41 protein-coding genes and 1 tRNA gene (2 of these 42 cut by a window edge) are annotated in these 57,671 nt (G+C 61.8%); 25 read left to right on the plus strand and 17 right to left on the minus strand.

The window, feature by feature from the left end:
• Window positions 1-597 carry the 5' portion of a DMT family transporter gene (locus OXI69_00835; protein ID MDE2664675.1) on the minus strand. The gene continues 285 nt to the left of window position 1, outside the view, so only the first 597 of its 882 coding nucleotides appear in the window; its start codon is at window positions 595-597; the stop codon falls past the left edge of the window.
• Window positions 598-786: 189 nt separating this feature from the next.
• Here OXI69_00835 and OXI69_00840 point away from each other — a divergent pair, with 189 nt between their 5' ends.
• Window positions 787-1,908, plus strand: coding sequence for a site-2 protease family protein (locus OXI69_00840; GenBank protein ID MDE2664676.1), 1,122 nt, complete (start codon window positions 787-789; stop codon window positions 1,906-1,908).
• A gap of 1 nt (window position 1,909) precedes the next feature.
• Here OXI69_00840 and OXI69_00845 read toward each other — a convergent pair whose 3' ends face one another.
• The 4 genes from OXI69_00845 to OXI69_00860 form a co-directional block, all read right to left on the minus strand.
• Window positions 1,910-3,280, minus strand: a complete 1,371-nt coding sequence (locus tag OXI69_00845; GenBank protein MDE2664677.1) for a DUF512 domain-containing protein — start codon at window positions 3,278-3,280, stop codon at window positions 1,910-1,912.
• 32 nt (window positions 3,281-3,312) lie between these two features.
• On the minus strand, window positions 3,313-3,885 hold the full coding sequence (locus OXI69_00850; protein ID MDE2664678.1) for a CDP-alcohol phosphatidyltransferase family protein: 573 nt from the start codon (window positions 3,883-3,885) through the stop codon (window positions 3,313-3,315).
• 244 nt (window positions 3,886-4,129) lie between these two features.
• Window positions 4,130-4,204: transfer RNA gene (locus tag OXI69_00855), tRNA-Val, on the minus strand.
• A 91-nt stretch (window positions 4,205-4,295) separates the two neighbouring features.
• Window positions 4,296-4,673, minus strand: a complete 378-nt coding sequence (locus OXI69_00860; GenBank protein ID MDE2664679.1) for a YbaN family protein — start codon at window positions 4,671-4,673, stop codon at window positions 4,296-4,298.
• A 118-nt stretch (window positions 4,674-4,791) separates the two neighbouring features.
• Here OXI69_00860 and OXI69_00865 point away from each other — a divergent pair, with 118 nt between their 5' ends.
• Together OXI69_00865 and OXI69_00870 are read left to right on the plus strand one after the other, a co-directional pair.
• Window positions 4,792-5,034, plus strand: coding sequence for a hypothetical protein (locus OXI69_00865; protein ID MDE2664680.1), 243 nt, complete (start codon window positions 4,792-4,794; stop codon window positions 5,032-5,034).
• Complete coding sequence (locus OXI69_00870) at window positions 5,031-5,462, plus strand: PIN domain-containing protein (GenBank protein MDE2664681.1); 432 nt, start codon at window positions 5,031-5,033, stop codon at window positions 5,460-5,462. Before OXI69_00865 ends, OXI69_00870 begins: the two co-directional genes overlap by 4 nt.
• Before the next feature lie 31 nt (window positions 5,463-5,493).
• Here OXI69_00870 and OXI69_00875 read toward each other — a convergent pair whose 3' ends face one another.
• The 3 genes from OXI69_00875 to hemB form a co-directional block, all read right to left on the minus strand.
• Window positions 5,494-6,954 (minus strand): sodium:solute symporter, encoded by a 1,461-nt coding sequence (locus OXI69_00875; protein ID MDE2664682.1) that lies wholly within the window; start codon window positions 6,952-6,954, stop codon window positions 5,494-5,496.
• 99 nt (window positions 6,955-7,053) lie between these two features.
• A complete protein-coding gene (gene hemL, locus OXI69_00880) occupies window positions 7,054-8,385 on the minus strand; it encodes a glutamate-1-semialdehyde 2,1-aminomutase (GenBank protein ID MDE2664683.1) in 1,332 nt (443 codons plus the stop codon).
• A 64-nt stretch (window positions 8,386-8,449) separates the two neighbouring features.
• Window positions 8,450-9,442, minus strand: a complete 993-nt coding sequence (hemB, locus tag OXI69_00885) for a porphobilinogen synthase (GenBank protein MDE2664684.1) — start codon at window positions 9,440-9,442, stop codon at window positions 8,450-8,452.
• A gap of 638 nt (window positions 9,443-10,080) precedes the next feature.
• On the opposite strand from hemB, the gene OXI69_00890 reads away from it, so the two are divergent.
• The 8 genes from OXI69_00890 to OXI69_00925 all read left to right on the plus strand — a co-directional run bounded on the left by OXI69_00890 (window position 10,081) and on the right by OXI69_00925 (window position 24,925).
• On the plus strand, window positions 10,081-12,210 hold the full coding sequence (locus OXI69_00890) for a DUF5696 domain-containing protein (protein MDE2664685.1): 2,130 nt from the start codon (window positions 10,081-10,083) through the stop codon (window positions 12,208-12,210).
• A gap of 183 nt (window positions 12,211-12,393) precedes the next feature.
• On the plus strand, window positions 12,394-14,100 hold the full coding sequence (locus OXI69_00895) for a CRTAC1 family protein (GenBank protein MDE2664686.1): 1,707 nt from the start codon (window positions 12,394-12,396) through the stop codon (window positions 14,098-14,100).
• A 418-nt stretch (window positions 14,101-14,518) separates the two neighbouring features.
• Complete coding sequence (locus OXI69_00900; protein MDE2664687.1) at window positions 14,519-15,508, plus strand: tetratricopeptide repeat protein; 990 nt, start codon at window positions 14,519-14,521, stop codon at window positions 15,506-15,508.
• Between the two features lie 120 nt (window positions 15,509-15,628).
• Complete coding sequence (locus tag OXI69_00905; protein MDE2664688.1) at window positions 15,629-17,233, plus strand: GWxTD domain-containing protein; 1,605 nt, start codon at window positions 15,629-15,631, stop codon at window positions 17,231-17,233.
• 435 nt (window positions 17,234-17,668) lie between these two features.
• Window positions 17,669-21,010: a TonB-dependent receptor gene (locus tag OXI69_00910; GenBank protein MDE2664689.1), complete on the plus strand. Its 3,342-nt coding sequence runs from the start codon at window positions 17,669-17,671 to the stop codon at window positions 21,008-21,010.
• Window positions 21,011-21,277: 267 nt separating this feature from the next.
• Window positions 21,278-21,550, plus strand: a complete 273-nt coding sequence (locus OXI69_00915) for a type II toxin-antitoxin system ParD family antitoxin (GenBank protein MDE2664690.1) — start codon at window positions 21,278-21,280, stop codon at window positions 21,548-21,550.
• Window positions 21,551-21,943: 393 nt separating this feature from the next.
• Window positions 21,944-23,035, plus strand: a complete 1,092-nt coding sequence (locus OXI69_00920) for a tetratricopeptide repeat protein (protein MDE2664691.1) — start codon at window positions 21,944-21,946, stop codon at window positions 23,033-23,035.
• A gap of 219 nt (window positions 23,036-23,254) precedes the next feature.
• Window positions 23,255-24,925, plus strand: coding sequence for a CRTAC1 family protein (locus tag OXI69_00925; protein ID MDE2664692.1), 1,671 nt, complete (start codon window positions 23,255-23,257; stop codon window positions 24,923-24,925).
• Between the two features lie 302 nt (window positions 24,926-25,227).
• Here OXI69_00925 and OXI69_00930 read toward each other — a convergent pair whose 3' ends face one another.
• Window positions 25,228-26,727, minus strand: a complete 1,500-nt coding sequence (locus OXI69_00930; protein ID MDE2664693.1) for a FecR family protein — start codon at window positions 26,725-26,727, stop codon at window positions 25,228-25,230.
• Between the two features lie 134 nt (window positions 26,728-26,861).
• Between OXI69_00930 and OXI69_00935 the strand changes: the two genes are divergently transcribed.
• The 9 genes from OXI69_00935 to OXI69_00975 all read left to right on the plus strand — a co-directional run bounded on the left by OXI69_00935 (window position 26,862) and on the right by OXI69_00975 (window position 41,710).
• A complete protein-coding gene (locus OXI69_00935; GenBank protein MDE2664694.1) occupies window positions 26,862-28,745 on the plus strand; it encodes an IPT/TIG domain-containing protein in 1,884 nt (627 codons plus the stop codon).
• A gap of 149 nt (window positions 28,746-28,894) precedes the next feature.
• Entirely contained in the window at window positions 28,895-31,075 is a 2,181-nt protein-coding gene (locus tag OXI69_00940; GenBank protein ID MDE2664695.1) for a hypothetical protein, read from the plus strand.
• On the plus strand, window positions 31,072-31,920 hold the full coding sequence (locus OXI69_00945) for a hypothetical protein (GenBank protein MDE2664696.1): 849 nt from the start codon (window positions 31,072-31,074) through the stop codon (window positions 31,918-31,920). Before OXI69_00940 ends, OXI69_00945 begins: the two co-directional genes overlap by 4 nt.
• Before the next feature lie 206 nt (window positions 31,921-32,126).
• A complete protein-coding gene (locus OXI69_00950; GenBank protein ID MDE2664697.1) occupies window positions 32,127-33,707 on the plus strand; it encodes a hypothetical protein in 1,581 nt (526 codons plus the stop codon).
• Between the two features lie 51 nt (window positions 33,708-33,758).
• The gene (locus OXI69_00955) at window positions 33,759-35,087 is read left to right on the plus strand and encodes a hypothetical protein (protein MDE2664698.1); all 1,329 of its coding nucleotides are present in this window, start codon (window positions 33,759-33,761) and stop codon (window positions 35,085-35,087) included.
• A 133-nt stretch (window positions 35,088-35,220) separates the two neighbouring features.
• The gene (locus OXI69_00960) at window positions 35,221-36,444 is read left to right on the plus strand and encodes a hypothetical protein (GenBank protein ID MDE2664699.1); all 1,224 of its coding nucleotides are present in this window, start codon (window positions 35,221-35,223) and stop codon (window positions 36,442-36,444) included.
• Between the two features lie 553 nt (window positions 36,445-36,997).
• Complete coding sequence (locus tag OXI69_00965; protein MDE2664700.1) at window positions 36,998-38,836, plus strand: ammonia-forming cytochrome c nitrite reductase subunit c552; 1,839 nt, start codon at window positions 36,998-37,000, stop codon at window positions 38,834-38,836.
• A 62-nt stretch (window positions 38,837-38,898) separates the two neighbouring features.
• Window positions 38,899-39,816, plus strand: a complete 918-nt coding sequence (locus OXI69_00970; protein MDE2664701.1) for a tetratricopeptide repeat protein — start codon at window positions 38,899-38,901, stop codon at window positions 39,814-39,816.
• 214 nt (window positions 39,817-40,030) lie between these two features.
• Complete coding sequence (locus OXI69_00975; GenBank protein MDE2664702.1) at window positions 40,031-41,710, plus strand: CRTAC1 family protein; 1,680 nt, start codon at window positions 40,031-40,033, stop codon at window positions 41,708-41,710.
• A gap of 573 nt (window positions 41,711-42,283) precedes the next feature.
• Here OXI69_00975 and OXI69_00980 read toward each other — a convergent pair.
• From OXI69_00980 to OXI69_01000, 5 genes are all read right to left on the minus strand, one after another.
• On the minus strand, window positions 42,284-43,042 hold the full coding sequence (locus OXI69_00980; protein ID MDE2664703.1) for a phytanoyl-CoA dioxygenase family protein: 759 nt from the start codon (window positions 43,040-43,042) through the stop codon (window positions 42,284-42,286).
• 17 nt (window positions 43,043-43,059) lie between these two features.
• On the minus strand, window positions 43,060-44,757 hold the full coding sequence (locus OXI69_00985; GenBank protein ID MDE2664704.1) for a family 10 glycosylhydrolase: 1,698 nt from the start codon (window positions 44,755-44,757) through the stop codon (window positions 43,060-43,062).
• Between the two features lie 261 nt (window positions 44,758-45,018).
• Window positions 45,019-45,972: a tetratricopeptide repeat protein gene (locus tag OXI69_00990; GenBank protein MDE2664705.1), complete on the minus strand. Its 954-nt coding sequence runs from the start codon at window positions 45,970-45,972 to the stop codon at window positions 45,019-45,021.
• A 129-nt stretch (window positions 45,973-46,101) separates the two neighbouring features.
• The gene (locus OXI69_00995; protein ID MDE2664706.1) at window positions 46,102-47,262 is read right to left on the minus strand and encodes a multiheme c-type cytochrome; all 1,161 of its coding nucleotides are present in this window, start codon (window positions 47,260-47,262) and stop codon (window positions 46,102-46,104) included.
• The gene (locus OXI69_01000) at window positions 47,250-48,734 is read right to left on the minus strand and encodes a FecR family protein (GenBank protein MDE2664707.1); all 1,485 of its coding nucleotides are present in this window, start codon (window positions 48,732-48,734) and stop codon (window positions 47,250-47,252) included. Before OXI69_01000 ends, OXI69_00995 begins: the two co-directional genes overlap by 13 nt.
• Window positions 48,735-48,993: 259 nt before the next feature.
• On the opposite strand from OXI69_01000, the gene OXI69_01005 reads away from it, so the two are divergent.
• Together OXI69_01005 and OXI69_01010 are read left to right on the plus strand one after the other, a co-directional pair.
• Complete coding sequence (locus OXI69_01005; protein ID MDE2664708.1) at window positions 48,994-50,691, plus strand: CRTAC1 family protein; 1,698 nt, start codon at window positions 48,994-48,996, stop codon at window positions 50,689-50,691.
• Between the two features lie 220 nt (window positions 50,692-50,911).
• Entirely contained in the window at window positions 50,912-51,883 is a 972-nt protein-coding gene (locus OXI69_01010; GenBank protein MDE2664709.1) for a tetratricopeptide repeat protein, read from the plus strand.
• Window positions 51,884-51,920: 37 nt separating this feature from the next.
• On the opposite strand, the gene OXI69_01015 is transcribed toward OXI69_01010, so the two are convergent.
• From OXI69_01015 to OXI69_01025, 3 genes are all read right to left on the minus strand, one after another.
• The gene (locus tag OXI69_01015; GenBank protein MDE2664710.1) at window positions 51,921-52,196 is read right to left on the minus strand and encodes a putative addiction module antidote protein; all 276 of its coding nucleotides are present in this window, start codon (window positions 52,194-52,196) and stop codon (window positions 51,921-51,923) included.
• A 9-nt stretch (window positions 52,197-52,205) separates the two neighbouring features.
• Entirely contained in the window at window positions 52,206-52,493 is a 288-nt protein-coding gene (locus tag OXI69_01020; GenBank protein ID MDE2664711.1) for a type II toxin-antitoxin system RelE/ParE family toxin, read from the minus strand.
• A 147-nt stretch (window positions 52,494-52,640) separates the two neighbouring features.
• A complete protein-coding gene (locus OXI69_01025; protein ID MDE2664712.1) occupies window positions 52,641-53,795 on the minus strand; it encodes a multiheme c-type cytochrome in 1,155 nt (384 codons plus the stop codon).
• A gap of 135 nt (window positions 53,796-53,930) precedes the next feature.
• Between OXI69_01025 and OXI69_01030 the strand changes: the two genes are divergently transcribed.
• The 3 genes from OXI69_01030 to OXI69_01040 all read left to right on the plus strand — a co-directional run.
• Entirely contained in the window at window positions 53,931-55,034 is a 1,104-nt protein-coding gene (locus tag OXI69_01030; GenBank protein ID MDE2664713.1) for a tetratricopeptide repeat protein, read from the plus strand.
• A 99-nt stretch (window positions 55,035-55,133) separates the two neighbouring features.
• Window positions 55,134-56,747 (plus strand): GWxTD domain-containing protein, encoded by a 1,614-nt coding sequence (locus OXI69_01035; protein MDE2664714.1) that lies wholly within the window; start codon window positions 55,134-55,136, stop codon window positions 56,745-56,747.
• A 159-nt stretch (window positions 56,748-56,906) separates the two neighbouring features.
• Window positions 56,907-57,671, plus strand: partial view of a VWA domain-containing protein gene (locus OXI69_01040; protein MDE2664715.1) — the 5' portion only. It continues 2,781 nt past the right edge of the window; only the first 765 of its 3,546 coding nucleotides appear in the window; its start codon is at window positions 56,907-56,909; the stop codon falls past the right edge of the window.

Below are 57,671 nucleotides of genomic sequence, written 5' to 3' on the forward strand. Positions count from 1 at the left end.
GACGGCCGCCAGCAGAGAAAAAGGAGTGGTGACAATCACCATGTAGGTGGCGATGGTCAGGCTGGAATCGGTGCGGGACAGCGCCTTGATGAAAATCAGCGAGACCGCCCACATCATGGCTGAAAACAGGATGAGCGGCGGTCCCCAACCGATGGCCTGAATCCCGGGTCGCAGAATGATGGCGGCGCCCGCCATTCCGATGGCGATCACCACCAGCCGGCGCAGCCGGAAGGGCTCCTTCAGCACTAGGATGGCCAGCAGGGAGGCGAAAAGGGGCGAAGTGAAGTTGAGGGCCGCGATGGAGGCCATCGGGGTGATGAATACGGCCGAGTAGAAGGCCAGCATGGCCAGCAGATTGAAGAGTCCTCGGCCGAGGTGAAGCCGGAGCCGGCGGGTCTTCAGGATCGCTGGGCCGCTGCCGGCCTGCCAGGCGACCAGCGCCGCCAGTCCGAAAAAGTTGCGGAAGAAAGCCAGTTGAAAGGGGTGCAGCCGGCCGGGGACCATTCGAACACAGATCACCATGCCGGTCACCAGCAGGGTGGCCAGTGCCATCAGCAAGGCTCCTGAAATCCTGTGAGTGGAAGGGGCTTCCCGCATTTCGTGCCGCTTGGTTGAATCCATCATCCGAAAAATGCCAATACAGGGCTGTCCCACGCTGCAGCCGCAGGCCGAGTGGCGAACCGGCCCCGACACGTCTAAAATGGTTTTCGCCGGAACGGGTCAGGATCGCCGGGCGGTTTGGCCTGGAATCGCCGGCGATGGTCTTTACCGGGGAACGGGATTCCCATGAAGTGGTCCTGGAAAATCGGAGAATACGCGGGCATCGGGGTCTACATCCATGCGACCTTCCTGCTGATCATCGGCTATTTCGCCATTGTCCACTGGAAGGCGGGAGGGCCCGGAGCGGCCCTGTCGGGAGTCCTCTTCATTCTTGCCCTGTTCGTCTGCATCGTGCTTCACGAGTTCGGTCACGCCCTGACCGCCCGCAGGTACGGGATCGCCACCCGGGATATCACGCTCCTGCCCATCGGGGGAGTGGCCCGCCTGGAGCGGATGCCGGAGGACCCCTGGCAGGAACTTTGGGTGGCGTTGGCCGGCCCGGCCGTCAACATCGTCATTTCGTTGGCGCTGGCCGCGGTGCTGACGGTAACCGATCAGTGGGGGGCTCTGGATCGTATCGCCTTCGATCAACTCACTTTCGGTTCGTTTCTGCCGATTCTGATGGCGGTCAACCTCATTCTGGCCGGTTTCAACATGCTGCCGGCCTTCCCTATGGACGGCGGCAGGGTGTTGCGGGCCCTGCTGGCCATGAGGATGGACTACCTGCGGGCCACCCAGATCGCCTCCGGCCTCGGTCAGGGCATGGCCTTTCTGTTTGGATTCATCGGACTCTATTCCTGGAATCCTTTCCTGTTGTTCGTGGCCCTGTTCGTCTGGATGGGAGCCCAGCAGGAAGCATCCCTGGTGGGGATGAGGTCGGCCATGGGCGGGATTCCGGTAAGCCATTCCATGGTCACCAAGTTTCGCACGCTTTCTCCCTACGACTCCCTGGGCCAGGCAGTGGACGAGATTCTGGCCGGCTCTCAGCAGGACTTTCCGGTGGTTGAGAGCGACCGGGTGGTAGGAGTCCTGACACGATCCGACCTGCTGGTCGCCTTGGCCAAGCAGGGCTTGAGCACCCCGGTGTCCTCGGTAATGCGGCGGGATTTTCAAATGGTGGAGGCCACCGAAATGCTGGAGCTGGCTTTTGCCCGTCTGCAAAAGTGCAAGTGCCGCACCATGCCCGTGATCCGAAACGGTCGCCTGTCGGGTCTGTTGACCATGGAGAACGTGGGTGAGTTTCTCAGCATTCATTCCGCCCTGAACCAGGCCAAGCGAGGACTCAAGCACAGCGTCTTCGAATCCTGATTCAACGGCCTGCCCTGACCGGATTTGCTTCCATTCCTGTTTCCGCTCCCTGCAGGATAGCCTCGAAGAATTCGTTCAGGTGGAAGCCGCCGCCCCGCACGGGCACGCCCAGTCGTTCTTCCAGGTCCGCCCGCACCCAGTCGTCCAGAAACAGGCCGTCTTCCCCCGTCATGGATTCGGAGGGAATGACGACGAAGTCTCCGTGAACCCGGCCGTTCAGGCAGGCGAAAATGTCCGACCCCGTCAGCAACCCCGCCACGGTGATCCCGCCGCCGAAGTAGCGGTTTTCCACCAGCTCGCACCGCAGGTCGGTTCCCAGAGCGGCGTTCATTCTTTCAATACAGTTCTTCAGGATCGGATGAAAGATCCTGCCGGTCGCAACCGTCCCGCGAATCGAGGCCGTGGGCGGCTCCCACCGGTTTTCCATCTCCCGGTGGAACTCGTCCAGAAAGGTCCGCACCATGCCCACCCCGTTCTCGACCAGGGGGAAATCGCCGTAGTGGGAACGGGGCGGAATGGCCTGCGAGGCCATGATGAAGAACTCGTCTCCCAGAAAGCAGAACGGGGTGCCGTGGGACTCCCGAATGCGCTCCTGGATGGCGGAGACATGGGCAATGGTCTTGCGGGCATAGTCGGCGTCGACCGGCGTCAATCGGGGCAACCCCTGGCGGTGGTCCGTCAGTCCGACCGGGACGATCGACAGGGTCATCACCTGGGGATAAAACTCCAGCAGATCGGCGATGCTTCTTTCCAGGTGGGCTCCGTCGTTGATCCCCGGCATCAACACGATCTGGGTGTGCAGCCGGATGCCGCCCTGAATGAGGCGTCGCATGTTTCCCAAAAGGTCGTCGGGCTTGCGGTTCTGCAGCAGATATTGGCGCAGCCCGGGTTCGGTGGCGTGGACGGAAACATAGAGGGGTGAGAGCCGCTGCTCGAATATCCGCTGAAAGTCCTTTTCGGAGAGGTTGGTGAGGGTCAGGTAGTGGCCGAACAGGAATGAGAGCCGGAAGTCCTCGTCCTTGACCCTCAAGGTGCGGCGAACCTGCTTGCCGCGCGGCAGTTGGTGCACGAAGCAGAAGATGCAGTTGTTCTTGCAGATCCGGGTCTGGATGGGCTCGAGCTCGAGACCCAGGTCTTCGTCCTCTTCCTTTTCAATCTCGATATCCCAAAGCTCTCCGGATTTCTTGGCCACCGAGAGAGTCAGTTCCCGATCGACCAATGAGCTCAAGTAGCGGAAGTCCAGGGCATCTTTCACTTCACGGCGGTCGATGGACAGCAGGCGGTCGCCCGGTTCGATGCCCACTTCCTGAGCGATGGAGCCTTCTTCCACCCTATCGACGGCGACTCCCGTAGTGGACCGGTTTTCGGGCATGGCGGATGGGCGGAGCGGATCCCGCGCGGGGCTCAGGCCGGAGCCGGCCCCTCGGAGACCATTCTCTTCCCCCTGTAGATATAGTGCAGTCCGGAGAAGACCGTAATGGCTCCCGTGACCGGGTAAAGCACCCAAAGCCACTGGGGAACGGTCTCCAGGTAGTTGAAAAGCAGCACCAGGGTCAGGGTTACGATCTGAATGAGCGTGGCGGCCTTTCCGTAAATGGAGGGAGGAAAGTTTCGATGACCGGTCATCAACAGAATGATGAGTGTGCTCACGATCAGAAAAACATCCCGGCTGAGGACCAGGATGGTAAGCCAGAGCGGTATCAGGTTGGGCAACTCCAGGTCCTTGATGGACAGGACGACGAAAGCGGTGGTCAGCAGCAGCTTGTCGGCGATGGGATCCAGCAGGGCTCCCAGGGAAGTCTTCTGCTGCAGCCACCGGGCCATCAGGCCGTCCAGGCCATCCGTAACCCCCGCCAGCAGGAAGACGAAGAAGGCCCAGCCGAGCTGGTTGTAGAGCAGAAGGTTGACGAACACCGGTATGAAGGCCATTCTCAGAATGGTGATCTGATTGGCGGGCGTGAGCAGTTGGGAGGTCATTGCCAGTGGACTGTCGAAAACCGGTTCTGCGGGCGAAAACAAGAAATGTTATCGGGCCGTGCGAAGGGCTGTCAACGCAATTCCCGGACCTCGAGCGGGTACCTCCGAATGAGGACTGTGCGCCGCCGGAAGCAACCGGCGGAACGCACTCCATTCGCCCATGGCCGCCAACGGCAAGGAAGCTTGCCGTGTGGACGCCTGAAGGCGGGAGGGCTTTAGAATGAGGTGTTTCGGGAGAAAGGGATGGTGGGCGCTACAGGATTTGAACCTGTGACTTCCACCGTGTGAAGATGGCACTCTACCGCTGAGTTAAGCGCCCCGATCCGGGTTGAAATCCTCGCCGGGGATTGTGGCACGCCTCCTTCAACCTTGACAAGCTCAATTTCCGAGGCTGTGGCGCACCCTGGCTACTAAGAGCCTCGAGCCGGCGGTGTCGAGGGACGGCTGAGAACGAACAGGGACACGCTGAGGGTGATCAGGATGAGCAGCGCCTGAAGGTAGGGCGAGCGGACCACGAACCACACGCTGTAACCGACCAGTCCGGACATCAGCACCACCGAGGCGGCCTTGGCCCCCGGGCGGATCACCTGTCCGTTTTCCCAGTCGCGCAGAATGGGTCCGAAACGTCGGTGGGCTCGCAGCCAACCGTGAATCCGAGGCGAGCTCCTGGAGAAAAAGAAGGCCGCCAGCAACACCAGCGGGGTGGTGGGAACCAGGGGCAGGAATATCCCTGCGAATCCAATCGAAAGAGACACAAGTCCCAGTACCAGGTAGAGTTTTCTGATCATGGATCCGAATACAAGAGCACGTCGTCAATGGGGAGTTGAACCGGGGGAGCCTTTGTCTGGGCCTCTTTCATTGGAAAGACGTTGACAGAAATCTGGCTATGGTGATACAGATATCTGTATGAAAACGACTCTCAACTTTGACGACCACCTGATCCGCACCGCCAAGATCCGTGCCGCTCAGCAAGGGGAGACCCTGACGCGACTGATCGAACGCGCCCTGCGAGACTACCTTGAAGCCGGCCCCCGCGACGCGGCGCGTCGTTTTCGGGCGAAGTTGCTAACCAAGCGCGGCCGTGCGGTTGCCGGGGTCAATCTGGACGACCGGGACGCCCTCTACGAGCGGATGGAGGGGGTCGATTGATTGCGGTCGACACCAACATTCTTATTCATGCACATCGCGCGGAGTCGCCCAAGCATCTCGTCGCTCACGCCCGTGTCGTCGCCCTCGCCGAGTCCCCCGCCCGCTGGGGTATCCCGGTGTTTTGCATCGGCGAATTCATTCGCGTCATCACCCACCCCAGGCTGTTCAATCCTCCCTACTCCGCCAACGAAGCCTGCGAGGCGCTGACCAGGCTGCTTGCCTCGCCGAGTCTGACCGTGCTTTGTCCCGGTTCCGCGTATCCGGAGCTCCTGATGGAAGCAGTCCGCGAGGCAAACGCGATTGGCAACGTCGCGTTCGATGCTCAGATCGTGGCGCTTTGCCGAGAGAATGGCATTTCCCGGCTTCTGACGGAAGATCGCGACTTCGACCGCTTTCGGGGCCTCGTCATCGAACACCTCGAGGTGTAAACAGGGCTCAAAGCCGATTCCCGGGATCCGGTCACCTTCCCAGCCTGGCCCGGGCGTGGCCCACCCCGACCGTGACCAGGCAGCCTATCAAGGTGTGCCAGGTGTAGTCGACCTGTGTCAGGGTCAGGACCAGGGCCATGGCCATAATGCCGGCCAGGAAACCGGCAAGGGCGTCGCCGGGCTTGGGCCGCCTGGACAGAAGCCCCAAAAAGAAAATTCCCAGCAGGCTGCCGTAAGTCACCGAGGCGATGCGCAGCCCCAGCTCCACCACCGGGTTGCGGGTGTCGGTGAAGAGCATGGCTCCCCCGATGAGGGCCAGCCCCCAGAACAGGGTGAAGGTCCTGGACCAGAACATCTCCTGCCGGGGGCTGAAGCCGCGGGCTCGTTTGGAATGACGAAACAGGTCCAGGTAGGTGGAGGAGGCCAGGGAGCTGATGGCCGACGAGAGGGTCCCCATGGCGGACGCCAGCACGCCGGCGATGACCAGGCCGGCCAGCCCGCTGGGGAGCTGCTCGACGATGAACTTTGGGAATACCTGGTCGGAACTCTTCAATCCAAGTTGGGTGACCTCGGCGCCGCCGTAAAAGGCGAACAGGCACAGCCCCAGCACCAGGAAGAAGGCGAACTGGAGCACGATGACGGCAGCGTCCAGAAGCAGGGCCCTTTGGCTCTCCCGGGCCGTTCGGCAGGCCAGCAGGCGTTGGACCAGGAGTTGGTCGGTGCCGTGGGAAGCCATGGTCAGAAAGATCCCCCCCAACAGGCTTCCGGCCAGGGTGTAGGGAGAGGTCAGCCACTCCATCAGACCCGATCCCCCGTAGGGGTTCAGCAGAGAGAGCTTGTCCGCGCCGGAGGCGGTGCTGAAGCGGACCACGTCCTGCCACCCATGGGGCAGGTGGTTCAGGATGAGGACCATGGCCACGCCGGCCCCGGCCAGGTAAATGAATGTCTGCACCACATCCATGGCCACCACCGCTTTGAGCCCTCCCATATAGGTGTAAATGAGGGTGAAGACTCCAATCAGGAGGATGCTTGCCGGGTAGCTCAGGCCGGTGATGAGATGGAGGGGAATAGCGGAAGCGAACAGGCGGACCCCCGACGCCAGCACGCGGGTGACGATGAAGACGAAGGAGGTCAGCCGGCGCAGGGGCAGGCCGAACCGCTTGCCGATGAAGTCGTAGGCGGTTTCCAGTTCTCCACGATAGTAGGCCGGGATGAAGAAGAGGGCGACCAGGCAGCGTCCGGCAAAGTAACCGAAGGCCAGTTGCAGGAAGTGCAGGTTCCCCTGGTAAGCCAGTCCGGGAACGCTGATGAAGGTCAGGGTGCTGGTCTCGCTGGCCACCACCGAGAGCCCCACCGCCCACCAGGGGAGGGCCCGGCCGCCCAGGAAATAGTCTCGGGAAGACTGCTGGCGGCCGCCGATTCGGGTGCCGACCCAGGCCACGCCCACCAGGTAGACGGCGATGATGGCGTAGTCGACAGGGTCGAGGCCCATGGTCGGAGGAATCTCTGTAGGTGCCCGGTCGAAAGGGACGGGGCGCCTCCGGACGCCCAACCTCTCCGGCACCTTCAAATAAAATCGGGAGCGGCCTCTTCAGCGAGACCAGTCGGCAAAGACCTCGGCCGCGGCAGTTACCGTCTCGTCGATATCGGCAGGGGTGTGTGCCGTGGAGAGGAAAGCCGCTTCGAACTGGCTGGGGGGCAGATAGATTCCCCGCTGCAGCATGTCCCAGAAGAACCGCGAGAAGCGGTCCGGGTCGGACCGCTTGGCGGAAGGGAAGTCGGTGACCGGGGCGCCGGCGCCCTCACCGGGCTGAACCGGTTCGGTGCCGGGATCCTCCGGCGTAAAGAACACCGTAAACATGCTGCCGACGTGGTTGACACGGACGGAGACACCGGCCTGGTTGGCTGCCCGGGTCAGTCCGACCCAAAGTTGGTTGGCCAGTCGATCCAACCCTTCGTAGGTTCCGGGCCGTTTGAGAATCTTCAGGGTGGTCAATCCCGCGGTCACCGCCAGGGGGTTCCCCGAGAGGGTGCCGGCCTGATAGACGGGCCCGGTCGGCGCCAGGCGGCCCATGATCTCGTCTCGCCCCCCGTAGGCTCCGACCGGTAGGCCTCCCCCGATGACCTTGCCCAGGATGGTCAGATCCGGCTGGACTCCGAAGCGTTCCTGGGCGCCGCCGTAGGCGATGCGGAAGCCGGTCATCACCTCGTCGAAGATCAGCAGGGCGCCGTGCTTCCGGGTGATGGCCCGCAGACCTTCCAGGAAGCCGGGCTGCGGGGGGACGCAACCCATATTCCCGACCACCGGCTCCAGGATCACGGCCCCGATTTTGTCCTTGTGCCGGGAGAAGGCTTCCTCGACCGCGGGTAGATGGTTGAAGGGGCAGGTCAGGGTCAGCCGAGCCAGCTCCGCAGGAACGCCGGGGCTGTCGGGCAGACCCAGGGTGGCTACCCCGGACCCCGCCTTCACCAGCAGGCTGTCGCCGTGGCCGTGGTAGCACCCCTCGAACTTCAGGATCATGGGACGGCCGGTAAAAGCGCGGGCCAACCGCAGGGCAGCCATGCTGGCTTCCGTGCCGGAACTGGTCAGCCGCACCTTCTCCACCGACGGAAAGGCCTGGTGAATCAGCTCGGCCAGTTCCACTTCCCGTTCGGTGGAGGCGCCAAAGCTGGTGCCGGTCTCTAGGACGCTTCCCAGGGCCGCCGTCACCTCCGGGTGGCAGTGGCCCAGAATGAGCGGTCCCCAGGAGCCCACGTAGTCCAGGTAGCCGTTGCCGTCCACGTCGTAGATGCGGGCTCCCTTGCCGCGATCGATGAACAGGGGGTTGCCTCCCACGGCGCGGAAGGCTCTGGCCGGCGAGTTGACTCCTCCCGGAATGAACTTACGGGCTCTCTCATAGAGTTGCTGGGATTTCCGATACAAGTTTCCTCCCTGGAATGGTCGGAGCAGGCCTGGCAGGTGAAAGCGACTGGACCGGGTCTCCCGCCTAGGATCCGGAGGCGGCCTCCCTCTCAAGGAGCTTCACGGCCGACTTGGCGAAGTAGGTAATGATCCAGTCGGCTCCGGCCCGCCGGATGCAGGTGAGCGACTCCAGTATGGTCTGTGCCTCGTCCAGCCAGCCGTTTCTGTGGGCGGCCACCAGGGCGGAATACTCGCCGCTGACCTGGTAGGCCGCCACCGGCAGATCGAACTCCGTCCTGACCCGATAGATCACGTCCAGGTAAGGCATGGCCGGTTTGACCATCACGATGTCGGCCCCCTCCTCGATGTCCAGCGCCACCTCGCGCAGGGCCTCCCGCTGATTGGCGGGGTCCATCTGGTAGGAACGCCGGTCGCCGAACTGAGGGGCCGAGCCGGCCGCCTCCCGGAAGGGCCCGTAGAACGCGGAGGCATACTTGGCGGCGTAGGACAGGATCGGGATCTTTTCGAATCCGTGGTCGTCCAACCTCTCCCGAATGGCCTCAACGCGGCCGTCCATCATGTCCGAAGGGGCGATCAGGTCGGCGCCGGCCTGAGCGTAAACCAGAGCGGTTCGGGCTAGAAGTTCCAAAGTGGCGTCGTTGTCGACGTCTCCGTCGCGCAGGCTGCCGCAGTGGCCGTGGGAGGTGTATTCGCAGAGACAGACGTCGGTGATGACCAACAGGTCGGGCTCGGCCGTCTTGACGGCGCGCACCGCCGAGGCGATGATCCCCTCCTCGTCGTAGGCCCCCCTGCCCTCCTCGTCCTTTGACGGCGGAATCCCGAAAAGCAGAATGGCCGGGATTCCCAGAGAACGCACCCCGTGGCACTCCTCCACCAGTCGATCGACGGAATAGTGGTAGTTCCCGGGCATGGAGGGGATCTCCCGCTTAACACCCTCGCCCGGACAGACGAAGAGGGGATAGATGAAGTTGAGCGGGGAGAGCCGGGTCTCGCGCACCATGGCGCGCAGCCGCCGGCTGCTCCGCAGGCGGCGCGGTCGGTAGAACGGCTTGGACACGAATCCTCCCCGGGACCCAGGACGGGCCGATTGTAGCACAGGCAGGCAGAGGTCGATGGTGGGTCGCAGGCGCTGCTCCCGCGCTCCTGCGCCAGGCCGCTGCCGCCGCCTCGCGGCTTACGGGAACTCCCGGGCCGCAGCCCGGGAGTAATCTATTTGAAAAGACCCGTCCCCCCACAGTGTTGTGGGTTAGGTGAGAGCTGCGAAGCTGCGGTTGGAGTCGGAATTCCGGCTGGATGTCCCCTACAGGCCATCCTTATAGAGCAGCGTAGCTGCGGCTTAGGGTAGCCCCGGGTGTCAACCCGGGGTCGTCTGATCCCGCGCCAACCTAGCCGCGTATGCGGCGAAATAAAAGCCGCCTCCCCGGCCGCACACCCCCTCCAGAGCGGCACCGCCCCACGCCACGATCACCCACCGCCCCCCTATGCGGCTCGACACTGGCGCCAGAGCCGTTTGCAAAGTTCGCCAGGGGGATCGTTGCCGGGAATGGCCACAAGAGGCACAAAAACACAACTTGTGACTTTATGTGCTTATTGTGGTTAGACAGCTTAGGTAGGCACCCGGTGCGGCGGATTCATTGCCTTACGCTCTATAATTGCCTGAGCACAAAAGCAGCGGCGCTATGCGGAATCAAGCGAATGCGGCCGCAGCAGGAGGACAATCTCATGACCGGCGGTCAACAGGGGGACGGGAATCGTTTGGCGGGGGCATCCCGCCTTGTCGGGATCAGCCGCAGGGGCTTCCTGCAGGCCGGCGCCCTGGCGGGTTTGGGGAGGATCGGTCGACTGCAGGCCAAGCCTCGGGTCGATCCCGGGTTGGAGTTGGTGGGGCGCCAGGTATCGGTCAGGCTCCGGCCCGACCTGGGCTTGACGATCGCGGACGGCGACGGGCAGCCCGTCTGGACGACCTCCACCCGGAAAAAACCGGAAGCGGTATGGGTTTCTTCCGGTTCCGGCCAAGAGAGGCGGGCCACTTTCGAAACAGCCGGCCGCCGGCAGGAGGAAGCCTTCAGCGACGGCGCCCACCGAGGCTATCTGATTCGGCTGAGCCGGTTCCCCCGGTCGGACCTGGTGCTGGCACTGGTGCTGGCGCTCGATCCCGACAGCGACGAACTGCTTATCGAGGTCCGCCAGGAGGGTGGCGCGGACCGCCTGAAGCAGGTTGACCACCTCTATTGCCTGGAGAAGCCCACGGCGGCCGGGGGGTACCTGGTGGTCCCTCACGGATCGGGCTATCTCATTCCCGCCGACACCGACAGGAAGCTGGGGTCCCTGGACGACTACTTCGCCCGGCCGGGAGCAGTGGGTGGAAACACGCGAAGGAGCCAGAACATTATCGGGTACCGCTACACGCTGCCGGTCTTCGGCATGGTCAACCGGAAACGGGATTGCCTCTACCAGATCGTGGAGACCTGGTGGGATTGCAGCGTTGCAGTGGAGCATCTGCCGGGAGAACGGTCCACTCTGGATTTCAACTGGCTGCCCTCTCTGGGGCGGCTCTCCTACCCGCGCAGGTCACTGATGCGGTTCGCCCGGGGAATGGACCACGTCGGCATCGCCAAGGGCTACCGCGCTTACGCCAAGGCCCGGGGACTGCTGCGCACGCTGGAAGAAAAGGCGGAGGAGGTCCCGGCGCTGCGCCGGTATATCGACGGGATCGAATATCGGATCCTTTGGCAGGCCGACGCCGACCGGAAATCCCTGCGCGACCTGCGGGAATTCCGGTCCCGGGACCTGCCGGTGAACTTCTTCTTTCCCAAGTGGGGCACGGGGGGATACGACGCCAGCCGGGGAGAGATCTGGAACGCCACCGCTTCCTGGCAGGCCTTCATGCTGGAAGAGAATCCGATCCCGGGTGGATGGGAGCGCCTGGTACGTCTCTCCAGGGCCGCCGGTGTCGAGGGCGCCCTGGTGAAGGTGATGATCAATCCGACCCAGTACGCTCCCGGGGCCCCTTCCTACGATCCCGCCAAGCGTGCGCTGGACGAGGCGGGGCAGCCGCGCCGCTGGCCTCAGATCAGTCCCTACTTCGCGCCGGAGCTGACCCGGCAGGCATTGGACAGCCTCCTGGCCAGGGGCTTTCAACTGGATGCCCTCTATTTCGACGGCTATGCGGCCCATGCCGGCGTGCCCGAGGACCACTCCAGCAGCCATCCGCTGCCGAGGCGGATGGCCATCCAAAGAATGCTGGAGAGTTTTCGGGAGGCGCGCCGCCGCGGAATCATCGCGGGAGCGGAACTGCCCAGGTTCTGGGCCATGGCTGAGTGCGACTTCTTCTTTTTCCGGTTCGGCTGGTCCTCGGAGATCCTGGGGGTGGGAGAGCCCATTCCGTTGTTTCAACTGGTCTTCCACGAATGTTTTGCCGGCTGTTTTTCGGGCGGCGGCTACGGTCGCTACGACTGGCCCCAAGACCGGCAGCCGCGGCTGTACGAACTGTTGTTCGGGGCGGCTCCGGCCTACAACTGGATGTTGCCCTATAGCGACGCCCATCCGGGCACTGCCTTCACCCAGGTGCCGATTGTCGACTGGGACGACCCCAGGATGGAAGCCCGGCTGGAGTGGCTGAAGCGTTGGCGCGCCTTCTATCGGGCCATCGCCTGGTCGGAGATGGTTTCCCACCGGTTCCTCAATGCCGAGAGGACGCTGCAGCAGGTCGCCTACGCCAACGGGGTCAAGGCGGACTTCGACTTGGCGAAGGGGCTGTGCCGGGTTCAGGGGGTGTCCGGGTTCAGCGGCGAATGGGAGAAGCCCCACCAGGGTGAGCTGTGAGTGGGCGACCTACGGTCGCTTCGAACTGAGGGTCAGCGGCGGCCAATATCCTCCGGGCGGCGGCGATTCAGTGTAAGATAGCCGGGAACCGGAAGGGGCCGGCGAGAGGCCTCCTTGCGGGGTGGACAGGTCCGGCGGGGTGGCCGGCCGGTTCCGCCTTCTGCGGCCTGCCATGGGAGCATAATGAATCAGCACCTGAATTTCGCCATCCTGATCCCTTTGCTCTTGCTTCTGTCGGCAACCGTTCCCCGCCACGGAGCCGGCGATTCTCCAGCCAACGGGAAGCCGATCGCCATGACCTTCGTCGATGTGGCCAAGCAGGCCGGCGTCGACTTTCAGCACTTCAGCGGTAGCGCCGAGAAGACCTACATTCTGGAAGGAATGAGCGGGGGTGTCGCCTGGATCGACTACGACAACGACGGCTGGCAGGACCTCTACCTGGTGAACGGCGGCCACTGGGAGGAACTGCTGCAGGGCAAGCGGAGCGTCTCCAACGCTCTCTACCGCAACAACGGTGACGGCACCTTTACCGACGTCACCGGGAAGGCCGGCGTCGGCGGCGACCGGTGGGGCATGGGCGTGGCCGCGTCGGACTACGACAACGACGGCTGGCCGGACCTCTTCGTGTGCAATTACGGACCCAACACCCTCTACCGCAACAACGGCGACGGAACCTTCACCGACGTCACCGATCGAGCCGGAGTCGGAGACGGGCGCTGGGCGGTCAGCGCCGCCTTCGGAGACTATGACGGCGATGGCCACCTGGACCTCTACGTGGCCAACACCGTCACCTTCGACCACAAGAATCCGCCCGCCATGAACTGCCACTATCGTGGCATGACCGTGCAATGCGGTCCCCTGGGTCTGCCCTGCGACGGTGACATCCTCTACCGCAACAATGGTCAGGGAGTCTTCGAGAATGTGACCGAAAAAGCCGGAGTGGGAGGGGTGACGCCCTCCTACGGACTCGGGGTGGTGTGGACCGACTACGATAACGACAAGGATCTGGACCTCTATGTGGCCAACGATCAGATGGCCAACTTCATGTTTCAGAACCAGGGAGACGGGACCTTTGACGAGGTCGCACTGCTTTCCGGATCCGGTTATTCCGACGACGGCGTTGCCCAGGGCAGCATGGGCGTCGATTTCGGCGACTACGACCACGACGGGTTGCTGGACATCTTCATCACCCACTTTGTCGACGACTACAACACCCTCTATCGCAATCTGGGCGACGGAAATTTTCGCGATGTCAGCCACCTGGCTGAATTGGCCTTCCCCAGTTGGTCCTACCTGGCCTGGGGGACCGGCTTCGTGGATTTCGACAACGACGGCTGGGAGGATCTGTTCATTGCCAACGGGCACCTGTTTCCGCAGGTGGACCGCTACGAGATGGGTCATCGCTACTACCAGCGCAGCCAGCTCTTCCGGAACCTGGGCAACGGGAGATTCCGCGAGGTCATGGCCGGGCTCGACCGGGTCAAGCTCTGGTCCAGTCGGGGAGCCGCCTTTGCCGACTATGACAACGATGGGGATGTCGACGTGGCCGTCAGCAATCTGGATGGGAATCCCTGGCTGCTGCGGAACGACGGGGGCAGCAGACGACGCTGGCTGAGCCTGCGCCTGGAGGGCGTCCAAAGCAATCGCAGCGCCGTGGGGGCGCGAGTGACTGCCCTGACCGAGACGGGGGTCCAGATCCGGGAGGTCCGGGGAGGGTCCAGCTATCAATCGACTCATGACCTGAGAGCGCACTTCGGCCTGGGCAAAGCCAAAAAGGTCAAGTCATTGGAGGTGCGCTGGCCGAGCGGCAGCGCGCAAAGATTTACAGACGTCTCCGCCAACCGGAGATATCGGCTCAAGGAAGGAGGCCGTCTTGAGCGGGACAAGTAGTGAGGCCGTGCCTCGGACCGCAAGGCTGATGGAGCTTATTGCAAAATTCGCAGCGGGGCGGGTCATTTTGCCCGCAAACGTGATGTTCTGCCTTTCTCAATATCGGTGCGACCTGGTGAAAAATGCTGTCTGACCACAAAAAGCACAATAGTCACAAATTGGGTTTTGTGCCTTTTGTGGCCATTCCCGGCAAAGGTCGCCCGGCCGTATTTTGCAAAAGGCTCAATGAATTGTCGGTTGCTGATTGCTGCTCGTTGATTGGGAAGTTATGACGACTGCATTTGCCTCAAATCCACAATCCAAGTGGGTGCCTCTCGAGAATGGTGGTCCAACCCGAGCGGCTGCCCGCCAGGACTCACAGAGTCTCGAGCGGACTCCATCCGCGGGCTGCCGTCCGGGAAAGCGGGGAGTCGGGGAATTGCCCCGGAATCCGGGTGGCGTGCGCCCCAAGCCGCTGGACCGTTGGCTGCCGGTGTTCCTGATTCTCTGGGTCTGGTTTTTCAGTCCCCGGCTGGGGGCGGAGTCCCCCCATTACCGGGAGGCCAAGGAGTGGCATGACAAGCAGCAGAATCTGATGGCCATGCTCTCGGCCCAGAAGGCCGTGGAGGAAGATCCGGAGAATGCCGACCATCTTTTGCTCTATGGTGTGATCCTCACAGACCTGCAACAGTTCAGCGAAGCCGGGGTTCAGCTTCGCAAGGCCCTGAGCCTCCGGCCGGACGATGCTGAATTCCATTACCGCCTGGCCGCCCTGCTGCTGCAGGAGAAAATGGCATGGAAGTCCACGCTGGGACTGGACAGACGCGACGTCACCACCAATGTGGTGCTGGGAACCGAGCAGGAAGCCCTGGAATCCCTGGAGAGGGCCGTCAAGCTCGCCCCCGACCACTTCAAGGCCCGCCTCCATCTGGGCCGCACCTACTACGAGCATAACCGGCACCTGAAAGCCAAGCGGCAGTTCGAGGCGGTGCTGGAAAGGGATCCCGAGTACCCCTGGCTCCACTACCATCTGTCCATGCTTCATTCCAACCTGGGTGACGTGCAGGGGGCCATTCGGGGGCTGGAGAAGGAACTCGAGCTCCACCCCGCCCACGCCCAGGCCCGGCTGGAGCTGGGGGAGTGGCTGGTCAAGATCAGCCGGTACGAAAGCGCGTTGACCCATCTCTCCCGGTTGAAGCAGGATGAGGTCAATCCGGTCGACCTGAGCTACGCCATCGCCAAGGCCCATCGGGGCCTGGGCAATCCCGACCTGGCCCTGGAGGCTGCCCGGAAATGCGTGGAGATGGACCCCGAGTTCACCGACGGCCACTACCTGCTGGGCCAGCTCTACCGCGAAACCGGGAAACCGGAGCTGGCCCGTCAGGCCATGGAGACCTTCCAGAGGGTCAAGAAGAGCCCCAGCCGCTGAGCGTCTTGGCCAACGTCGTACCTCCCGCCGTACCTCCCTATTGACTTTCCGGCGTTCCTTGGCCAACATGGATCGACTATCTGAATTCGACCCTTTGAATCGGAAGCGTGCGGGTGTGTCATGAAACTGGCGAAATGGACTTGCTGGCTTGTTTGTGGAGTGCTGCTGTCACCGCTGGCGGTGATGGAGGCTCAGAAGAAGAAGGACAGGCAGCGGGAGCGGTCGCTGCGCCGTGAAACTCAGGACAAGTTCCTCAAGAAATGGCTCAAGCAGGATGTCTCCTTCATCATCACGCCGGAAGAGAGAGATGCGTTCGACAATTTGAGCAACGACGATGAGCGCTACCAGTTCATCGAGCAGTTCTGGCTGAGACGGGATCCCAATCCGGACACCATTGTCAACGAGTTCCGGGACGAGCACTACCGGCGCATCGCCTACGCCAATGAGCGTTTCACTTCAGGCAAGATGGGCTGGAAGACCGATCGCGGGCGCATTTACATCATGTACGGTCCCCCGGATCAGATCGAGACCCACCACGGGGGAGGCACTTACTACCGCCCCCACTGGGAAGGGGGAGGGAAGACCAGCACCCATCCCTTCATCACCTGGCGATACCGCTACCTGGACGGGATGGATCTGGGACAGGAAGTCATTATCGAGTTCGTGGATCGCACCTTTACCGGTGAGTACCGCATGGCGATCGATCCCTTCGAGAAGGATGCCCTCAAGAATACTCCGGTGGCCGATCTGACCGAGGACCAGAGAATGGGGCGGGGCGACGACATCAGCCGCCATACCCGTTTTCCGTCGGGGCTGTTCTATTCGGACTTCCGAATGAGCCAGATGCTCCAGCTGAGACAGGCGGCGGCTCTCTACCGGGCTCCCAAAATCCGATTCAAGGACCTGGAAACGGTGGTGGACACCAAGCTCACCTACAACACCTTTCCCTTCGATTACCGGACCGACTTCATCAAGATCACGGAGGACACCATCCTGACGCCCATCACGGTGGTCATGAAGAACAGCGACATGACCTTCAAGGATGTGGAGGGCGTCAAGAAGGCCGAGGTGAACGTCTTCGGCAGGATCACCACCATCACCGGCCGGTCGGTTCAGGTCTTCGAGGAGGTTGTCCGGCAGATCGCGCCCGACGCCCTGTTCAAGAGCACCCTGGAGAAGCGTTCCCTCTACCAGACCCGCATCCCCCTGCGTTCGGGCCTCTACAAGCTGGAACTGGTGCTCAAGGACCTCAACAGCGGCAACCTGGGGACCGTCTATCACAGCATCCGGGTGCCGAAGTTTCCCCAGGACGAGCTGGCCACCAGCAGCATCATCCTGGCCGACCAACTGGAGCGTCTGCCCAGAAAGCAGGTGGGTTCCGGCCAGTTCGTGATCGGAAGCTCCAAGGTGCTGCCCAGCGTCGAGGAGTCTTTCGGCAGGGACCGGCCCATGGGAGTCTATTTTCAGGTGTACAACCTGGCCAGGGACGAGCAGACCCAAAAGCCCTCGGCCACCATCGAATACGTGCTCAAGAAGAGCGGAAGGGAAATCGGCAGAGCCCTCGAGTCCAACGACAAGCTGGCCGGAGCGGCCCAGCAGATGACCCTGCAGAAGCTGGTGGCCCTGGACGAACTGGAACCCGGTCAATACAGCCTGGTGGTCCAGGTCACCGACAACGTCGCCAACCGGTCCGTCTCCCCGGAGGCCAAATTCGTGGTGCGGTAGCCGGCCCGGGGGAATCAGCCAGACTCCTCCCGTTCGGCCGACCCGACGTTTTTCCGGATTCCCCCATTGCCCTACGAGATACCGTAACTCGGTATCTGACCCGCCGACGTGGGGGCCAAGGGCTGAACAATCTCCATAATCTATTCATTCCATTGCACTTAATAAAGAAGAGCTCCATTGCTGCGGCGGATTGACAGCCGGATCGGGAGCCCCTGACTTCAATATTTCGTAGAATGGCGGCAGCAAGCTTGGATGAGCGCGAGCGGAGTTGGCTTCTAAAGCACTGAATAATAGAGGGTTAAGTTTATTTTTCTCATCTTCCGGATTTTGGCAATCTGATTGCAGGTATAAAGCCGGTTAGACAGGATTTCTCGAAGTCGCTTCTCAGAATCGACTTCACTGGTGGCAAACGTTAAATTGAGGAGGTAACCACTGATGCAACGCTTTCTAACAGTGGCTGGATTGGCCTTCGTTCTGGCCCTTACACTGTCCTGGACGCCCATGCTGGCTCAGGAGTACACCGGCGTCCACGGGAACGTCGAGGACGAGACCGGCGCCAGGGTGACCCAGGTCGAGATCACGGCGACCGAAGAATCCACGGGGATCACCCGCTCGACCGTGAGCAACGAGGTTGGCATCTACGAGCTGCGCGGCCTGCCGCCCGGGACCTACACGCTCGGGGCCGAGCTGGCCGGCTTCAAGGCCTATACCAACAGCGGCGTGATCATCTACGCCGGACGTCCCCGGCGCGTCAACATCGTGCTGCAGGTGGGCGATATCCAGGACACCATCACGGTTTCCGAGGAAGGCGCCGTCATCGAGACGGACAAGTCCAGCATTACCTACACCTTGCCCTACAAGGAGGTGGAGGCCTTCAGGATTGCCGCCAGCCTGATTTACAAGGTGGGCGATAATCCCGGGGCCGAGTCCCGCAGCCAGGTGCACGGAGCCTTCGCCAACAACACCACGGCGCTGCAGGACGGGGTTGCCACCAATGCCTACGGCACCTTCCGGGCGCCTCAGGAACTGGTCCAGGAGATCAACCAGGTCTCGCTGAACGCCCCGGCCGAATACAAGACCGCCACCACCATCAACGGGGTGGGCCGAGGCGGCACCAACCAGTTTCATGGCGAGATCTGGATGCAGTTGGACCACCCGCGGCTTCGAGCCTTGACCGTGGGCCAGACCAGGCATCCTCCCGCCAAGCCGGGCGTCCGCTGGAACTACATGGCCTCCGGACCCATCTACATCCCCAAGGTCTACGACGGCCGGGACAGGACCTTCTTCCATTTCTACGTTCAACCCAACAGGAGCGACCAGAAAGCTCCCATCCGGAACTACGTTTACCCCACGGCGGCCATTCGCCGCGGGGACCTGACCGAGGTGGTGCAGCAGCATTTGAAGGGCGAGCCCGTCATCAATCCCTTTACGGGCGAGCCTTTCGCCAACAACATCATTCCTCAGGAGCTGCTCAGCCCGGTAGCGCAGGCGGCCTTGCGATACGCTCCCATGCCCAATGCTGTAAGCCCCTTGGGCACATTGGTCGACAACACCCATGGGTTCCAGTTCGGGAGCAACGTGGAGAAGGACTGGCACGTGCGGTTCGACCACGCCATCACCGACTCCAACACCATCTCCTTCAACCACTACGGCTACAACCGGGTTCTGGACGAAGGCACCACCGTTTCGCTTTCGACCTGGTTCGGCGACAACGCCACCCGCATGTGGAGCATCCAGGATTCGCACATGTTCTCCCCCACGGTGATCAACGAGTTCACCTTCGGGACCAACGATCAGGGATACGACCAGAAGGGCGCCACCACCGTGGGCAACACCCTGATCAGGGAGTTCGGCATCGACCTGGGCGGTCGCACCTCGCCCGAGGGACCCGGATGCCCCCAGATCTACACGGGCCTGTGGGGATTCCAGCCGGGCGCCCTCTCGGGTTCCTTCTCGGCGACCGAGCTCACCTTCCCCTTCCTGGGACGCTGCGGCGCCGGCGGTAACAGCAGCAATCCCAAGGTCTGGGTGATGAAGGACAACGTCTCCGTCAACAAGGGCACCCATCTCATCAAGTTCGGGGTGGAGGCCAACTGGGAGCGGCCCTTCGGGTCGGCAAACAGTGCAGACGCCTGGGGTATATATCGCTTCACCGGCCATTACAGCGGAAGCGACATTGCCGACTTCCTGCTGGGAATCCCCCGCGAGACGGGAATCGCCACCTCGCGCGCCCCCGTTCACGCCCGCGGCTTCGACTTCGGGGTCTTCGCCCAGGACGACTGGAAGGTGACCCCGCGGCTGACCATGACCTACGGCGCCCGCATCCAGCACTACGGCGCGCCCACGGACGCCAATGGTCTGTTCTATAACTTCGACTTCGACAACCTGCGGGTGGTGGTTCCCGACCGGTCCTTCCACCACGTGGTGCCGGTGTGGCCGCAAGGCGCGATTCCGGTGGTGAGAGCCAGCGAGGCCGGCTATCCCCAGAGCCTGGTCAACTTCACCGCGGCGCACATTTCTCCGCGCTTCGGTCTGGCCTATCGCATCAACGACTGGACCGTGATCCGGGCCGGCTACGGCATCTACCACGTGCCCTTCGCCATCGCCGGAGCAGGCACGAGTGGCCTCGGGCGGGCCGGCTGGCTGGGAGGCCGCGAGGGCGGCCCCTTCGCCGGATCGGAGACGTTCGGGCCCAACGTGATCACAGACGGCGTGCCGCAATTGACGTTCAAGGACCCCTTCCTGCCCGCGGGCACCGGCGCCGTCTCCAAGCAGGGCGTGCGGGGGATTCCTCTCAACAGCCGCAAGGATGCCTGGGCTTACGACCAGCAGTGGAACCTGACCCTGGAGAACGACCTGGGCGACGGTTGGGCCACCCGGATTTCCTACGTGGCCTCCAAGGGCACCAGTTGGCCCTATCGGAGCAACCTGCAGACCCCCACCCCCAGCACCATTCCCTTCGACGAGCGGACCGACAAGTTCCCCTGGGGCCCGAACTTCTCCTTCGTCGACCGGCATGACCTGGGAGGGACCGGAAGCTTCCACAGCCTGGAAGTGGAAGCCACCCGACAGTTCAGCCGGGGCATCTATCTGCGAAGCTGGTTCGAGTGGAAGAAGAACCTGGCCGACGTCATTCCGGGGCTGTTTTCCTCCACCATCGGCTTCGAGGCCGAAGATCCGCTGGACCGCAAGCGCGACAAGGGGATCCAGAACGGTATCCGCCGGCAGCGCTGGCACCTGGCCATGGTCTGGGATCTCCCGGTGGGCCAGGGGAGGCAATTCGCGACCGACGCCGGTGGTGCCCTCAATAGCCTTATTGGCGACTGGACGGCCGCCTTCAAGTTTACGGGCGGCCAGGGAACGGCCTTCACTCCCAGCTACTCCGGGTCGGATCCCTCCAACACCGGTCGCTCCAGCGGCCGGCCGGACCAGTTGTGCAATCCCAACGGCTTCGGCGAAACGCCGGGCATCGGGTGGAACAAGTCCTGTTTCGCCATTCCGCCCGCGGGGATTGGCCGCTACGGCAACGCCAGCCGCGGGATGCTGATTGCGCCGCGTGACTGGGGCACCGAGCTCAACGTGTTCAAGCGGTTCAACCTGACCCAGTACGAGAACGGACCCTACTTCAAGTTCGAGACCTACATCTCCAACCTCCTGAACCACCGCAACGCCTCGGGTCCCTCCTCGACCAACATTTCGGCTGCCAACTTCGGACTCTTCCAACCCAGCGGGTGGGAAGCGCGCCGCATCGTGTTCCGCTTGCGTCTCGGCTTCTAGCAGGACCGAGCGCCGGATCCTTTACAAAAGCCCCGTGCAATCCGCACGGGGCTTTTTTTTGCCATCACTCGCCCTTTATGGAATGACGCCCCCCGGGAGCGCGGGCGTCCCGCCCGCATAAGACCAGACACAGCTTTGGCCCTTTCTTCCAGGTCTATCGACAGGGAACGCACCCTTGCTCCCTCTCCACTACAGTAACCAATTTTGACCATTTTTGTTATTCCTGCTAGGATGGATGTCTGTACCATCCGGTGGAGGTCTTGGTCAATGAATGTGTCTCTTACGTCGGAACTTGAAGCGTTTGTGGCATCCAAGGTGCGGAGTGGGCGCTACCATTCGGCCAGTGAGGTGATTCGCGAGGCATTGCGGCTGCTGGAGGAGCGGGAACAGTTGAAAGCCCTCCGAATTCGTGCGCTACGCGAGAAAATTGGCGAAGGATTGGAGCAACTGGATCACGGGGAGGGAATTGCCGGGGAGTTGATATTCTCCGAGCTCGAGGCTGAGTTGGGTATCCTGGAACAAACCCGGCACGAAGATTGAGTCAATACCTTCTTTCCCCGGCGGCGGTGAAAGACCTCAGAGAAATTCAAGCCTACATTGCACGGGACAGCATTGATGCATCCCGGCGGGTGGTCACTCAACTTCGCACGGCTTGCGAGCGACTCGCATGGAATCCGTTTATGGGACATAGTCGCGAGGATTTGACACATCAACCGGTATTATTCTGGCCCGTAGGAGCGTACTCAGTCATCTATCGCCCAGAGACCACGCCTTTGGAAATCGTTCGGGTCTTGCACGGATCTCGGGACATTCCAAATCTGGTGTAACGCAAGCACCGTCCCTGCCAGCTTTTCCAATAACACTTTCGGATTGACGCCGCTGAAAGCTTTGAAACCCCCGTTCAACACGACCCGCCTCCTTCCAGTCTTTCTAATGCTGACGATTGGTCTCCCGCTGTTCTCGCGGGCGGATTCCTATCAGGATGCGTTGGCAAGCTACCGTTCCGGGCGTAACCTGGAGGCGCTGGTGTCCGTGCAGAGAGCCGTGAGCCAGGATGAAGGTAATGCCGACTACCACCTGCTTCAGGCCAAGGTTCTAGCCGAGCTGCGCCAGCACGGCGATGCTGAAAAGAGCCTGAGGCGGGCCAGCGAACTGCGTCCCCAATGGGTGGAGCCTTTCTACCAGTGGGGAGTGCTCCTGTTCAGGCGCGGGAATTTCGAGGAGGCGGTTACGAGGCTGGCCAAGGGAGTCGAGCTCGCACCCGATTCCGTCAAGACTCGCTTTCTTTTGGGCGTCAGCCATATGCAGATAAACCAGGACCATGCGGCCATGGAGCAGTTCAGGGCCGTGGAAGCGGCGGATCCACGCTACCCGGCGGTTCACCACAGCATCGGACGGGTCTATTTTCGGCAGGGCAGGGACGCCGAGGCCATTGAGCACTTCAGAACCGAGTTGGCGCACAATTCCGATCATCACGCAGCCAGATTTCTCCTGGGCAAGGCGCTGGTAAGGACGGGCCGGGACGACGAGGCGGTGGTGCAACTGCTAAGGCTTCAGGGAAAAGACGTGGGTCAGGGGCAACTGCACTACTATCTGGGTGCGGCCTACCGCCGCCAGGGCAAACCTGCGGAGGCCCTGGAAGCGCTTCAGAGGAGTATCGCGCTCAATCCCAGCTCCTATGAATCGCACTACCTGCTGGCTCGGCTCTACCTGGAAACCGGTCAGCTCGGCCTGGCCCGGAAGCAAATGGCCATGTTCGAGCAATTGCGACAGCGAGAAAAGCGGGGAAGGGCGGTCGACCCCAGGAAGTTCGACAGGGAAGATCAGGAATTCGTGGAAGCCGACAGGGATTCCGATGGCCGGTTGACGCCAGCCGAATTCGAGGACTTCGTCAATACGCGAGTGAAGGGATTTGCAAGGCATGGCGAGTTCTTTCAGGGGCTGGATGGCAACGGCGACGGCCGGCTGGATCGCCGGGAGTTCTCCCGGCGCTTCGAGCTATTGCGACAGCTTCAGAGCCCATAGGGAACCTGTTGGTGTAGGTCTGATGGGGGTGGAGATACGACTATGACGGTCCGAAGAGGGGGATTTCGGTTGAAGCCTGGTCGAGGGTCCGTTCAGCCGCCGCCGGCTGAGGGCCCGAAGCCTGGACTGTCGGTGCGGTTGTCCTGTCGGTCCGGTTCCCGCGGAACCCATGACCGATCGGCCGGTGGCTCGATCGGGTTCGGGGTGGGGATTCTGCTTGTGGCGCACCTGATCCGGGTTACGGCCCTCCCGGAGGCGATTCCCCAATTCGTCGACATTACCCGCTCCAGCAACATCACCTTCCGGCACCTGAACGGTCCGGAGCGGAACAAGCGCTATCTGTTCGAGCTCAAGGGAGGTGGCGCTGGTTTCTTTGATTACGACAAGGATGGATGGCTGGACCTTTTCATGGTTCAGGGATCCACCCTGAAGAGGTTCCGCAAGGGAGACAACCCCCACGGTACCCTCTATCGAAACCAGGGAGACGGCACCTTCAGGGATGTGACCCGGAAGTCGGGACTGACGCGCACGGCATGGGGGATGGGAGTCAGCATCGGAGACTACGACAACGACGGCTTCGCCGATATCTACCTCAACAACCTGGGCTCCAACATCCTTTACAAGAACTTGGGTAACGGGACCTTCGAGGATGTCACGGAACGGGCCGGCGTTGCAGGCTCCGGGTGGACCTCCTCCTCGGCCTTCGGCGACTACGACGCGGACGGGGACCTGGATCTGTTTGTCTGCAACTACATCCACTTCGATTTCGACAACCTGCGGCCACCCGATCCCAAGCTGGTCTGTCACTATCGCGGCACCACCATCCCCTGCGGTCCCCTGGGTCTCCAGGCCGGGTCCAACCGACTCTACCGCAACAACGGCAACGGCACCTTTGCCGACGTCACCGCGGAATCCGGATTGGACGAGAACAACCACTTCTATTCTTTGGGCGTGGTGTGGGCCGATCTGGACGACGATGGGGACCAGGACCTCTACCTGGCCAACGACAGCACTCCCAACCAGTTATACGTTAACCAGGGGAACGGCACATTCAAGGAAATGGGACTGCTGAGCGGTCTGGCAACCAGTGCGGCCGGAGACTTCCAGGGCGGCATGGGAGTGGATGCGGCCGACTATGACAACGACGGACGGCTGGACGTCTTCGTAACCAACTTCGCCCACGACTACAGCACGCTCTACCGCAACCGGGGCGGCCTCATGTTCGAAGACCTGACCCAGCAAGCCGGGTTGATTCAGCCGGAGTGGCTGCTGGTCGGTTGGGGCACCGGGTTTTACGACCTCGACCACGACGGCTGGAAGGACATCTTCCATTCCAACGGGCACGTTTATCCCTTTATCCTGGACGCTGAATGGTCGGAGACCTATTTCCAGCCCTCCTCCATCTATATCAACCAGCGGGACGGGACCTTCAGGGACGTGAGAGAGATGGCCGGAGGCGATCTCCAGAAGGAACTCTTGGGACGGGGGATGGCTTTCGCCGACTTCGACAATGACGGCGACATGGACTTCCTCATCGGCAACCTCAACGGGGTCCCCCGGCTCTACAGGCACCAGGGGGCAGGCCCCAACCATTGGGTGATGTTCCGCGCCAGAGGTGTGCGGAGCAACCGGGACGGTATCGGGACCCGCATCACCGTAGTCACCGGCCGGCTCCGGCAGGTCTGGGAGGTTAAACGAACTGTTGGTATCTACTCTGCCAGCGATCCCAGAGCCCATTTTGGGTTGGGGAACGCCGGCCGCATCGATCGGGTGGAGGTCAAATGGCCCAGCGGGGTGGTGCAGGAATTCAAGGACGTGGCCGCTGACCGGCACTACCTGATCGACGAAGCCAAGGGCCTGAAGAGGGAGTTCTTGGCTGAAACCCATTGAGGGGTTGTCCGGGTGGGCTGGGGCCCGGCAAGCCGGCGTTCGCCCTCGAGGAGCAAGAGTGAAGGGAGGTGTCGCCCACCCGGGAGCGCGGGCGTCCCGCCCGCATGCTATTCCGTTGCGTGCCGCTCAATTTCCCTGCGATGGGGCAGCCGGCCACCCTGTCGGCGGCAACGGCATGGACTCGGCCGAAGCAAAGTCCTGGCGCCGTTGCCGGTCGACCTGGGTGGAGGAGATGGTTCAGGCTTTGCCAGAGTTGTGAGGGCGTCCCGCCCGCGCTCCGGGGTGGGCTTCATTCCGTGAGGTCACCGTACCGAATTGGTTATTTTCATGGGCGGCTTGGACTGGGCGTTATCGGAGCCGTGCAGGTATGCGTTTCTGCGTCTTCCGGCTATCGTTATCCGGTCCCGCAGGTCGCGTCCTCGAATCCAACGGATGTTGGTGTAGTGGAATCCATAGGGCGAGCGAGGGGAGGAGTCGAAGGGAACATAGGTGAACCATTGTGACTTGGAACTGAGAACCCAACCCCCTCGGTTCTGATAGCCGAAGCCGGGGTAGGCGGAATCCCGACTCGCCAGGGAGAGACCGGCGTTCACCTGAACAAGTTCCCGTGCCCGCAGCTGGCTCCAGCGGTTGATAGGGTCCTTTCGGTGGTCCTTGTCGAGGCCCGACGACCTCGGCTTGAACGAAGAAGAAGATGAATCCCCGAGGAGCCAGCGCCTGCCGGATTTAAGTTGGGTCTTCCTCCCCTGCGCTCCTGTCCACAGCACTCTTCCCTTGTAAACGGAAACAGCCGACTCCTCACCCGGAAGGACGTCGAGCCGGTACAAGCCGCTGGTCCCAATTTGAAGCTCGGCCGATGGAGTGGACATGGTCAGCGAGTGAATCCTGGGGTTCAAGCTTGCCGATTCGATGATGACTGTGCCGTGGACAACCCGGAAGCGCATGCCCCTGTAGGTTGTGCCTATTACCTCGATCTCGGTGTTTTCGGCGAGTCTCAAGTAGGTTCCCGGACTCAACAGCAACTCCGCCCGGCTGTTGCCGGTGGTCCGCAAACCGACTCCGGACTTGATCTGATAGCCGGCATTGGCACGTACCGGCCGGGTCAACTCTGGAACGGAGACCAGCGGACGCCGTCCCCAGTAGCAGTTCAGCAGAAAGGCAGAGCGCTCCATTCCCCAGGAATCCAGGGTTGCCCACTCATATTTGTCCATGCGGCTGAAGGAGGGAGTCTCCGACAAGGGATCCAGTGAATAGTGCCTGCGCTGGCTCAACTCGGATTGCCGGCCCCTGGGCCCCAGCCAGGTCAAGCGCCCTGAGAATACCGTGACGCCGACCGGCCGTTTTCGGTGGACCCGGATCCGGTAGAAGCCGGGACGAACCACCTGCAGGTTTCCCACTGATGTGGAAACAGAAAAGACATGGTGTTTCCCACCGGATCCCTCGGAATCGACCACTGCCTCTCCCTGCATCAACCGGACATCCATGGCGGGGTAGTCGTCGCTCAGGACTTCCACTTGCGCCTTCCCGCCGAGGCGCAGATAACTGTTGGCGGACAGGACGATTTCTATGCGGTCGCCCGTCCGTGTGCGCACCCGCTCTCCCGACTTGAGCCAGCCTCCCGCCTGCAAGGGCTCGGATTGCGGACGCCCGGCGCCCAGGACAACAGGATTTCCACTGATGTGTCTGACATGACCCGGCCGGGCATTGGTCACCGCGGACGAAGGATCGGGAGACCGCGGATATGCCGGGAGGGCGCCGTGAAACAGCAGTCCAAGGACAAAAATTGCGATGATGACTCTCACGGAATGATCCGCCGTTGACAGGGGGTTTTCATGACGCAAGCAAGCTCCACAAAGCATATATTTTTCGCCTGGAGGTTGCGCTTAAAAAATGCTAGCATGCGGCTAATAACTACGCTTTTTCGGCGAGTCTATTCATGAAGGTCATCCGTTCAAATTGGCTGTATTTTCTGGTCGTTCCCCTGACGGCCCTGGTCGTAGCCGGCGCGCTTTGGGCGGAATTAAAGCAACCGGGCCGGACTGTGCACTGGGTCATCAAGCCGGTACCCGCTCTCTCCAACATCTCCCCCAATTCCTCCCCGTCACGCGACTCCACCCTCACCATAACCGTAAGCGGCGACGGGTTCGTGGACGGTGCCTCGCTGGTGCAGTGGGACGGGGAAGATCTGCCCACCACCTTTGAGAGCACCAGCGAACTCACGGCTCGCATCTCCCCACAACGGCTATCCACCCCGGGGGACGTCGCCATTACCGTTTTCAATCCGGAGCCCGGCGGCGGGAACTCCACCTCGATGACCTTCACCGTCATGGAATCGGAACCTTCTCTGGATCTGTTCGTTCCGGTGGTGGTGTCCTGGTCGGGAGCCAACGGCTCAACCTATACCTCGGAGATGACCCTGACCAACAAGACGGACGCCGCGGTCACCCTGAGTTTCCGATATACCGCTACGCCCAGCAATGTAACCGGGTTGGTCTCCGATGTTCAATTGCCACCGGGCCAGCAAATTGAATCCGATGCCATCGACTATTTGAAAGGCCTGGGGCTGCCGATTGCATCCTCGGGCAATCGAGTGGGAACGGTGATGGTGCGCGCCCTGGGAACTTCGTCGCCCGCGGATGTGGCCGTGACGGTCAGAATCAGCTCGCCGGTGCCCGAGGGACGAGTCGGGCTTTCCTATATGGCCGTGCCGGTGGCCACCGATGCTCTCACCGGGCCGTCCTATCTCTGCGGCCTGCGGCAGAATGAGACCGACCGCACCAACGTGGCCGTCCAGCACGCGGGAGCTTCCGGAAACATCACGCTGCGTGTGAGTGTCTTTTCGGGGGATGCCAACCTTTCCGATCCGCAACTGGTCTCGGAGGTGGCGCTGCCGCCGGGCGGGTTCAAGCAGTTCAACAGTATTTTGCATTCGGAAGGTCTGACGCTGGACCAGGGCTATGTGAAAATCGAAAGAATCTCCGGGGAAGCGCCTTACTACGCCTATGCGGTGATCAACGATCAGGTAAATTCCGATAGTTCCTTTGTGTCTCCCGTTCGGGAAGACTGGATGACCGGGCGTTCCGGATTGACTCTTCCGGTTGTCGTCGAGACCGCGGAGTTCCACAGCGAGGTGATCGTCTCCAATTGGTCCACAGAGGACAAGACGCTGACTCTTGATTTCGTCGACAGTGACATCGACGGGGGGAAACTCTCTTTTTCGATGGACATCGAGGCGGGCTCGCAGCAGATCCTGGGAGACTTCATCGATCAGATCAGGCAATCCGGATTTGAAGCTCAATTGCCGAGTGATGGTTCCTACGCCGGCCCCTTGATGCTCACGGTCGACGGAGACGGGGACACGGAGGGTGACGGAGACGGACTGTTTCTGGGAGCCCGAACCATGACGCCAGGAGGAGGCGGACAGTACGGTTTTTTCTACCTGGCGGTGCCTGCCGGGACCGAGTTCAGCACCGGGGCCTGGTTGTATGGGTTGCAGCAGGATAGCGAGGACCGCACCAATTTGGGCCTGCTGACGACTTCGAGCGTGGACAGCGATGCCAATACCTATGAAATCGGTCTCTATGATGGAGCCACCGGGCTCATGGTGCAAACACTCACCCAGGAAGTTTCCGCCAATCAATGGGCCCAGATCGAAATGATCTTGGAGAAGGCCGGAATATCCCAGGGTTACGCCCACGTCAAGCGAACGGCTGGAGCCAACGACTTTATTACCTACGCGGTGATCAACGACGGTGGACAGCCGAATGAACGCAGTGACGATGGGGCTTTTGTTCTAGGAGTTGCGGACATTGCCCAGTAGAACCGTTGCTCATTCATCCCTTGGATTCCCCCCACTTCCCCACCACGCCAATCCCCTTCTCAAGCGCTCCGGTTGCGGAGCATCGAGACGAGCTTGATGGGAGCAGGCCGAAAAGCCTCCCCTGTCTCTTCTTGTCCCGAAACCACCCGGTGAATATCGGCCGTATCGTCCATCGAACCCGGCGCCTACTGCTTCTCTGGTTGCTCTGCGGTCTGCCCATGCAGGCGCAGAGTCCGGTCGGCAACCCTCACCAGCCCTCGCTACGGCCTCAACCCTACCAGCGCGCCGAAGCCTGTCTCCCCTGTCACCGGCGCCAGTACGACGAGTTGCGCAGCTCGGTCAAGTCCGGCTACCGAAGCGTCAGCTCGGTGTTCAACGCCTTGGAGTTGTCCGGAAACTTCCTGAGCGGAGGCCGACTGAGGCCGGTCTACGGAGACAGCAACAAGATCACCGCCATCGACGTCACCGGAGTGGCCGGTCAGGGAAAGCCGCTGAACACCAACATGAACAGCGCCGACACCTTTACTCACATCAACCAGGTTCAGGCCGCCTTCTGCATCGGATGCCATGCCCCTCATATCGTATTGATGGGGGAGGATCCGGAGCAAAGGGAAATACCCGAGCTGGAAGGAGTGGGCGGAAAATTTCGTCCCGATCTGATTCGTCCCTTGCGGGATTTCCATTTCGTGGACAGCTCCAATCGACAGATCCTGCCGGAGGAAATCGGTGGACCGGCGCCCCCCGGGGCCAAGCCTTCCCTGGGCGCCCAGGGAATCAACTGCGACGTCTGTCATGACATCACCGCCCCGGACCTGGACCGCAGCCCCAACCGCGACGGTCTTGCCAATTCCAGCTTCGAATTGCTCCCAACCATCAGCAAGATCGGTCCCTTTCTCTTTCCGGCGCCGGTCAAGGACAACTTTCACGTTGCCAGCCGAGACCCCGATCAAATCGGCTATCTGCGCAGCAGCGACTTCTGCGGCAGTTGTCATGATGTTCGAGTTCCCGGCGACGGATCGGGATCCTTGACCCACCGCGAAATCAGCCTGAACCCCGAGAGTCGGAGTGTCAGTCTTTTCCGCCTCGAAAACCTGAACACCGAGTGGATGACGGGCCCTTACAACAGTACCCAAAACCCGTTCGGCAGGGTCATTCGTTGTCAGGACTGCCACATGTCCCTGTTCCCCTATGGCCAGGAAAGCACCTACCAGGTGGGAGAGCTGGAAGTCACCAGTCCCACTCCGGGGCAATTCCCCTTGAACTTCGCGGCCGTGCCGGGCGTTTCGACGGACCTGAACTATCCCCTGCAGCAGCGGCCGGTGGTGACCCACTACATGACCGGAGTGGATGTGCCCATTCTGAGGACGGATGAGTTGCGGGCGCGTCTGGGACAGGACTATCCGGATGTCAACGAGCCGGGAACGGATGAGTACGGGATTCCGCTGTCGCTGGCGCAGCGGCGCGAGGATCTCTTGAAGGCTTCGGTTCGAATCGATCTGGACAAGTCGGACCGCACCGCGCACCTCGGGCGTCCCCTAATGGTCAGGGTGACTGCCGTCGCCCTGACCGGCCACCGATTTCCGGCCGGTTTCTCCCAGGAACGAACCGCCTACATCCAGCTCTCCATCCGGGACAACAGAGGTTTCCTCCTCTACCAGTCCGGGTATGTGGTAGACAAGCCCCACCCGGAGGTGGGCGAGATGGCTCCCGATGGGAACCTGGACGATGAAGATCCCGAGCACCTTCATGCCGTGGTCGACCCCGGGCATCCAGCGGCCGTCTACCGTGTGGGGCAATTCACCAACGGACATCGAAATCAGGTGTTTCAGTCGGGTCCGGACAACGGGCCCGACGCCCGAATCTTTTTCGGCAGACCCAGCGGCCTGGTGCTGTGGCGCAACGAGTTGACCCGGGTTTTCCTGCCCGGGGAGAGCCTGGGGCGTTTCAACGAGCAGGGCGATCCTATTCGTTTGACCCGGCCTCACATGGAGGAGACCTTCAGCGCGGTCCTGGCGAACTCGGTCGACAACTATCGCTCGCTGCCCCCGTTGCAGCCCAGAACCTACGCCTATGAGGTGGTGCTCCCGACCCGGGAGGAACTGCAACTGCTGGGGGTTGGAGAACTGGAGTCGCCCTTGCATGTCCACGCCCAGGTCAACTTCCTTCACTTTCCGCCCCTGTTTCTGCGCTTCATGGCCAGAACCACCAGCGCGGAGGGTCCGGGGGGACGGGACTACCACCTGATCGACGAGAAGCTCATCGACGATCTCCTGGTGAACGTGCGCGGCATTGCTTCGGCGGGCCTCACCATCGACCTGGAGGCACCATGATCAGAAGGGAAATACAGCTACTGGCCATCCTGGGATTGCTGATCGCGGCCCTCTCCCTTTGGATCGGCTACGGAGAAGCCTGGTCGCAAAACGGTCAACCCGGCGGACCGAAGCGCAACCCCAACTACCTGGACCGGAATCCCTTTTACTTCGAGGGGAAGGTCGACTACGAGCTGTTGGGCATCGATCAGCCGGTGGATGCCTGGGAGTTCATGCAACGAGGGATCCACCGCCAGGACGATCTGGGAGATCGAGAAGGAGCCATTCAGGACTACCGCGCCGCCATTGAGCGCAACAACCCGGAAAACGGCACCTGTCAGATTGTGAAGACTTTGCCGTCAACCACCCTTGAGTTCCAGCAGCTCACTCCGGCCCCCTGCCTCTTCACCCCACGTCTCAGGCTGGGATATCTTCTGCTCCATGAGGACACCAGGCAGGCCATCGAGCTCTTCCGCCAGGTGACCGACATCGACCCGCAGCGGCTGGAAGTAAACGCGCTCATAGGCGAAGCCTACGAAATACTGGGGGACGAGGCCTCCGATCCCCAGGCCAGGCAAGCCCTTTACCAGGAAGCGGTCGGTGCGCTGAAGGCCGAGCTGGCCCTTTCACCCGTCACCGAACTGACCCGCCGCCTGACAGGTGACGAGGCCAACAATGCCCATGCCCATTGGAATTTGGCAAGGATTCAGGGGAAGTTGAACAACCATCCGGAGGCGCTGTTTGCGCTCGATCAGTATCTCAAGGCCACCCGTTGGCATAGCGATGTCTACCCCTGGAGGATTCCCCTGGCCCAACGACGCATGGAGCAATTGAGAGCACGCCTGGGCACATCGGCCGGCGAGTGAAGGAGAGTTCATGGTGGACGAGGACGCCTCCAGCGGAAGGAGAGGATAGCCCTTTGCACGGGTTCGGCCGGCGCCAGAAACTGCCCTCCAAATACCGTCCTGGACGAGTCGTCCGGACAACCATCGAGTCATCGGCCAGCTTGTGGCCGCGGATTAAGGATTTGCCGCCAAGCAGGGTTTGGTCCGTAAGGGTCTGGCGAGCCGGCATGGCGCTGCGCTACCTCACATTACCTGCAGCAGTGGTCGGCATGGGCCTGCTTGCCTACTCCCAGTCCTCCCGGCTCACCATCGAAGATGCCTGGAATGACTTGCTGGGCAGTCCTGCCCGTGAGGGCACCCGCAGCCTCCTGGTCTCCCCGGAAGCTCCGGCTCCCAAGAGCGCCGCTCGAGATTTTGCCGATCATTTCTTCTATAACACCCGTTCCGAATATGTTCACCAGCAGGCCACCTTCAGCGGCAGGCCCACCCTGACCGGCGTCGTCGACCGTGAACCGGGACCGGTGGCCGATCCCGCGGCCATTCCCTTTCCCGGAGCCTTTCAGCCTCACTCCGGCCATTTTTACTCGTCAATGAACTGGGGAACCCGTGGTTGGCTCTCACCGCGAATCAACACCAACTTTTCCCTCCGCTATCGCCAGGACCTTTCGGCCCTGGACATCGGTTCTCCCGCCCGGTCGGTGCTGAATACCTTTTCCCGAAATCGGCTGTTTGAGCTGACCAGCGGTGTCGTCGAGTTGAACGGATTGACCAGGCAGGGGACTCTTTCCGATTCGACGCTGCGTTTGGGTCGGCAGAACATCTACGGGGCCGAGATGGCGACGGTGGACGGATTCTCGTTTGCCCTGGATCGGCCGAAGTACCGGGTAAGCCTTTTCGGAGGACGGCGCTTTACTTACTTCTCCAACCCACTGCAACGGGCCATCGGCGGCGGAAGCCTCGGTTTTCGGCTTCCGGGAGGCGGCAGCTTTGAGTACCAGGGCCTGTTCCATGTGAAAGGGATCCACCGATTGGTTTTTAGCAAGCCATTGGAGCCCTCCTGGTTGGCGGGAACTCACTATAAAGCGGTAGGTTCCAGGCCGGTCGACTTTGGCGCTCATCTCAGCTACCTGCCTGCCGACGGGCGTACGGGAGCAAGGTTCACCTTTGCCCAGAAGCTGTCCGAACATGACTTCATCTATGATTACACCTATTGGGTCAGAGACCGGGATTCATTCAATCGCCTGAGACGAATGAACTTCGGCGTCATTTCGCCCCACCGCCAGTTTTCGGTCGAGGCCCACCGGCAAATTTTAGAGGCGGCCACAGTGGGGGGAGCCGTCTGGGTGCGTCGCTTGAATCGGGAAAGCGATGCCGGTCCCTTCGACACCTCGTTCGAGGACTATCGAGCCCATCTCAAGCTGTTCCCTCTGCGACGGACAGCCGTGCTGCTGGAGCTTCACCGCCGCCGCAGCGATCGCCCCAGCCCGCTTGGAGCCCAGGGCTTCGACGAAGTGCGCAACGCCGGTGAGACTCGCATTCGGGACATCAGCCTTGAAGTCAACCGCTCTTTCGGCGAGGATCGACTGGGACTCAGCCTCGGGGGTTACCATCGAGAGATCGACTTGCAGAATCGGTTCTTTTTCATAGACAAAGCCCAGGTTCTGGGCGCCATCGGCGGGGCCTGGTTTCGGCTGGACCGCCGCACCCGACTATACTTTCGTTACGGGCTGGATGAGGACTTCACCATCTTCAGGCCAAGCCTGCAACGATTTCAAACCTATCGCATGGGATTGGACTGGAGGCTCTGACTGTCCGGAGAAGATGGCGCGGCCAGAGTCTCGTCGAGCAAAGTGAGCCGGATGCACTTGGAAACGCTTGCATTCATCGCCAGCAGAAAGCGCCGGGCCCAACTCATCGGTGGAGTGCTGCTGACTGCTGTTGCAGTGGCCTTGGCGGCCGAACAGATTGGCGGCAAAGAGGCCGGAGCCCCTCCGGCCGACTACCGCATGCATGATCACCACGTGGGTCAACTGGGCCTGGAATGCAGTGACTGCCATGTGCCGAAGCAACCGGAATCGGTGGTCCTGGCCCGTCCAGGTCACGCACAATGCGTCACCTGCCATCAGGAGGACTTTCAGGGCCAACCCGGTGTCGGCCTGTGCCAGGCGTGCCATGCCTCCTTGCAGCCCAGGGGCTCGGACGACCTGCGTCCCTATCCCGAGTTCAGCAAGCCGCAGGCGCTCCTGTTCCGGTTCTCGCATGCGCAGCACTTGGACAAAAAGGAGCGCCTGGACCCGGCTACGGGGTTTCGCGCCGACTGCACCTTCTGTCACAAGTTTGAGGGTGAGGGGGTGTTCGCCGGGTTTCCCGGTCACACTGAATGCGCCGCATGCCATTCCAAGCCCAACATCCTGCCTAACCTCACAGCCCGGTCCACCAGCGCCGATTGCAGGCAGTGCCACGGCGCGGCCGAGCGGGACAACCCGGGTTTCAGCAAGGAGCGGTGGCTGGCGGGATCTCACCAACCCTCGGGGGTGGCAGTGAACCTGAAATTCGCCCATTTGCCCCATCTGCGACCCAATGGGGCCGAGCGTATCTCATGTGTCACCTGCCACTTCGAAATCCCCCAGAGTCAACACCTGGCCGATCTCAGCCATCCTGACATCCTGGACTGTGTGGCCTGCCACGACGGGCAACAGGAGTTGGTGTCCCATTTCAGGATGGAGGACTGCCAGGCCTGCCATCTCGAGCCTCGGGAGGGGGTCCTGCCTCCCAGCCACAGCCGCAGTGCCAAGCCCATGTCTCACAGCGCCGGTTTCCGCAGACAACACCAGGAGGAAGCCTCGGCTGGGAATGCCAAGTGCTTCGTTTGCCACACCCATGTTTCCCCTGCCGTTCGCAGGGGAGGGGATTGCGCGGCTTGCCACCAGGTGATGCGGCCCCTTTCCCACACGCCGCGCTGGCGCGATGCCATCCACGGAAAGCAGGCGGCCCTGGATCGCCAGGCGTGTGCTGTCTGCCACACGGCCGACACCTGTTCGCGATGCCACAACCAGGTTCCCAGAAGCCACCTTCCGCTTGGACTCTTCAAGGCCGGAGCCCACGCCGACCTGGCCACCCTGCAGTTGCGCTCCTGCTTTACCTGCCACACCTTCGAGGAAAGCTGCGCGGCCTGCCACCTGCCGTAGGGACAACAAGGATATCCACGAAGGGGATCCACCAAGAGCACCAAGGAATTTAAAAGAGCCTTCCACCAAGGGGCACGAAGAACCACGATGGGCCACGAAGAAACACTGCCAGAGAGTTGACCGGAGGGTTCCCATGAAACGGAGAGAGTTCCTGGCTGCTTCCACCACCGCCCCGGCATGGCTGTTTGCCCGGAAAGGGGAGGGCCGGGAGGCCACCGGGAATCAGGATGGTTTCTTGAAGGAGCACGGCTTTTGGGACTATACGACCCCGGGTGCCGGAGGGATGGAGTCTTTCCGGCTGGAAGACTACCTTTCGCTGCTCGACGACATGGCCGCGGCGGACATGAACTCGCTGATGATCTATGTGAAGTGGCTGACCACGGGTTACCGGTCCCGCCTCCCGTTTCAGGATCAGGCTCCCGACAACCCCGTCATCGCCTCCGACAACTCCCTGCTGCAGCGGACCATTGAGGAGGCGGGCAAGCGGGGGATCAAGGTCTGGCTGGGAGGCGCGGTGACCTATTTCGACACCTCCAGGTTTCGGGCCGATCCCTACCGCACTTACACCCGATTGAACGGGTTCGATCTGCCTGTCGAGGTGGGGTTGTTCGACACGGACACTCCTGGCATCACCGAGCGCATCGTGCAGATCTACGAGGAGTTGGTGGAACTGTTCCCGGGCGCCGGTGGCCTGCAGGTGGAGCTTGAAGGAGCCGGAGTCGAGAATCCCCGCCGAATTTCGCTTTATGATCGATGGGCCAAGGGAAACGGGCGACCGCCATTTGCGGAACTGGGCCACCCTTTCAATCCCCGGTCTTTCGATGTGCCGGACTGGCGGGACTACACCACCGATTCACGCCTGAAGGTGCTCGGGGCCGTCGAGGATGCCGTGCGGGCCAGGGGTTTTCGGGGGGACCTGGCCATGATCTGCGAAACGGGCTCGTCATCCTACACCCTGGGTCAGGCCGTCAATCTGAAGGAGTTCCAACGGCGCTTTCCCCACTGGGTCGCCACCACCTACGAGTACGACAAGTGGAACCACCGCTACGGCATGATGGACCTCTGCATCGACCATCCCAAGCGGGAAGGGCTCCAGGTGTTCTATCTGCCCCGAGGCGTCATGACCTGGGGAAGCCGGTGGCCATTGCCGATTGCCCTGGAACAAAGTTGGCGGATGGACCTGGAGGACATTCGAAGATTCAAGCCCCTGGGCGTGTGGTGGTTCGGAAGCGGTGGGCGCAACGAAGGCGCCCACGTAAGCCTCGCCCGACTGAAGAAATCCGGATACGCAAGCGGAGCGGAAGCCCGGCAGGCTTTGTTGCGGGTGGCTTCGGAACTGCGAGTCCTGCAGCCCTGAGGACGGCGCTAGCCCGGCTCCCTGGTATAGTCAATTAGAAAATCCTATCCCTTGGCAGTGTCGTGGGTTAGGGGAGAGCTGCGTAGCTGCGGTTGACGTGAGTTTTCAACGAGCCGCTCCCTACAGGCCATCCTTTTAGAGCAGCGTAGCTGCGGCTCAGGGTAGCCGCGGGTGTCAACCCGGGGTCGTTTGGGTTCCGCTCCAACCCAGCCGCGAATGCGGCGAATAGAAAGCACCCGTCCGGGAGCGCATTGCTTCTCCAAAGAAACGCCGCCCCACGCCACGGTCATCCGCTGACGCCGCGAAGGCGGCAAATTATAAGATCTGTGCCGTTACGCATTCCCTTTTCTTGAAACCGCCAAACCCACACCCTCTACTCAAGACCACGGTCTCCCGTTGGGGAGCCGCTCCGCGCCCCACCGCTTGTCTTGGGCCCGGCCGGGACAGTGTGCCATAATCGCCATAGTGGAAGTTCAGCAAGCGCCTGCCGCAATTCGCCTCGGCAGAATATGGAAACGCCCGGTGCGGGAACGTCCCGCAGCCTGATGGACCCATGGGAACGATTCGCATAACGCTGGCGCTGGTGTCCCTGCTGTGGTCGGGCACGGCCCTGGGCCGGGAGGCCCCGGTTCAGGAGCAGGGTCGGCCGGTACAGGTCCTGGATTACGGATACGTCTCATCCGGGGAGTGCCAAAGGTGCCACCCGCAGAACCACGCCAGTTGGCACGCCTCCTACCACCGGACCATGACCCAGGTCGCGACCCCGGAAGCTCTGGCGATACCCATCGAGCAGGTGGAGTTGAAGCTGGAGGGCCAGACCTACCATTTGAAGCGAGAAGGGGATCGGATATGGGCGGAGATGCCCCACCCGTCCATGGGGCGCATCAAGAGGCGCATCGTCCTGACCACGGGGTCGCACCATTTCCAGATGTACTGGTTTTCCAGCGGCGCCACGCGCAAGCTGGAGCTGTTTCCCTTTGTCTACGCCATCCAGGAAGGCCGCTGGATCCCCGAGAAGTCAACCTTTCTCATGCCGCCTTCACACCGGATTTCCACTCAGCCGGGGCGCTGGAACCAGGCTTGCCTGCAGTGCCACACCACTCTGGGCCGACCCCGGGTAGCGACTCAGGACCACATGGACACCCAGGTGGCGGAGTTTGGCATCGCCTGCGAAGCCTGCCACGGTCCGGGGGCGCGGCACGTCCAGGTCATGAGCCGGCCGGGGAGCCTGGAAGCCTACCGTAGCGGCAAACTCGAGCTGAATATCGTCAATCCCGGCAAGCTGTCCCACGACCGCTCCTCCCAGGTCTGCGGACAGTGCCACAGCGTCTTTACCTTTGGTGACCGTCAGGAACTGGTCCAGTGGTTGAACCACGGCTTTTCCTACAGGCCGGGACAGGATCTGAACGACAGCCGCTTCCTGATCCGGTACCAGCAAAGTCGGGGCGCTCCCCAGATGGAAGACTTTCTGAAGGCTCAGCCACGGTTTCTGGAGTCGGTCTTCTGGTCGGATGGAATGGTTCGGACGGCCGGGAGGGAGTACAGCGGACTTCTGGAATCGGGGTGTTACCAGATGGGTCAGATGTCCTGCCTGTCCTGCCACCGCCTCCACAAGACAGCCGACGATCCCCGGTCTCTGAAGTCATGGGCCAACGACCAGTTGCAACCGCGGATGGACACCAATCAGGCCTGTCTGCAGTGCCACCCAGCCTTAGAGTCCAGGCTGGAGGAGCACACCCATCACAAGCCGGGGTCCCCCGGCAGTGAATGTTACAACTGCCACATGCCTCATACCTCCTACGCCCTGCTGAAGGCTATTCGCAGCCATCAGATCAGCAGCCCCACGGTGGCTGCCAGCCTGGAAACGGGCCGGCCCAACGCCTGCAACCAGTGCCACCTGGACAAGACCCTGGGCTGGGCGGCCCGGAACCTTCAGAAGTGGTACGGGGTACCCAAGCCCAAACTGTCCAAGGAACAGGAGACTGTCGCGGCCTCGGTGCTCTGGACCCTGAAGGGCGATGCCGGCCAGCGGGCCCTCATGGCCTGGAGTCTGGGGTGGGAACCGGCCAGGGCCGCCTCCGGTTCGGGCTGGATGGCCCCCTATCTGGCCCAGTTGCTGGAGGATCCCTACGATGCCGTGAGGTTCATCGCCTATCGTTCGCTCCGGCGACTGCCCGGTTTCAGCGACTTCCGGTACGACTACGTGGACTCTCCTCAGCGGCGGGCTCAGGCCCGTCTCAAAGCCCTGGAGATCTGGCGCCGAGACGGGCGGCAACACCGGCCCTCAAACGGATCTGCCGTCCTGTTCGATGGCCGCGGCAACCTTCGGCAACAGGCCTTCGATCGCCTGCTGAGCCAGCGGAACGACTATCCCCTGGGCCTGGCCGAGTAAACGGGTCCTGCTTGCCTCCCTGTGTTTTGTCTCAGAACCAAGATTCGGAATTGCGAGGCTGCATGATCAGGCGGGTCCCGGCTCTGTTGCATGTCCTGGCCATGGTTGTTCTGTGGGTTGGCCCCCAGCTTCTTGCCCAGTCGGAGGGCTATCGCAAGGCGCTGGCGAGCTATCGGGACAAGCGTTACCTGGAGGCCCTGGTCTGGATACAGCAAGCCGTAGCTGCGGAAGACGACAAGGCGAGCTACCATCTCCTTCAAGGCGATATCTACAGCGCCCTGCATCAGTTCAGCGATGCCGTGGCTTCGTTGCGCCGAGCCGTTGAATTGGAGCCCGATCTGGCCAGGGCCCACTTCCAACTGGCCGTTCTTTTCCTGCGGGACAACAAGTATCGTCCGGCAGCCGACGCTCTGGAGCGGGTTGCGGTCGTCGAGCCCGGCAATTTACGGGCCCGTCTCCTGCTGGGCAATGTCTACTGCCTTCAACTCAATCTCGACAGTCTGGCCTTACAGCAGTTTACGGCGGTAGCAGAGGCCGATCCCCGATATCCCGCGGTTCAATTCGGGCTGGGGAGACTCCTTTTCAGGCGGGGCAAGGACCGTGAGGCCGTGGAGCATTTCAGATCGGAGTTGGGGTCTCATCCGGAACATGCGGAGGCTCGTTTTCACCTGGCCAAGGCCCTGCTGAGAATGGGCCGCACCGATGAGGTTGCCGGCCATTTGCAGGCGCTCCGGGGCAAAAAGGTGGACCAGGCGGAACTCCACTTCTTCCTGGCCAAGACCTACCGGAGGCTGCAGCAACCGGCCAAGGCCATCGAAGCGCTGCTGCAAGGGATCGACCTCAACCCCAAGTTCCCGGACGCCTACTATCTGCTGGCCCGACTCTATCTGGAGACGGGGCGCCCCCGGGATGCTCGGGAGCAGATGGATCGGTTCGAAAAGATACGCGACCGGGAGGGAAGGGGCCGGCTGAGGCCATGAGGGTGCGGAAAGAGTTTTCCATGGCGGACCGAAAAGAGTTGTCCACGAAGGGACACGAAGGACCACCAAGACACACGAAGAAAAGCAAAACGGCTTTAAGACCTTGAAGACAAGATGGTTCCCATCCTGTACCTGGCGGTCCGGTGAAACAGGCGGGCTGCGATCGGCTGCTTCCACCGCCTCGGGGCCGATTGCTGTCCTCTGTTGCAAAGCCATGTGGGTCTGGCTTGGGTTGTCTGTGGTGCTCTCGGCCGGGGGGCTCCTTTGGGCGGACCCGGTTCCCCGGTTCACCAACGTCACCGGTTCCAGCGGCATCGATTTTCTCCATATCAACGGTCCCGAGAAGACCAAGCCCTACTTGTTCGAGGCCAAGGGGGGCGGGGCCGGCTTCTTCGATTACGACAACGATGGCCGGCTGGATCTGATCATGGTTCAGGGGTCCACCCTGGAACGATTCCGCAAGGGAGACAATCCGCACGGCTCGCTCTATCGCAACCAGGGAGACGGAACCTTCAAGGAGGTGACCCGTGAGGCGGGTCTGACCCGACCGGCCTGGGGGATGGGAGTTACACTGGGGGACTACGACAACGACGGCTATGTGGACATCTACTTGAACAACTTGCAGGCCAACATTCTGTACAGGAACCGGGGAGACGGCACCTTCGAGGACGTCACCGCCCAGGCCGGTGTGGGAGACACCGGGTTGAGCTCCTCTTCCGCCTTTGGCGACTACGATCTGGACGGGGATCTGGATCTCTTTGTCTGCAACTATGTTCGCTACAACTTCGATAGTCTGCCGCCGCCGGGATCGAAGCCCATCTGCAACTATCGGGGAGTTCCGGCCTTTTGCGGTCCAATCGGTCTGGACGGGGCGGCCAATCGGTTCTACCGCAACAACGGAGACGGAACCTTCTCGGACGTCACCGAGGCGGCGGGGTTGAACGTAAAAAACCGCTATTACTCACTTGGGGTGGTGTGGGCCGATCTGGACAGCGACGGGGACCCGGATCTCTACGTGGCCAACGACAGCACGCCCAATCAGCTCTTTGTCAACCAGGGAGACGGAACCTTCAGCGAAATGGGTTTTCTGAGCGGCCTGGCGACCGACGCCGACGGGCGTTTCCAGGCTGGAATGGGGGTGGACGCGGCCGATTATGACAACGACGGGCGTATGGATCTGTTTGTGACCAACTTCGCTGACGATTACAGCACGCTCTACCACAATCGAGGGCAACTCCTGTTCGAGGACGTAAGCCAACAGGCCCGGTTGAGCCAGCCGGAATGGATGCTGGTCGGCTGGGGGGCCGGATTTTTTGACCTGAACCATGATGGCTGGAAAGACATCTTTCACTCCAACGGCCACGTGTATGCGCTGGTGCTGACGGCCGGCTGGGCCGACCGCTACTATCAGCCTTCTTCCTTTTACCTGAACCGAAAAGACGGAACCTTCAGGGATGTGAGGAAGTTGGCCGGACCGGATCTGCAGAAAGAGCTGCTAGGCCGGGGAATGGCCTTCGGAGATCTGGACAATGACGGAGACATCGACTTCATCATCGGCAACCTCAACGGGACTCCCCAACTCTTCAGGCATGAAGGCGCCGGCCCCAACCATTGGGTCATGTTTCGCGCCAGGGGGAGCCGAAGTAACCGTGACGGCATCGGCGCCCGCATCACGGTGGTCTCCGGCGAGCTCCGCCAGGTTCGGGAGATCAAGCGAACAGTGGGCATCTTCTCGGCCAGCGACCCCAGGGCTCACTTCGGCCTGGGGGGCGCCGAGCGAATCGACAGGGTGCAGGTGAAATGGCCCAGCGGGGTCGTGCAGGAATTTCGCGACCTGCCTGCCGACCGGCACTATCTGATTGATGAAGAGAACGGCCTCTCGGACGAGTTCTGAGGGTTGGTGACTTGTGGCGGGTCGCTTCCCCGGGAGCTGTAAGCCCATTGGATATTTGGGTGCTGGTGTCGAGCTGCGCAGGCGTCAGCAGCGGGTGATCGTGGCGTGGGGCGGTGTTTGTTTGGGGAGGATATGCGTTTCCGAACGGGTGCTTCCTATTCGCCGCATACGCGGCTGGGTTGGCGCAGAATCGATACGACCCCGGGCTACCGCCCGGGGCTACCCTGAGCCGCAGCTTCGCAGCTCTATAAGGATGGCCTGTAGCCAGCGTTTGCGTGGCCTACCCACGTCAACCGCAGCTTCGCAGCTCTCCCTTAACCCACAACACTGCAAAGGGGAACGTGCTTTTTTTGTTGAAATAGTACGCTGGGCGACAGGCCGGAGGTTCGAGCCGAGCGTCGTCGTCGGGATTGTTGTTTCGTACCCGAGAAAACGCCAATCAAGCTGGCTTCCTTTTCGAGCGGCGAAGCCGCGGCAGCAGGTGGCCGTTGGGCGTAAGCCCATTGGAAAGCGTATTGTAAAAGCCCGAGTCGCGTAGGCGGGGGCAGCAATTTTCCCAATTGGAAACGCGGGCTACAGGGCTCCCGCTTTGCGGTAGATGCGCTTCCGGTAGGCTTCGTGGCTCCGCGACGCTTCCTGGTTGACTTCGGTGCTGCGCCCGCGGTAGTCGAGCACGAATCCCCGGCGATGGGAATCGGTGTTGTTGGGGCCGCTGCGATGGATGGTGAGGAAGTGGTGGATGGAGGCATCTCCCGGTTGGAGCAGCGCCGGGACTTCCGGATAGAGTTCGGGGTCGGGAGGTTCGGAGAGGGCCTTGGTGAACAGGGGCAGTCCCGTCTGGACATGGGGGATTTCCCCCAGCCGGTGGCTGCCGCGGACGAAATGGACGGCTCCGTTTTCGAGGGTGGTCTCATCCAGGGCGATCCACATCACCAATCCGTAGGGGGGGAGGTAATTGAAGTAGGCGTTCTCCTGGTGATAGAGGGCCGGCGAGCCGACTCGGGCGGGTTTGTAAAAGACTTCAGTGGTAATGGGTTCCACCGGCTCTCCCAGGCAGGCGCCCAGCAGATCCAGGGTGGCCGGCCGCTGGAGCGCTTGCTGAAAGTACTTATCATAGAGCTCCATTCTGGAGAATTGTTTCAGCGGCCCGCTCCATCCCGATTCATAGACCACGTGAATCCGGGGGACGGTGGGTAGGACTTCGGTGATGTAGCGGTCGATCTCCCGCTCCGTCCGCTTCAATTCCTCGGCGTTCAGGAATCCCTTCACCACTACGAACCCGTCTTCCTGAAACCGGGCCGCCAGTTGACTGGTGTTTGGTGTCGCAGGCATTCGTGCTCTCCCGTCCATCACTGCGATCGGTAGTTGACCTCCAGCCGCACGCCATGAAACTGCGCCCAGGCAGCCATTCCGGGCAACTGCTCCGGCCTGACGGCCCCCGGCCTGGGGCGTGAGCCCTTGAGGGCCAGCACCACGGTGTTCATTCCCTGCCGCAGGGGGGGAGCATCCACGGGATAGCTCACCCGATACTCGCCCTTGCCGGCGTCGACGACGGTCGATTGTCCGCCGGTCAGGTCCTTGCCGTTTACCCGGCAGACCACGGCATCCGGCCGAGCAGCGCTCCTCACATCCAGCACCAGCCTCATGGTCTCGAGCGTTCCGTTTTCCTTGGCCGAGGCCAGGTCGTCCCCAACCGCCAGCGGAACCCTTCCCACCACTCCGTACTTTATGGCTCCCTCCCGGCTTACCGGCAGCGGCCGAGAGCTGGAGATATGGGCGTAGTAGTCGATCACTCCACCGGTATGGTTGTCCACGCAAAACAGCTTGTTCCTGGCCGCCAGGGTGCTGGGCTCGCCGATATCGCTCAGGCAGGCGTAGGACCGCCGGCGTGTCTCGACCAGGTCCTGACCGGTCTTGTACTCGAAGGGCGTCCCCAGGTTCCACAGGTAGACACCGTCGGCGCCGGTCCGGAACCAGTTGCTGGCCATGCCCCGCACCCCCTCCAGGAAGCTTCCCCCGGACACGTTGTTGGCGGCGCTCTGGTTGATGCAGGGATAGACCAGCACGCCGTGGGGATGGGCCGCGGCCGTGAACTCGGCCAGGGGAAGGCTGAAGGGGGCATAGCCGCCTCCGGCAATCAGAATGTCCACCAGGTCCTCTTCCAGCCAGCCTTTCAGGTCCAGCCCGATGTTCAGGGCCAGCTGGAGGCTGTCGGGCACTCGAGTCGCCAGCAGCAGCGGACGGCCCCGCCGCTCGGCCTGGCTGTCGGTGAGCTTGCGGATGCTGCGCATGAAGGCCGTCATGATCTCGACCTGGTCGGCGCTCACCGGTTTTCCCTGCATGGTCGGGCTGAAGAATACCGGGTGGCGAATGAAGTCCAGCTCGAAGCCGTCAACGTCGTAGCGGCGGGCTACCTCCTCGATGATCTCGAACTTGCGCTGCCTGACCTCCGGGTGGGAGAAGTCCTGGGAGGTGACATAGAGATCCAGCGAGGTGAGCCTGCCCAGGGGATCAACCAGAAACTCCGGATGTTCCTTCTTCCAGGTGGTCAGGCCGCCTCCGATGAAGCTGTCGTGAACGTCGTTCATGCGCACCGAGGCCAGGATCTCCATGCCATGAGATCGGGCAAAATCGATGACGATCTGCAGGGGGCCGCGGCCTGACTGGATCAAACGCTTCACGTTGGCGGTGACCTTGGACCAATAGGCGGGCGGCCCCCCGTGGGCGTCGCCGTAGATGGGCTGGATCTTGCTGTCGTACACCGGGGCGTCGGCCCACCCCCCCAGGATGGACCAGGAAATGGTATCGACCTGGGTTCCGGCCAGAGGTTGCAGCCGGCGCTTCAGGAATCCTTCCGGAGTGCCGGCATCGTCGCGGGACAGCTCGTAGCTGTCGTCATTGAAGATGATGCGGCGCTGCCTGGCAGCTGCTTCCACCCGGGCCTTCTTGGCGTCCGACCAGTTGGCCTGGGGGGCCGGCACCGGCCCGGAACAGGACAGGACTCCCGCCAAGGCCAGACAGATGCCGGCTCCCGGAATCAGGTTCATTTTCCGGCTCCAACTACCCTTTGGTCCTGGTTCGATCATCCTGTTCACCTCTTCTTTCCAAATTGGTTTGCCGCGAAAAGAAACATCCGAGTCTCTTGCAAATTTGCAGTGGCGCCGGTCAATTTCCCGGTAAACGTCATGTTCTGCCTATTTTGTGCCTTTTGTGGCCATTCCCGGCAACGCTCCCCTGCCTCATCTTGCAAACGCCTCATGGGAGAACACGGCCTATAGTCCTGGTTCGGGAACCCCATCCGGCAAGGATCATCGAGCAAAGCGCTCGATCCGCTCCTTCAGCTCCCGGTAGCTCTCCAGCGCCTGCCGGGCCTGTTCGGACTGTCCGGCATCTCTGTAGAGTCTTCCCAGAAGGCGGTGAGCCACCGGATTGTCGGGGAGGAGCCGGATGGACCGCCGGGCGGCCGCAATGGCCTTGTCGAGCTGTCCGAGCCTGCGATAGACCTTGGCCAGACCGAAGTGGAGATCGGGGAGCGAGACCGTTTGGCTCTCGGGGGAGACGGCAGTCAACTGGGAAAGAGCCAGCTTGGGTTTTCCGAGTTGCAGCAGCAGGTCCGCCAGCTCCAGGCGGGCCTGGCCGGCGTCAGGGTGATCTTCCACCTCCTGCTGCAAGGCTTGCAGTGCCTCCCGAAACATCCCGGCGTCCAGGTAAATGGCGGCCAGGTGGTAGTGAGCCCAGGCGTAGCGGGGATCCCTGGCCACCACCGCCTCGAACTGGCGGAGAGCCTTGCTCCTCATGTTCTGCTGGTGGTAGGTGCGCCCCAGGTGCATCCTGGCCTTCAGGTGGTTGGGGTCCAGTTGCAGGGCCTTCTCCAGGAGCCGCATGCCCTCTTCCACCGGCTCGCTGGTCTCGTTTCTGGCGCCCATACCCATGGGATCGGTCGGGTCTTCGGTTTCGCTCCGCTGCTGGAGTATGAGAGCCGCCACGCCGTAGTGGAAGTCGGCTTTGGAGGGGTCCAGAGCCAGGGCTTTGCGCAGTTCGGGTTCGGCGTCGCTGTACTGATTGAGCTGCAGCAGCGTCATGCCGTACAGGTGCCGGTATCCGGCGTTCTCACCGTCCTGCTGCACGGCTTTCTGAGCCGCCAGCATGGCCAGCAGATACTCCTTGCGCTCATACCGCTCTTTAGCCTCCAGGTAGTCCGCCGATTGCGCTCCGAGCTGGACCGCCCAGAGAAGGACAACGGCAAGCGCCGGAACGGCCAATGGACGGAACAACTCCTTCCAAGACAGGCGGCTCGCCCCCTCTTCCTGCGGGATCCATCTTGTGTTGCTGGCTGCGAGCGGCCTGTTCATAGGGCGTTAGTGATCCTCAGTCCCACGGGCTCCAGGCATTCAGGGTTTCTTTTCGGCGACGATGCGTATCCAGTGGTCGGCGAACTCCGAGTGGGTCATGAAGCCCTCTACAAAGGGCATGTGACAGGAACTGCATTCGCTGGCAGCCACCTTGCATCCGGAAGCCGTGGCGTGATCGCCTCCATGGCAGGCCAGGCACTTGGAATCGTAGGAGGTGGGGGTTTGCACCAGGCTCTCGTGCGGGTCGTGGCAGGTCGTGCACTTCAGTTGATCCCGGCTCTCGCTGTAGCACTGGCTCAACACCAGGCGCTGGGCCGGGAAACGGGACACCTCCTTGTCGACCATGTACCTGGCAAGCGCCTGCAGGTCGCTGCCTCCCGGCGGCGCTCCGTGGCAGGCGCCGCAGAAATAGAGCTGCTCGATAGCCGGCATCTTGCCGGGGTTGCCAATGGTGGCGGCGGGATCGGAATCTCCTCGGGTCATGGCCCGGACGTGTTCTTGCCCCGGTCCGTGGCAACGTTCGCAGTGGACGCCGGCCGAGGCAGTCTCCATTTTTTCAGGCGGCAGGTCGGCGTTCCGGGTGGTGTGGCAGGCAAAGCAGTGCTCTCGTTGCGGCGGACTCATCCAGTCCGCCAGGGCGTCGTAGGCATTGTCGACCGGGTCCTCCAACCCGGTGGTGATGTCCAGCCCCCCGGTGGACTGATACCAGCTTACCCGGCTCTGGCCGTAGGCGCCGGCATCGGTCATGCCCACGAAGGTGATGCCCTTCCTCCCGGCCCCCATGCCCCAAAGCAGGTGCATGCGGTCGACTTCTCCGTCCCTGGCAGCCACCAGGTCGAGGGTGAACTCGGGGTCGGGAGACCGCTCGATCCGATAGGCCACCTGATTGCGCGGGTCGGAGAACTCCAGGGGCACCGATTCCAGCAACCGGGAAATGGAGCGCACTCGCCGCAACGTCAGAGGGTGCCCGCTCTCCAACTGGACTTCGGCAATCTCCCGGTGGCACTGCACGCACTGGCTCGAACCCACAAAGCCCGATTCGTCGGTGGCTTGTGCGCGGGGGGGGACCACCGAAAGGAAGATCGTTGAAACCGCGACCGAGAGAAAGCAGGAAGCCAGGTTCCTGTGCAGCGCGGCCGATTTCCCGGCCGGCCCTGGGTGCGCCCGCAGGCCGATGGCGATGGACATCAGTTGTTCCACCTCCCTATCCCCATTTGCGCGCGATTTGCGGGATTGTCCTGCAACTGGCGATCGTGTTCGTCCTGCCCCACTGACTCCTGCCTTCGACCGTTGCGTATTTCCCCGAGGTCCCGGGACTTGATCCATAGGGCGTTGCCGTAGCGAAATCCATAGGGGGACTTGGGCTTGGAATCGAAGGGCACGAAGGTAAACCCTTGGGACCGACTGCCGAGTACCCATCCTCCTCGGTTCTGGTAGCCGAAGCTGGGGTAGGCCGACCGGCGCAATCGGGCTGAGAGCCGTGAGTTGGACTGGGCCAACTGTTGGGCTCGTTCTTTGCTCCATTGGTTGAGGTCGTCCCGCTTCCTCAGCTTTCCCGACTGAAGCTTGGAGGATGCCGCTTCGACCTGGTAGCTCCTGCCGGCTTCAAGCCGTCGCCTCTTCCGGTTGTTCCCCATCCATTCCAAAGCCCCCTTGTAGACCGAGACGCGTAACCGGGGCTCGAGGCTGAGGCGATACAGCCCTTTGGCGGCCACTTGAAAATCGCCGGCTGGAGTCGATATGGACAACGAGTGGATGGCGGGATTGAAGGCGGCGGATTCCAGGATGATTTCCCCGCGTAGAATCTCGAACTTCATGGTCGCGTAACCCGTCCTGATGAATCGGACCAGGCTGCTTTCGGCGAGCCTCAAGTAGCTGCCCGGATTCAGGAGCAGTTCCGCGCGACCATTCTCCAGGGTCCTCAGCTGCCCTCCGGCATTCAACTTGTGACCGGCGGTCAAAAGCCAGCGGTTGCTGCCCGCGAACGAATATTGGGGCGGTCTTCCCCAAAAGCTGTTCAACAGAAAGGCCGAACGCACCTGTCCCCAAGGGTCCAGGTGATCGCGGCTGTGCTTGCCCAGCTCGGCCACGGCCGGAGTGTTTTCTGAAGCACTTCGTAGAACGTACCGATTGCCATGGGTCAGGTTGAACGATTGTCCGTCTCGCTTCAGCCAGTTCAACTTGCCGGAGTGAACGGCAACTTCCAGTGATGACGGGTCTTTGGCTTCAATTCGATAAAACCCGTCTTTGAGAAGCTCCAGGTCCCCGGCAGGGGTTGACAGCCTGAAGGCGTGGCGACGGCCTTTGAAGCGTCTGGAGTCGACGACGACCGTTCCCTCCGAAACGCGGAAGTGCATCTTCCGGTATGCCGTGTCGAGGACTTCCAGTCGGGCCTGGTCGGCCAGACGCAGGAAACCGCCCGGATGCAACATGATTTCGAGACGGTCCCCGCGGCCTGTCCGGACTATGTCCCTGGCCTCCAATCGGTGGCCGATTGCGATTTCAGCGGGCACCCCCTGCCCGCCGGCAAGCAGAAGCTGTTTGCCCTTGACATACCTGACGGTGCCGGCTTGAAGGTGAGAGACGTGAGCGGCGGGATCCCTTGCCAAAGCCCGGGTGGCTCCGGCAAGAAGCAGGAACCCGGCCGCCGAAGTCACGATGATCCTAGTCATCACTTTGCCTCTCATCCGGCGAAAGTTTGAGCTCAACATCGGCAATGCAACGAGAGGACGGCACGACCCATCGATCACTGGCCCTATCTTAGTGATCCTGATTCTGCAATTCCAGTGTCATGTGCGAACAAGAGGCTGCCGCCCCGGGATCAGTCGCGATCCGTGCTAAAATCAACTCAGAGTAGGCGATGATATAGTCGCTTTCCGCGTAGTGACCACTTCCGGCGACTCCTGCAGGCAGTTTGCTCCAATCCAAGTGATGAACAAGCCGATAGCACTGAGCCTGATTGCTTGCCTGACCGCCTTGTCGGGGATGTTCGCCAACGACTTGTCCCGCTCGGACAAATCGTTGCCTGCCTTGCCCTCGCTGGTCTTTGAGGACGTGGCGGCCGAAGCGGGGCTGGATTTTCAGCACTTCAGCGGCAGCCCGGAGAAGCAGTACATCCTGGAGAGCATGAGCGGGGGCGTGGCCTGGATCGACTTCGACCGGGACGGTTGGATGGATCTCTATCTGGTCAACGGAGGCCGCTGGGAGGAGCTGGTTCAAGGAAAGCGCACGGTCTCCAACGCGCTCTACCGCAACAACGGCGACGGGACCTTTGCCAACGTGACCGACAAGGCAGGAGTCGGGAATCCCCACTGGGGGATGGGAGTGGCCGCCGGCGACTATGACAACGACGGCTGGGTGGACCTGTTCGTCTGCAACTACGGCTCCAACACCCTTTACCGGAACAACGGGAACGGTACCTTCAGCGACGTGACCGCCACGGCCGGGGTGGGAGACGGCCGCTGGGCGGTGAGCGCATCCTTCGGCGACTACGACGCCGACGGCTGGGTGGATCTCTACGTCACCAACACGGTCCAGTTCGACTACAAGGACCCCGACCCCATGGATTGCCACTACCGGGGCATTACGGTGCAGTGCGGACCCCTGGGGATGGTCGGCGATTCCGACATCCTCTACCGCAACAACGGAGACGGCACCTTTCGGGACGTGAGCGAGCCGGCCGGTGTCTCGGAGGTGACCCCCTCCTATGGCCTGGGGGCCATCTGGAGCGACTACGACAACGACGGAGACCTCGATCTCTACGTGGCCAACGACCAAATGGCCAATTTTCTCTTTCGCAACCAGGGGGACGGCACCTTCGAGGAGACTGGGCTCTTCGCCGGAGCTGCTTTCAGCGATGACGGCACGGCTCAGGGCAGCATGGGAGTGGATTTCGGCGACTACGACCGGGACGGTTTGCTGGATATCTACATCACCCATTTTTCGGACGACTACAATACGCTCTTCCGCAATCTGGGGCAGGGCAGATTTCGCGACATGACCCGGGGCGCAGGCCTGACCTTCAGCAGTTGGCCCATGGTGGGCTGGGGCACCGGATTCGTGGACCTGGACCATGACGGCTGGGAAGACATCTTCGCCGCCAACGGCCACGTGTTTCCCCAGGTGGACGGATACAAGATCGGCACCAGCTTCCATCAACGCAGCCAGGTCTTTCGCAACATGGGCGACGGCAAGTTTCAGGAAGTGTCGGCCGGACTCGACAAGCTCAAATCCTGGTCCAGCCGGGGAGTGGCCTTTGCCGACTACGACAACGACGGCGATATCGACGTCGCCGTCAACAACCTGGACGGAGTCCCCTGGCTCCTGAAGAATCAAAAGGGGAGCGAGGCGGGGAATTGGCTGATGCTTTCCCTGGAGGGAACCCGAACCAATCGCAGCGCCATCGGAGCCAGGGTCACCCTCGAGACCGGGGAGGGAAAGCAGATGCGGGAGGTCCGGGGCGGGTCCAGCTACGAATCCACCCACGACTTCCGGGTCCACTTCGGTCTTGGCCGGCTCGAGACCGTCAACAAGCTGACCGTCCGTTGGACCGATGGGACCACCCAGAGCTTTGAGAACCTTGGAGTCAACCGGACCTATCGGCTCAAGGAAGGGGGAGAGCTTGAGTAGCTCCACAAGCAATCGAGCCTATTGAAAAAATTCGTCCCGCAGTCTCCCTGTCCTCGCAAAATAATCCTGTGCATCCTGTGCATCGATGTTAATAAACCATCGAATCATGCCTGACGTTGTAGCGGTATCCCGTCACCCGGCGGCGGGGGTGCTTCAGGGCAAGCGCTTTTCGGAACTACGGAACCCGGCCGCGATGCGCAACTCAACCGGTTTATGGTCCATGAGTCGGATTTTGCTATTCCTTTTGACAGGCTGCCTCTGCAATGCGGCGGTCGCCGCCGGTGAATCACCCCACTACCTGGAGGCCAGGCAGAGGTATGAAAACAAGGAGTATCTTCTGGCCATGCTGGCCGCGGAAAAGGCTGTGCGCGAGGACGGGGAGAACGCCGGGCACCGTTACCTCTACGGCGCCGTCCTGGCCGAGCTGAAGCAGTTTTCAGATGCCGAAGCCCATCTGCGGAAGGCCGTGGCCCTGGACGGCCGGAAGGCGGAATACCTTTATCAATTGGGACGAGTCCTGCTGGAACAGTCGCATCAAGCCGTCATCCGGCGAGGCATGAGCGCCGGGGTAAGGATGTCGCGCAGCGAGGCCGTGGATGCGGAAGGCTTGACGCTACTGGAGCGAGCCGTCGAGCTGGACGGGGGCCTCCTGGCGGCGCGGGTCCGCCTGGGGCGCGCCTACACCGATCAGAATCGATTCCTAGAGACGCTGGAGCAATTCCAGGCGGTGGCCGAGGCCGATCCCCGCTTTCCCGAGATCCACTCCTATCTGGCGGTGCTCCATCTGAAGATGGGACGGGTAATCCAGGCCATCCAGGCACTTCAGGCCGAAGTCGAGTACTATCCCGACAACGCCATGGCCCGCCTGGACCTGGGCGACCTGCTGCTGCAGTTGGCTCAGCCCAGGGTGGCCCTCCGGCACCTGCTTGCGGCCGAGCGGGAGAGCCCGGAAACCCCCGACCTTCACTATGCCCTGGCCAAGACCTACCGGGCACTGGACCAGCCCGGGAAAGCTCTGGCCTCGGCCCGCAAGTGCGTCGACCTGGCGCCCGAGGCACCCGCTCCCCGCTACCTGCTGGCCCAGCTCCATCGCCGCAACGGTCAACCCGATCTGGCTCGGCGGGAGCTGGCGACCGCTGAACGATTGAGAAGCCGGCAGTCTGCCACCTACCGTCCCCCGAAGGCGGATTGATCCGCGTAGGCAGACATGGATGTTGCTGCGGATGTGCCTATTGAGTGATGGCAAGGCGGACGTTCAGCGTGTCCAGAACCTTGAACAGCGTGTCGATTCGTGGATTGCCCTTGCTGGAGAGAGCCCGATACAGGGCCTGTCGGCCCAAACCGGTTGCATCGGAAATGGAAGACATTCCCTTGGCGCGTGCGACGTTGCCCAGAGCTTTGGCAAAGTACTTGGGATCGTTTTCCGCCAGCGCCAGGTTGAGATATTCGATCAATGCCTCATCGCTGTCGAGGAAATCGATCACGTCGAATTTCTTGAGCTTCATAGTGCCTCCTCAGAGTTCAGCAGCCATTTGCTGGGCGAGTTTGATGTCCCGCTGCTGACTTGACTTGTCACCGCCACAAAGCAGGATCACTACTGCGTTTCTTCGAATGGTGTAGTAGGCCCGGTAGCCCTTGCCGACGTTAATTCGCAGTTCGCTGACAGCGCCGCCGACCGATCTGTAGTCGCCAAAGTTGCCATCTTCCATTCTTTCAATTCGAGAAACGATTGCGGCCTTGGCGCGTTGGTCACGCAGCTTTTTGAGCCAAGTCTCGAAGGTGCCCGTGTAGAGTACGTTCACGGAGTGATTGTCTCTTATAAGAGACGAACTGTAAAGCGAAAGTTCCCGCGTGTCGAAAAAGGGCCGACCACGCCCGTCTCATGGAAGTTGTGCGTCACAAGCGGCTGGAGATGACAGCGAGTCGGTAAACACAAAATCGGTCTTTGCTCAATCGGAAGCCGGCACGACCCGAATCCAGTGGTCGGCGAAGGCCGAATGGGTCATGAAGCCGGTCTCCTGGGGCATGTGACAGCGCACGCAGTCGTTGTTCGATTGGGGACAGGGGACGGCGAATCCGACCTGGCTGCCGTGGCAGCTCAGGCAGTTGCCATCGAAGGAGGCGGCCAGGTTCTCGTGGGGGTCGTGGCAGGTGGTGCACTTGAGGCGGCCGCCGCTTTCGTTGTAGCAGCGGCTGAGCACCAGCCGCTCGGCCGGGAAGCGGACGCTGTGATCCATGGCCATGGAATGGCCCAGGGCCCTCAGGTCGGCGCCACCCGGGGGGATGCCGTGGCAGGCGCCGCAGAAGTAGACCTGCTCCAGCGCTCCCAGGCGGCCGGGATTGTCGATGCCGCGGGAGGGATTACCGCTGTCCTCGGCCATGGCCTGGATGTGTTGCTCGCCCGAGCCGTGGCAGCGCTCGCAGTGAACGCCGGCATCCGCCTCCGGGATGGAGTCGGGAGGGGTGTTCTGGTTGCGGGTCATGTGGCAGCTCAGGCAATGGGCGCTCTCGTGCGGGTTCAGCCAGCCCGCCAAGGCGTCATAGGCGTCGACCGGGCGCTTTTCCAGCCCGGTGGTGACATCCAGCTTGCCGATCTTCTGGTACCAGCTCACCCGGCTCTGCCCGAATGCACCCTGGTCACTCTGGCCGATAAAGGTGATTCCCTTTCTGCCGGCTCCCACTCCCCAAAGCAGGCGCAGTCTCTCCTCCCGCGTTCCCATCCGGGCCACCAGGTCCACCCCCGTCCGCGGTGCCGCGGAGCGTTCGATCCGATATCTGATCCCGCCGGCCTGGTCCATGTGCTCGACAGGCAGCGCCTGCATCAGTTCCGGGAAGTCTTCCACTTTCATCATGGTATGGGCGTGGTCGCTGGCCAGTTGCCTGGACGCAATCTCTTGGTGACAGGCGGCGCATTGCCCGGCGCCGTTTTCGACTGAATCGGAATCGGACAGGGAGGAGGTTGACAGCAGCGCGGCCGACAGAGGTCCCGCGGCCAGCAACACCGGCAGCAGCCGCGCCCAACGTTTTTGGAACAGGGTCAGGCGCTGCGTCCCAGTAGGCTGCTCGTGCCTGGAAGGGTTGATTATAAAAGGGTTTTGAGGCATTCCCATTGCGGTTCGGCCGAACGCCGGCATCTTCCCGACCCATCGCCATCATGGACAGGGGCGCACCTTTTGTCAACCGATTCCCGGTTGCGCCCGATCGCTTCTCCCGCTAGAGTAATCTTCGTGGAAACCGGCTTGGGCAGAGACCTCCCGGGGGGTCTGCCCATCGAAACGGGGCCGAGGACGATGATCGAGGAGCGGAATCGCGGAGGCAATCCGCTCACCGGCCGGCGTTGGGCGATTCGCCGATTGGGGGGCGCTTTTCTTTGGACGCTTGCCGGGATTTTGGGCTTGGTGACGGCGGGCTGGACCCAGTCGCCCCACTACCGGGAAGCGCGGGAACGATACGACAAGGGAGAGTTTCTGCTGGCCATGCTGGCCGCTCAGAAGGCCGTGGAAGAAGACGGCGACAAGGCGGAGCATCTCCACCTGTACGGCGCCGTCCTGCTGGAACTGAAGCAATATTCGGAAGCTGAGGAGCACTTGCGGAAAGCGGTGGCTTCCGAGCCCGATCGGGCCGAGTTTCAATTTTCCCTGGGCGAACTGCTGCTGGCCCGGACCATGGAGGCGGCCATCCTCAAGGAAACCCGCTCCGGGGTGGGACAGCCCAGGATGCGAAACGTGGATCCCGAGGGGCTCAAGGCCCTTGAGCGCGCGGTAGAGCTGGATTCCGATCTGCTGAGGGCCCGCCTGCGGCTGGGCCGTGCCTACTATGACCTCAACCGGCACGATCTGGCCCTGGAGCAATTCGAGGCCATCGCCCGCAAGAATCCCCGCTATCCCTGGATCCATTCCTCCCTGGCGGTGGTTCACATGAACGCCGGCGCCGTCGATTCGGCCGTGCAGGCGCTGCGGACGGAAATCGGGAATTATCCCGATCACCACTCCGCACGGCTGGAGCTGGGAGAGGCCCTGCTGAAGTCCGGCGACACCGCCCAGGCGGTTGAGCACCTGGTCCGGTTGAAGGAGGAGGATGTGTCCCCGGCCGACCGCGTGTCGCTGAATCATTCACTTTCCAAGGCCTACCGGGACCTGGGCCAACTGGAGAATGCCCTGGCTGCCTCCCGCCGGACTCTGGAGTTGGATCCCGACTTCCCCGACGGTCACTACCTGCTGGCTCAGCTTTACGAACAAACCGGACAAGCGGCACTGGCCCGCAGGCAGATGGATACCTTTCGCAGGGTCCAAAGGGAAAAGCGACAGAGAACGCTGGGGCCCCTGCAAAGGGGACGCCGCTGAAATTCATTTCACAAACGACCTTTCGGGACTATAATTCTGAAGATCAATCAAATGTTACGTTGATAGCCTTGTCCCGTTTGCCGTTATGGCAGGTGCCTTATGCAAAACAGATTTCTCGATCGCATCCCGACGTTCCTCCTTGTTTCGGTTCTGATCCTTGGCTGTTCCCTGACGTTGCTGGCCAGGAAGAAGGAGGACAAACGGCGCGAAAAGTCTCTTCGAAGCGAGACCTCCGACCGATACCTCAAGAAGTGGCTGGAGCAGGATGTCTTGTACATCATCACTCCCCAGGAGAAAGCCGCCTTCGACCAGTTGCAAACGGACGATGAGCGCTACCAGTTCGTGGAGCAGTTCTGGCTGCGAAGGGATCCCACTCCCGACACCATGGTCAACGAGACCCGCGATGAGCACTACCGGCGCATCGCCTACGCCAACGAGCGGTTTCCCTCGGGCAAGCCCGGATGGAAGACCGATCGCGGCCGGATCTATATCACCTGGGGGCCTCCCGATTCCATCGAGACCTTTCACGGCGGCGACATGACCCTTCGGGATTTCAATGAAGGGGGCGGTTGGTCGGTCAAATACCCACACATCAAGTGGCGCTACCGCTACATTGAAGGTCCCAACCTCGGCGCCGAGGTCATCATCGAGTTTGTGGACCGTGGCTTGAGCGGGGAATACCGCATCGCCAGAGATCCTTTCGAAAAGGATGCCCTGGCCAATGCGCCCGGCTACGACATCAACCAGAAGCTGATCCTGGGCGACGTAGAGCCGATCAGCCGGAACCGTTTGCCTGGAGGGCTGGATGTCGATGATTTCCACGCGTTGCAGAGCGAGAAGTTGATGGAGACGGTCGCCCTGGGGCAGGCTCCCAAGATCCGGTTCAAGGACCTGGAGACGGTGGTGGACACCAAGCTGTCCTACAATCTCTTTCCATTCGAGTTCAAGACGGACTACCTCAAGATCACCGACGACACCGTGCTGACGGCCATCACCGTGGCAATGAAGAACAGCGACATGACCTTCAAGCAGCAGGAGGGGGTCCACCAGGCCTCGGTCAATGTCTTCGGGCGCATCACCACCATCACCGGGCGCAGGGTGCACCTTTTCGAAGAACCCATCCGCCAGATGACCCCGGATTCCACCTACAAGGAAGCCCTGGAACGGACTTCTCTCTACCAGACCACCGTGCCCCTGTCTTCCGGCGTCTACAAGGTCGAATTGGTATTGAAGGACATCAACAGCGGCGACGTCGGCACCGTCTACCGCAGCATTCGGGTCCCCAGGTTTCCCGAAGACCAGTTGGCGACCAGCAGCATCATCCTGGCGGACAGAATCGAGCCCCTGCCGGCTTACCAGGCCGGCGCCGGCCCCTTTGTATTGGGGGCCTCCAAGGTCTTCCCCAACGTGGCCGAGACCTTTCATCGGGCCGTGCCCATGCGCATTTACTTCCAGGTGTACAACCTGTCCCTGGACGAAGAGACCCAGAAACCTTCGGCGACCATCGAGTACGTTTTGAAGAAGGGCGACCAGGAGATCCGTCGCTTCCGGGAGAGCAAGAGCGCGACGGAAGGCGCCCTGCGGCAGGTGACCCTGGCCAAGCTGTTTCCTCTGAACAACCTTCAACCCGGCGACTACAGCCTGGTTCTGAACATCACCGACAACCTCGCCAACCGAACCGTATCGCCGGTGGCCAAGTTCAAGGTTCAGTAGCCGCCGTAACTTTGCCGTTGCGCCGCCGGACGATTCCCGGTCGCGGATGCCGCGGCTGCGGGGTTGTCATCGGAATTGTCCATCGCACCAGCGTGTTGTTGGAGGCGTCCACGCTCGAAACAGAGGCGCCGGAGCGAATTCCAACTCAAGGGTGCTGACATGGTCACCAACCCTTTCCATTCATTCGGGCGGACCTTGAGACTCGTGGGCCTGCTCCTGCTGGCACTGAGCCTGTCAGGTCCGGCCCGGTCCCAGCAATCGGCGCCGGCCGACGCCGAACCGCAAGCGGAATTCACCTTTCGGGTGCCGGTCGAGGTGGTGGTGGTCAGGGCCATCGTCACCGAGCGCGGCAAGCCGGTCACCGACCTCACCGTCGAGGACTTCACCGTCTTCGAGGACGGCAAGCCCCTTCCCATCCAGAGCTTCACCCGGGAGTCCTACGAAGTCGTCCGGTCCCATGAGCGTGAGATTGAACGGGAGAAAGCTCCAGCCGATGGGTCCAATGGGGAATCGCCGCCGGCTCCGTCCGCCGGTCCCGCCTCGAGTCGGCCTCACTTCATCAGCCTGCTGATCGACGACGTCACCTCACCCTCCCACGGAGCCTTGAAGCGCACCGTGGACGCCATAGGGAAGTTTGTGCAGGAACGGCTGCAACCCGGCGACAGGGTCGCCATGGTGGCGGCTTCCGGCAAGTTTCACCAGCCATTCACCGCCGATCGCGAGAAACTTCTCCAGGCGGTCCGGCTCCTGCCCGGGAAACTGAACCGCAGGCGAGTGATGAGATCCGACTGTCCGGCCATCAGCGATCTGCAGGCCCAGAGAATCTACAACGAAACCGATCCCCTGGCGCTGGAGACGGCGATTTCTGAGAAGATCTTCTGTAATCAAATGGTTTCAGGGGGAGTCTTCGGCTCCAGCCAAGGC

The organism is Acidobacteriota bacterium (genome assembly GCA_028875575.1).
In the GTDB taxonomy this organism is placed as follows: domain Bacteria; phylum Acidobacteriota; class Terriglobia; order Versatilivoradales; family Versatilivoraceae; genus Versatilivorator.

What these genes read in the sequence shown, in the direction of transcription:
- OXI69_00840 (MDE2664676.1), top strand. Translation starts at nt 787, where the DNA reads ATGAAGTGGTCCTGGAAAATCGGAGAATACGCGGGCATCGGGGTCTAC.
- OXI69_01000 (MDE2664707.1), bottom strand. Translation starts at nt 48,734, where the DNA reads ATGACTAGGATCATCGTGACTTCGGCGGCCGGGTTCCTGCTTCTTGCC.
- OXI69_01035 (MDE2664714.1), top strand. Translation starts at nt 55,134, where the DNA reads ATGCAAAACAGATTTCTCGATCGCATCCCGACGTTCCTCCTTGTTTCG.
- OXI69_01010 (MDE2664709.1), top strand. Translation starts at nt 50,912, where the DNA reads ATGAGTCGGATTTTGCTATTCCTTTTGACAGGCTGCCTCTGCAATGCG.
- OXI69_00920 (MDE2664691.1), top strand. Translation starts at nt 21,944, where the DNA reads ATGCTGACGATTGGTCTCCCGCTGTTCTCGCGGGCGGATTCCTATCAG.
- OXI69_00850 (MDE2664678.1), bottom strand. Translation starts at nt 3,885, where the DNA reads ATGACCTCCCAACTGCTCACGCCCGCCAATCAGATCACCATTCTGAGA.
- OXI69_01015 (MDE2664710.1), bottom strand. Translation starts at nt 52,196, where the DNA reads ATGAAGCTCAAGAAATTCGACGTGATCGATTTCCTCGACAGCGATGAG.
- OXI69_00935 (MDE2664694.1), top strand. Translation starts at nt 26,862, where the DNA reads ATGAAGGTCATCCGTTCAAATTGGCTGTATTTTCTGGTCGTTCCCCTG.
- OXI69_00875 (MDE2664682.1), bottom strand. Translation starts at nt 6,954, where the DNA reads ATGGGCCTCGACCCTGTCGACTACGCCATCATCGCCGTCTACCTGGTG.
- OXI69_00965 (MDE2664700.1), top strand. Translation starts at nt 36,998, where the DNA reads ATGGGAACGATTCGCATAACGCTGGCGCTGGTGTCCCTGCTGTGGTCG.
- OXI69_00890 (MDE2664685.1), top strand. Translation starts at nt 10,081, where the DNA reads ATGCGGCCGCAGCAGGAGGACAATCTCATGACCGGCGGTCAACAGGGG.
- OXI69_00945 (MDE2664696.1), top strand. Translation starts at nt 31,072, where the DNA reads ATGATCAGAAGGGAAATACAGCTACTGGCCATCCTGGGATTGCTGATC.
- OXI69_00915 (MDE2664690.1), top strand. Translation starts at nt 21,278, where the DNA reads ATGAATGTGTCTCTTACGTCGGAACTTGAAGCGTTTGTGGCATCCAAG.
- OXI69_00845 (MDE2664677.1), bottom strand. Translation starts at nt 3,280, where the DNA reads ATGCCCGAAAACCGGTCCACTACGGGAGTCGCCGTCGATAGGGTGGAA.
- OXI69_00910 (MDE2664689.1), top strand. Translation starts at nt 17,669, where the DNA reads ATGCAACGCTTTCTAACAGTGGCTGGATTGGCCTTCGTTCTGGCCCTT.
- OXI69_00895 (MDE2664686.1), top strand. Translation starts at nt 12,394, where the DNA reads ATGAATCAGCACCTGAATTTCGCCATCCTGATCCCTTTGCTCTTGCTT.
- OXI69_00905 (MDE2664688.1), top strand. Translation starts at nt 15,629, where the DNA reads ATGAAACTGGCGAAATGGACTTGCTGGCTTGTTTGTGGAGTGCTGCTG.
- OXI69_00960 (MDE2664699.1), top strand. Translation starts at nt 35,221, where the DNA reads ATGAAACGGAGAGAGTTCCTGGCTGCTTCCACCACCGCCCCGGCATGG.
- OXI69_00865 (MDE2664680.1), top strand. Translation starts at nt 4,792, where the DNA reads ATGAAAACGACTCTCAACTTTGACGACCACCTGATCCGCACCGCCAAG.
- OXI69_01025 (MDE2664712.1), bottom strand. Translation starts at nt 53,795, where the DNA reads ATGCCTCAAAACCCTTTTATAATCAACCCTTCCAGGCACGAGCAGCCT.
- OXI69_01005 (MDE2664708.1), top strand. Translation starts at nt 48,994, where the DNA reads ATGAACAAGCCGATAGCACTGAGCCTGATTGCTTGCCTGACCGCCTTG.
- OXI69_00975 (MDE2664702.1), top strand. Translation starts at nt 40,031, where the DNA reads ATGTGGGTCTGGCTTGGGTTGTCTGTGGTGCTCTCGGCCGGGGGGCTC.
- OXI69_00970 (MDE2664701.1), top strand. Translation starts at nt 38,899, where the DNA reads ATGATCAGGCGGGTCCCGGCTCTGTTGCATGTCCTGGCCATGGTTGTT.
- OXI69_00985 (MDE2664704.1), bottom strand. Translation starts at nt 44,757, where the DNA reads ATGAACCTGATTCCGGGAGCCGGCATCTGTCTGGCCTTGGCGGGAGTC.
- OXI69_00955 (MDE2664698.1), top strand. Translation starts at nt 33,759, where the DNA reads ATGCACTTGGAAACGCTTGCATTCATCGCCAGCAGAAAGCGCCGGGCC.
- OXI69_00950 (MDE2664697.1), top strand. Translation starts at nt 32,127, where the DNA reads ATGGCGCTGCGCTACCTCACATTACCTGCAGCAGTGGTCGGCATGGGC.
- OXI69_00980 (MDE2664703.1), bottom strand. Translation starts at nt 43,042, where the DNA reads ATGCCTGCGACACCAAACACCAGTCAACTGGCGGCCCGGTTTCAGGAA.
- OXI69_00860 (MDE2664679.1), bottom strand. Translation starts at nt 4,673, where the DNA reads ATGATCAGAAAACTCTACCTGGTACTGGGACTTGTGTCTCTTTCGATT.